We start from the raw sequence: 55,240 nt of genomic DNA, 5'->3' as shown, positions 1-55,240 counted from the left end.
GCGGTCGGGGTGCGTGAGATCGGCTGGTGCAGGCATGGTTCGATAATAGTTGAACAATCAGCGGAAAGCGCGTATCGTCCAATCGTTCGACATTTTTGGAACCGAAGGATGCCCGCCCCGTGCAGACGACGACCCCGTCACCCCCGACCCGACCCGTGCCCACCGCGGCTGCCGGCGCGCCCGTGCTGCCGCGCCGTCGCTTCGGCTTCGTCCTCGCTGGGCTCGGCAGCACGCTCATGCTCGCCGGCGCCAGCGCCCCGTCACCGTTCTACCCGGAGCTCCAGGAACGGCTCGGCATCGGCCCGATCGGCGTCACCATCGCCTTCTCTGCCTACGCGCTCGCCCTGCTCGTCGCGCTCCTCACGATCGGTTCGGTCTCGGACCACCTCGGACGTCGCCCGGTCATCACCGCCGGGTTCGTCGTGCTCGCCGGGAGCATGCTGCTCCTCTGGCACGTGGACTCCGGAGCGCTGCTGTACCTCGCCCGCGTGCTCCAAGGGCTCGCCAGTGGGGCGCTGCTCTCCACGCTGTCGGCGACGATCATCGATCTGGCCCCGCCCGAGCGGCCACGAGCGGCGACCCTGCTGAACGCCATCGCACCGATGATCGGTCTCGCCTCCGGCACGATCCTCGCGGGCGTCCTGCTGCAGACGGTCGCCGACCCGTCGAGCTGGACGTTCCTGCCGCTGGCGGTCGCCTACCTGCTCATCGCGGCGTCCATCTGGATCGTGCCGGAGACCTCCGCCCGCGCTCCCGGATGGGCTCGCGCCATCCGTCCCCGCGCAGCCGTCCCCGTCGACGCCCGACGGTTGTTCGTCGTGAGCATCCCGATCGTCCTCGGCGGGTGGGCGACCGGCGGGCTGTTCCTCTCCCTCGGGCCGAGCATCATGCACACGGAACTCGGCGTGGACGGCCAGCTCGGAGGGGCGCTCCTCATCGGGCTGCTGCCGGCCGCTGGGGCCGTCGCCGCCGCGGTGCTGCACCGTCGCCGACCCGTCGTCGCGGCGGTCTACGGGGCGTCCGCGCTGTCCGCCGGGACCGTGCTCCTGCTCGTCGCCCTGATCCTCGGGTCGCTCCCGATCGCGGTGGTCGCCGTCGTGATCGCCGGCACCGGGTTCGGCACGGCGTTCATGGGCACGATCGCCTCGCTCGTCCCGCTCGCGCCGGCCGACGAGCGCGCTGAGCTGTTCGCCGCGCTGTACATCGTCGCGTACCTGTCCTTCGGCGTGCCGGCCGTCATCGCCGGCCTGCTCGCCTCGGCCATCGGGCTCCACGCCACGGTGCTCGGTTACGGCACGGTCGTCGCGATCGCCGCGGGCACGGCCGCTGTGGTGCGCGCCCGGTCGGCGCGCTGACGGTTCGAGCGCGCTGACGACCTCAGCGCGCTGACGGCCCCTCGGCGAGGCGATCGAGGAGGGTCGACGCGCGGTAGGGGATGACCTCGATGAGTGAGACCTTCGTGTTCGTCCGGACCACGCCCGGAGCCGCGAGCAGCACACCGGCGATACGGTGCAGGTCCTCAGTGTCGTGCGCGACGACCTTCGCGAAGAGGTCGGCGTCTCCGGTGGTCGCGTGCACCTCGACGATCTCCGGGATCGACTCGAGGGCCGCGTAGGCCTCGGTCGCGAGGTCCTGCCGGATGGAGATCTCGATGAACGCGGTGAGGGGATAGCCCAGCGCCGACAGTCGCACCCGGCGACTCGGGGCGCCGAGTGCGCCGCTCGTCTCGAGTCGACGCAGGCGGGCGTGGACGGTGTTCCTCGCGACGCCGAGGGTGCGTGCGAGGGCGAGGGCCGTCATGGACGGGTCGTCGTCGAGCGCGGTCAGGATGCGCGCGTCGAGGTGGTCGATGGTCGCGGGATGAGGCATGTTGCTCACTCTCGGGCTGGAAATCGAGCACGATGACCACTGCACTCTACTCGTCTTGCGCAAGACGATGAGCTGACGCATCGTTGGCGGAATGAGCACCCAGCAGCCGAGCGCCGCGACGTCGAGCGCGCAGCAGGCTCCCTCCACCCCTGCCCCGGCGCCGTCTCCGGTCCGACACGGGGTGGTCGAGGACATCCTCGGCCTGCTCGTCGGCGTCACGGTCGTGTCGTTCGGCCTCTTCATCCTGAAGGCGGGATCGGCGGTGACCGGCGGGACGGCCGGCCTGTCGCTCCTCGTCAGCTACCTCGCGCCCGTGCCGTTCCCGGTGCTCTTCATCGCGATCAACCTGCCGTTCTTCCTGCTCGCGATCCGCGGCAAGGGGTGGGTGTTCACGCTGCGGAGCGGCGGCGCGATCGTGCTCGTGTCCGTCCTGTCCGGGGTGCACCCGCTGTTCCTGCCGGTCGGGCACATCGACCCGTTCTACGCGGCCGTGGTCGGCAACGTGCTCTGCGGCGTCGGCATCCTCATCCTGTTCCGACACCGAGCCAGTCTCGGCGGGTTCAACATCGTCGCGCTCATCCTCCAGGACCGGTTCGGCATCCGCGCGGGCTACGTCCTCATGGCCGTCGACACCGTGGTGGTGCTCGTGTCGCTCGTCGCCGTGCCGCCGCTCAACGTGCTCGTGTCGGCGCTCGGCGCGATCCTCCTGAACCTCATCCTCGCGCTCAACCACCGGCCGGGCCGCTACCTCGGCGTCTAGGGCAGGAGATCCGCTCGGCAGCAGGACGTGCTGCTCGAGAACGTCCTGCTACCGCGCTGATGTCCTGCTGTCGCGCGCCTACTGCTTGTAAGACGACAGGAAGTTCCCGAGCCGCTCGATCGCGTCCGTCAGCACGCGCTCCTCGGGCAGGGTCACGACCCGCAGGTGGTCAGGGTCCGGCCAGTTGAAGCCCGTGCCCTGGACGAGCAGGATGTGCTCCGCGATCAGCAGGTCGTGGACGAGCTGCTCGTCGTCGTGGATCTCGTGGACCTCGGGGTCGAGACGCGGGAAGGCGTAGAGCGCACCCATGGGCTTGGTGCAGGAGACGCCGGGGATCGAGTTGAGGCCGGCCCAGGTGGCGTCGCGCTGCTCGAGCAGGCGACCACTCGGTGCGATGAGGGCGTCGATCGACTGCACACCGGAGAGCGCCGCCTGGACGGCGTGCTGCGCCGGCACGTTCGGGCACAGACGCGTGGACGCCAGGAGGGTGATGCCCTCGAGGAAGCCGCGCGCGTGGTCGCGCGGCCCCGTGATGACGAGCCAGCCGGACCGGTAGCCGGCGACGCGATAGGTCTTCGACAGGCCGTTGAAGGTGAGGCAGAGGAGGTCTGGGGCGACGGTCGCCATCGGGATGTGGACGGCGTTGTCGTACAGGATGCGGTCGTAGATCTCGTCGGCGAGCAGCAGGAGCCCGTGTTCACGCGCGACGCCGGCGATCTGCTCCAGCACCTCACGGGAGTACACCGCGCCCGTGGGGTTGTTCGGGTTGATGACGACGATCGCCTTGGTGTTCGGCGTGATCTTGGAGCGGATGTCCTCGATGTCGGGCGCCCAGTCGGCTTCCTCATCGCAGCGGTAGTGCACCGGGGTGCCACCCGCGAGACTGGTCATCGCCGTCCACAGCGGGTAGTCGGGCGCGGGGATGAGAACCTCGTCGCCGTCGTCGAGCAGTGCCTGCATCGTCATCGTGATCAGCTCGGAGACGCCGTTGCCGAGGAACACCCACTCCGGATCGACCCGGGGGAACCCCTCCATCTCCTCGTAGCGGTAGGAGACGGCCTGGCGCGCGGAGAGGATGCCGCGGCTGTCGCTGTACCCGTGGGAGTGGGGGAGCGCGGCGATCATGTCGCGCACGATCTGGTGCGGTGCCTCGAAGTCGAAGATCGCGGGGTTGCCGGTGTTGAGCTTCAGAATGCGGTGCCCGTCGGCCTCGAGACGCACGGCCTCGACGAGGGCCTTCCCCCGGATCTCATAGAGGACGCTTTTCAGCTTGGAGGACTGGTCGAGGGTGCGGCGGGTGGTCATCCCCACAGGCTACTGCGGGGATGTGAGCGCGTGGCAGTGCCACTGCCAACCGCATGGCTCGTGAGGCATTCGCGCGGGATGGTCACGCGTCGCTGGGATCCGTGACCCCGTGCCAGTACAAGGAGTTGCTCGTCACCAAGCGGTGAACCGCGTCCGCGAACGTGGTGTCGTTGCGGACCTGCATGACCATGTGCCCGAGGACGGAGATGACGCCCCACGGTGCGCCGACGAAGTCGCGAGGCCTGACTCCAGGCGCAAACGCTCCGGAGAACAATCGAGGCTGATCCTGTTGGACAGGCCGGTTCCAGATGCGGCCGTGGTGCGCGCACACGTTCCTGAATACGGCGACCGCACGAAGGTTGGACGAGGCCGAAGAGAAGAGCCCGTCGTCGTAACCGAAGCGCTTCGCCACCCGCCGCTGGGTCTCCCGGCCGGCGAGAAGCCCGAACATCCGAGACAGCGTCCCGAACGACATCGCCTCGGTCGCGACCCAGAGCGGCACCGAACCGTCTCCCGTCGCGCGATGATGCCTGACGTGACGCTCCTTCGACCGCGCGATGTCGTCGCGAATGTCTGAGAGCAGTTTCGCTCGGTGGCTTCTCCCGCTGGCATCGACTCTGTCCGAGTAGGTCGTCTCCTGGAGATACTCGGTCCCGAGGTCGCCCGGTGTGCACAGATTTGCGATCAACGACGCCCGGAGCGCCACTTCGACCTCGGAGATGCCTTCGAGCAGGAGGTTCCGAAGCTCAGCGTCGAGGCGGTAGACGTCGAGAACCTCCAAGAACTCCGTTCCATGAAGGAATGCGTTCCTCCCTGCACTCGGATCAATCTGGAAATACCGCCAGTACCCAGAGAGCCGGAAGTAGCCGTGTGTCATGAGCGCGCGGGGGAGATGGCCCGCCTCGTCGACGAGTCCCCGGGCTTCGAGCAACCCGACTTGCTCAGAGATCGAAAGTGAGCGCTTACCCCCGCCCGCCGCGTGCGTCGACAATGGCCCCCCGACCGATACAAAAAGGCCCCCCGACCGATCCCGGCATCCGCTGAGGGACACTGCAGGATCCCCGGGGGGAACTGTTAGGACAATCGTAACAGGCCCATCCGGTGGCGAACATGCTTGTGGACAGTTCGCGATGGCGCTGTCCGGCTGGGCACCCGCTGTCAACGTCGGGGACACGATTCGTCCACGTTCAGGGTAGAGGAGTACCGTCAGACGCTGGCGGTCAAGACTGCCTGGTCAGAGGCACGGAGGAATCGTGACCGGAAACGCAACTACCCGATTCGACAATGTGGCCATGTTGTCGGTGGCGAGCACGCTGCCGTCCGCAGTGGTGACCTCGGTCGAGATCGAAGAGGGCCTCGCGGCCGCGATGAAACGCGCCCGCCTCCCGAAGGGCATCCTGCGACGCGTCGCCGGTGTGGTCGAGCGACGACACTGGGGCCCCGGTGAGAACTCGGATGACGCCACCGTGTCGGCCGGACGCCGTGCGCTGGCCGAGGCCGGCATCTCGCCCTCGCAGATCGGGCTCATGATCAACACCTCGGTCACGCGGCAACACCTCGAGCCCTCCGTCGCCGTCCGCATCCACGACGGTCTCGGCCTCCCGAGCTCGGCCATCAACTTCGACATCGCCAACGCCTGCCTCGGCTTCGTGACCGGCATGACGATGGCGGCCGCGATGATCGAGTCCGGTCAGATCGAGTACGCGCTCATCGTCAACGGCGAGGACGCGAGCGAGGTGCACGCCAACACCATCGAGCGCCTCAGCGGCAGCACCATCGACCGCGACGACTTCATGAGCGAGTTCGCCTCCCTCACCCTCGGCTCCGGGGCCGCCGCCGCCGTCATCGGGCCGGCCGACCGCCACCCCGAGGGGCACCGCATCCTCGGCGGGGTCACCCGCGCGGCGACGGAGTTCAACCACCTCTGCGTCGGCAGCGTCGACGGCATGTTCACGGACGCCCGAGCACTCCTCAAGGGTGGGCTCGACCTCGTCGTCTCCGCGTGGAAGGAGGCCGCCGGCGACTCGTGGCGGTGGTCGAAGATGGACCGCTACATCACCCACCAGGTGTCGTCCATCCACACGGACTCCATGGTGAAGGCCGCCTCGCTCGACCGCAGTCGCGTCCCGGTCACCTATCCCTACCTCGGCAACGTCGGGCCGGCCTCCATCCCGATCACCCTCGCCGACCAGCAGTCGACCCTGAACAAGGGCGACCGCGTCCTCCTCATGGGCGTCGGCTCGGGGTTGAACACCGGCCTCATGGAACTCGCGTGGTAGCGGGCACCGTCGCCGCGAACGTCGGTCTGCGGACCATGGGGGTGCGCGCCGCAGGTCTGCCCGGCCTGCCCGCCGCCTTCTCCCACCGCATCGACGTCCCCGGCCGCTTGGCCGACGCCGGCACCACGCGCAACTGGCACTACCTCGACACCGCCTCGGCGCTCGCCGAAGCCGGCGCGACACCGGTCGGCACCGTGCTCGCCGTCCACGGGAACCCGACGTGGTCGTACCTCTGGCGCTCGCTCGTCACCCAGTCGGTCGAGCAGGCGTCCTCCGGTGGCGACGCCTGGCGCGTCGTCGCGGTGGACCAGCTGGAGATGGGCTGGTCGGAGCGCACCGAGACCACCCGGACCCTCGAACAGCGGATCGCCGACCTCGCCGCCTTCACCGAGGCGCTCGGCATCACCGGTCCCGTCGTCACGCTCGGCCACGACTGGGGCGGCGTCATCTCCCTCGGCTGGGCGACGGAGCACCCGGAGGAGCTCGTCGGCTCGATGCTCCTCAACACCGCCGTGCACCACCCGGAGGGCACGGCGATCCCCGCGCCGCTGCGTCTCGCAGGCGCTCGAGGCATGCTCGGTGCCGGATCGGTCCAGACCACGGCGTTCCTCGACACGACGCTCTCCCTCGCGTCACCGCCGCTCGACCGCGACGTCCGCGACGCCTACCGGAGCCCGTACGGGTCGCCGGCCCGCCGTCGGGGGATCGGTGCGTTCGTCGCCGACATCCCCGCGACGCCCGACCACGTCAGCTTCCCGCGCCTCGAGCGCCTCGCCGACGACGTCGCCCAGCTCCGCGTCCCGGCCGTCATGCTCTGGGGCCCGCGCGATCCGATCTTCAGCGACCGCTACCTCGACGACCTGGCCGACCGCCTTCCGCACGCCGAGGTCCACCGCTTCGAGGGCGCCGGCCACCTCGTCATCGACGACGCCCCCGTCGCCGAATCGCTGCTCACCTGGCTCGGCGACCGCCTGCCGCAGGGTGCGGCCGCGGCGACCGTGCCGACTGCTCCCGCCGAGGCGTCCGCGTCCGACACCGGCTTCGAGCCGCTGTGGCGTCGGCTCGACCAGCGTCGCACCGACGACGGCGACGCCATCGTCGAGCAGCGCGGGTCCGGAACCGCACGTCGCGTCAGCTGGCGGCAGCTCGACGATCGCGTGACCCGCCTGGCCGCCGGCCTCCACCGCATCGGTGTGCGACGGGGCGACCGCGTCTCGCTACTCGTCACGCCTGGCGCCACGCTCACCGCCGTCATCTACGCCTGCCTGCGCATCGGCGCGGTCGTGGTCGTCGCCGACGCCGGTCTCGGCGTCAAGGGACTCCACCGAGCCGTGCGCGGTGCCTGGCCCGCCTACGTCATCGGTGAGACCAAGGGGCTCGCCGCAGCCCGGGCGCTCGGCTGGCCCGGCGTGAAGGTCTCAGCCGCCCGCCTTCCCGGCGCGACAGCAGCAGCGCTCGGCGTCTCCTACAGCCTCAAGGACCTGCTCGACACCCGCACGACGCCTGAGCTGCCCAGCGAACCCGGCCCGACCGACCTCGCGGCGATCCTGTACACCTCTGGATCGACCGGCCCGGCTAAGGGTGTGAAGTACACCCACGCCCAGCTGTCGTCGCTCCGTGACGTCCTCTCGGAGCACTTCGCGATCACCGCCGATTCGGGACTCGTCACCGGCTTCGCTCCGTTCGCCCTCCTCGGTCCGGCGCTCGGTGCCCGTTCCTCGACGCCGGAGATGGACATCTCGGCGCCCCGGACGCTCACCGCCCGGGCGGTCGCTGCCGCCGTGGCCGAGACGGACGCCGACATCGTGTTCCTCTCGCCGGCCGCCATCCTGAACGTGGTCGCGACGGCCGACGCGCTCGACGCAGCGGACCGACAAGCGCTCCAGGGCGTCAGGACCGTGCTCTCGACGGGCGCGCCCGTCAGTCGCCAGCTCCTCACGGCACTCGTGGGTGTCCTGCCCAACGCATCCGCGCACGCGGTGTACGGCATGACCGAGTGCCTGCTCGTCGCGGACATCACCCTCGAAACGCTGCCCGACGAGGACACCGAGCACACGGGTGTGTGCGTCGGGACGCCCATCGGCGGCGTCGACGTGCGCATCAGCCCGCTCGACGAGGCCGGACGCGCCACGGGTGCGCCGACGCAGGACGCGGACCGCCTGGGCGAGGTCATCATCTCGGCCGATCACCTCAAGTCGCAGTACGACCGCCTCTGGCTGACCGACCGGGCCGCAGTCCGCGACGTCGCCGATGATGGACGCTGGCACCGCACCGGCGATGTCGGGCATCTCGACGCCGATGGCCGCCTCTGGATCGAGGGCCGTCTGCCGCACGTGATCGCGACCCAGGACGGTCCGATCGCTCCGGTCGGACCGGAGCAGGCGATCGAGACGGTGCCGCTCGTTCGCCGCGCCGCCGTCGTGGGCGTCGGCCCCGAGGGCCTCCGCCAGTGCGTCGCGATCGTCGAGACGACCACGGGTACGAAGCGGGTCCAGCTCGCCGAAGCCCAGCTCGCAGCACAGGTGCGGGATGCTTCGACGCAGCCGCTCGTCGCGGTGTTCGTCGTACCCGAGCTGCCGACGGACATCCGCCACAACTCCAAGATCGACCGCACCCGCCTGTCGGTGTGGTCGGAAGGCATCCTGGCCGGTGAACGGCTGAGCACCCCGTGACGGTCCTCGTCACCGGCGCGAGCGGCATGCTCGGCCGCGAGGTCGCCCTCGAGCTGCTCCGCGGTGGACATCGCGTCCGGGTGTTGCAGCGTGGACCGTCGGCACTCACCGACGTCGAGGAGGTGCGCGGATCCATCACCGACGCAGCCGTCGTCGAGTCGGCGATGGACGGTGTCGACGCGGTCGTGCATTTGGCCGCGAAGGTCTCGTTGGCGGGTGATCCGGCGGAGTTCGAGCGGGTCAACGTCACCGGGGCCGAGGTCGTCCTCGACGCGGCCGAGACCGCGGGTGTCTCACGGTTCGTCCACATCTCCTCGCCGTCCGTCGCGCACGGTGGCTCGGCGCTCGTGGGTGTCGGTGCGGAACTGGCCGACCCGGACGCGGCACGCGGGGAGTACGCGCGGACGAAGGCGCAGGGCGAACTGCACGCCCTCGCGCGGGACCGTCGCGGCTTCGCGGTCGTCGTCGTGCGGCCGCACCTCGTCTGGGGCCCGGGCGACCCGCAGCTCGTCGAGCGCATCGTCGACCGCGCACGCCGCGGCCGGTTGCCGTTGCTCGACGACGGAACCGCCCTCATCGACAGCACGTACGTCGCGAACGCGGCGTCGGCCATCGCGGCGGCACTCGAGCACGCGGAGACGGCACATGGCCGTGCGTTCGTGGTGACGAACGGGGAGCCGCGGCCGGTCGGCGAGCTGCTCGCGGGCATCTGCCGTGCAGCCGGTGTGAAGCCGCCCGCCTTCAGCATCCCCGCCGGCGTCGCCCGAGCTGCCGGTGGGCTCGTCGAGCGCCTGTGGAGCATCCGCCCCGGCGCCGATGAGCCGCCGATGACGCGCTTCCTCGCGGAACAGCTGTCGACCGCCCACTGGTTCGACCAGCGTCAGACCCGCGCGGCCTTGCACTGGACGCCGGCGGTCTCGATCGACGAGGGCCTCGAGCGCCTGGCGGCCCACTACCGCGGCTGACCCCGTCTCGTCATCGGGGGCCCGCGTTCCGGCCGCTCATCGTTCGGCGATCGCCGGCAACGCCCGGTCGCTGTCGGCGATGCGCGTGAGCTTGGCCGTGAGTGGCCTCAGCAAGGCGGACGTCAGGACACGGTCGGCGACACGTCGCGCTGCCAGTCCCAGACGGGTCTGCGGGTAGGCGAAGTTGACGATGCCTTTGGGGATGTTCTGGATCTGGTCGATCAAGGGGCGCATCCACTCGTCGAACGCGGCGAGTGCCGTGTTCAGGTCGCGGCGATCGAGCGGGTCAGTCGGCCCGCCGACCTTCGACAGCGACGCCGCGAGGACGTATCCGCTCGTCACCGCCAGGGAGGCGCCACCACCGCCCATCGGAGTGACGCACCAGGCGGCGTCTCCGATGACGCAGACGCGACCTCGGTGCCAGCTGGGCATCCGGATCTGCGTCAGCTCGTCGACGTAGACGTCCTCGGACGAGGCGAACCCGTCCAGGACGCGTTCGGACTGCCAGCCTGCGTCCGCGTATCGCTCGCGGAGACGCGCCTGCACGGCGCCCCGCTCGAGGCCGGCCAGATCGTCTCGGCCGGCGTACGCGAGGATCGCGCGAGTCGTGCCGTACGGGTCGGGTCGCAGGTGCACCTGACGGCCGCCGATCGCGTTGTACCAGCGCCATCGGTCGTCGTCGGAAGGGGTGCGCGGGATCGTGCCGAATGCCATCGTCACGCCGAGGTCCCGGGCGTCCACTTCCCCCGGCTTGGAGAAGAGACGGTCGCGAGTGCGCGATCGGACCCCTTCGGCGATGACGAGCAGGTCTGCGTCCAGCACTCGTCCCGTGGTGGTGGTCGCCGTGAGCCGGCCTTGCGCCGTGTCCGCGTCGACACCGTCCAGATGCTCGATGGACTCGCCGAAGCAGAACTCCACTCCGGTCGGCAAGGAGTCGAGGATGGTGCGCGCAAGGTCGCCGCGCAGCACCTCGAGTTCGGCTGTCGCGCCGTCGACCCCGTCGGAGGGCAGCTCTGCGGTGACTTTCCCGTTCCGGTCGACGAGCACTGCTCCCGTCTCGGTGGTGTTGGCGGCCTTCACCGCGTCCATGAGGCCCATACGGTCCAGGACGTCCCGAGCGGCACCGCGGACATCCACGTTCTGCCCGCCGTCGCGGAAGGAGGGCGCGCGCTCGACGACGGTCACGGCCCAGCCGGTCCGGTGGAGCCACCAGGCGGCCGAGAGCCCCGCGATGCTGGCCCCCGAGATGATTGCATGCGGTACGGTCATCGCTGATCTCTCTGTCGTGTGTGACCGATCGCTGTTCGACCGGTCGACGTTATTGCTTTACAGTCAAGATACTACACAGTAAAGGTAAATGTATGGATGACATCGACCCCGTAGACGGGGCGTGGACCGACCGCGAGGTGGCCATGATGCAGGGGTTGCGGGATTGGGCCGTCGCCTTCGACGAGCTCAATCGCCATCTGTCGACGTGGATGCATCTGCCTGTGTCGGATGCGAACGCGCTCGGACGGATCGTCTGGGCGGAGCAGGCTGGGGAGCCGATGTCACCGGCGCTGTTGTCGCGCCACCTCGGCCTCACGTCGGGGGCCACTTCCGTGCTGATCGACAGGCTGGAGGCCGCCGGGCATGTGACCCGTCATCGTGACACGGTCGATCGGCGCCGGGTCGGTCTGCGTCCGACGGAGGGGGCGCGTCGCGCGAGCGATCGGTTCCTCGCGTTCTCCGGCGCGGAGATCGCGCGCACCCTGCACGAGACCGCGCCTGAGGAGGCGAGAGTCATCATCGCCTTCCTGGCGCGCATGACCTCGGCTGCGACGGCCGCGAACGGCCGCTTGGCGGAGCGCTCGAAAGCTGCCGCTGCATCTGCTTGACCGCAGACCCAGCCCCGCCGCCGCGGTCCAGGCACCCGAGTGCCGGCTCAAGCGGCGGCGGGGTCTGGGCCACACCCGGGCGAGGGAGCCCGGTAGTGACGATGTTACGCGCTTCACCCCGCTCTCCCGACGGAATGCGCGGCTTGTTCGGAAGATGGCTATGAGAGCTCCGATGCATGGTCCCAGCCCCGCCGCGGCGATCCAGACATTCGGGTGCCGGCTCAAGCGGCGGCGGGGTCTGGGCCACGACCGGGAAGGGAAGTCCCGGTGTGGATGATGGTACGCGCCAGGCCGGGCGGTGTCATCAGCGGGCGTTCGACATCGCGCCCGTCCGATCCTCGGTCTACCGTATGAGTCATGGCGACACGCGGTGGCTCCGAACCCGGCCCAGCGGACGACGGTGGACGACGCGAGCAGGCGCCCACGTCCCGTCGTCGGGTGGTCGGACGGATCATCGGCGTCGCCGCGTTGGTGGCGTTCATCGTGGCGGCACCTGCCGTCGCGCGGCTGCTCGACTTCGGCGTCCGCGTGGGGGAGGGGGCGGCGGTCGAGTCCTCGGTGGAGGGCTTCTACGGGTCGGCTACGCCCACACCGGCGTCGACCTCCGCGACGCCGGGGACGATCGTGCGGAGTGAGCCCGTCGTCGGCGCGCCGGACGGTGCCACGGCGCTGCGGGTCGTCTACCACTCGACCGATGTCGACGGCGCCGACATCCTCGTCTCCGGCCTGATCGTCGCACCGAGTGGACCGGCGGCGGCCGGGAGCCGAACGGTCGTGTCCTGGGCGCACCCGACGACCGGCACCGCACCGCACTGTGCGCCGTCGAGCGGTATCGCGCCGTTCGCGCTCATCGAGGGGCTCACCGACCTCCTCGCGGACGGCAACGTCGTCGTCGCCACCGACTACGCGGGTATGGGGATCCCCGGCCCGGCGTCGTTCCTCATCGGCGCGACCGAGGCGGCGAACGTCCTCGACATCGCCCGTGCCGCGCAGCACGTCGAGGGCATCGGCGCGAGCGACCGCGTCGTGCTGTGGGGGCACTCGCAGGGTGGACACGGCGCCCTGTTCGCGGCGCAGCGTGCCGCCACCTATGCGCCGGACCTCGACGTGCGGGGCGTCGCGGTCGCGGCTCCGGCGAGCGACCTGGCGGCGCTCCTCGAGGACGACATCCGCGACGTCTCCGGTGTCACGATCGGGGCCTACGCCTTCAACGCCTACGCCGAGGCCTATGCAGACCGACTCCCTGCGGAGCCGCTCAGCACCATCCTCTCTCCGGCCGGAGTGGCGGCCGTGCCCGCTATGGCGAAGCTGTGTCTCCTCGGCGAGAACCAGCAGCTGCACGACATCGCCGACCCGATGATCGGCTCGTTCCTGACCGAGGACCCGGCGACGGCCCCCGTGTGGAGTGACCTCCTGCGGGAGAACACGCCGACCGAGCGGATCACCGTGCCGCTGTTCGTCGCGCAGGGATCGAAGGACACGCTCATCCGGCCTGCCGTGACCGCCGCCTACGTCGCCGCGCAGGAACAGGCCGGCGCCTCGGTGACCTCACGCGTCTACCCCGACGCCGATCACGCCACTGTCGCCCTCACGGCCCTCGCCGACCTCCGGGTCTGGATGCGCACACTGGGTTGAAGCGCAACGGCTGCCAGACTGGACGCATGGTCGACACGTTCTTGCGCCCGTGGGACGCCGACGATGCGCAGTCCCTCCAAGCCGCCTACGTCGAGAACGTCGACCTGGCTCCGCAATTCGGCGACGCGGACCTGTCGACGGTCCAGGACGCCGTCCACTTCATCGAGCGCGCGCTGACCTCCTCCGAGTCCCGACTCAACTGGGCGATCGTCCGCAACGGTTCGGTGGTCGGCAACGTCGGTGTCTCCGCGATCGACCGTCGGCACTCCACAGCTTGGCTGTCCTACTGGCTGATCAGGGGTGCGCGGGGCGGCGGTCTCGCGACGCGAGCGGTCAGGACGGTCGCCGATCACGCATTCCGCGAGGGGCTGTTCCGCCTGGAGCTGGGGCATCGGGTCAACAACCCTGCGTCCTGCGGGGTCGCGACACGGGCCGGCTTCCTCCCCGAGGGCATCGAACGGCAGAAGCTCGCGTACGGCGACGATCGCTTCGATGTCGAGCTGCACGCCCGCTTGGCGACTGATCCGGCGCCTGACGGCGATCTGCTTCTTCCGGTTCGTTAGGAGGTCCGGAGCTCCCGCATCAACTGGCGGACGAAACCTGGATCCAACTGCGGCTCACGGCTCACGCGCGGCTCAGGCTCTGCTCGTCGATGAAGATGTTGAGGCGCCGCAAGTGCTCCGGCGAGCGGGTGCGCGCACGCTCCCGCAGGCTGTCGAACTGGGAGACGAACCATGGCTCGGGCAGCGGCGTCAGCTCGGGCCATCGTGCGGTGAGCGCATCAGGCAGTGCTCGGCCGTAATGGGCCCGGAACAGGGTGTCCCATCCGGTGTCCGGGAGTTGCTCTGGAGGTCTGGCGAACAGCGGATCAGTCGCAAGGTCGGGCTCGACTGCGACTTTCTGCGCCGCTTGCGTCAGCAGGCGGAGGGCGAAGGTGCGATCTCCCTCGATGAGTGCGTCGCTCATCGCCTGGGAGACCCCGGCGGGCGAGAACCGAGCGGCGGGTGATGACGACTCGACCGCGTTGATGACGATGTCCTTCCCCAGGGCGCGCAGTGCCCGCTCGAGCGATGCCAGCTTGATCGTCGCGTCCTCCTCGGACTTCAAGAGCTGCGAGATCGCCCCAGGCGTGACGTGCAGGCGCCGAGCCAGTTCGGCCCCGCTCGTCCCCGCAGCGCTCATCGTGTCCCGAATCAGCGTACTCATCGACTCCTCCGATCATTAGCTATAGCTAAATGATACCAGGGCGTCGTGGTCACACACCGTCGCTGCGCATCGTTCATCCCTGTCGGACGTCTGCTCTAGCGTCGACCGCATGCGCTCGTTCCGGATCCAGGTGCCCGATGCCGACCTCGAAGACCTGCGGCGGCGACTCGACACGGTTCGCCTCCCCGCCGCGATCGGTGACGCCGACGAGGAGAGCGCCCTCTCGCTCGACCGGTTGCGGTCGCTCGTCGACCACTGGCGGGACGGCTTCGACTGGCGGCGCATCGAACGCGAACTTCAGGATGTGCCGCAGTTCGAGGCGGAGGTCGACGGGCAGCGGCTGCATGTCGCGCGGCTACCGGCACCGGACGGCGTCACGGTGACGGTCCCGGTGATCGCGTTCCACGGCTGGCCGTACTCCTTCATCGAGATGCTGCCGCTGGCGAGGGAACTCGCAGGACGCACGGTCGACCTCGGCGACGGCCGGACACTCGGCTTCGAGGTCGTCGTCCCATCCCTGCCCGGGTACGGGTTCTCAGCGCCCCTCGTGGACCGGCCGTTCACCGGCCCGGTGGTCGCCGAACTCATGCACGCACTCATGACCGAGGTGCTGGGGCACGCGAGCTACCTCACCTACGGCGAGGACGTCGGGTCGACGACGAGCGACTGGCTTGCGGCGCTCCATCCCGAGTCGGTCATCGGTCAGTTCGCGACGCATGCCGCCTTCCCGTCGGCGTCCCGAGCGCGCGACCTCACCGCCGAGGAGCAGGACTGGCTCGATCGACACGACCAGGAGTGGGCTCGCGGTCTCGCCTATGCCCGTGTGCAGGCAACCAGGCCCGAGATCCTCGCGACGGCCCTGCACGACTCGCCGGTGGGCCTCGCCGCATGGATCGCGGAGAAGCTCCTCGCGTGGGCGGGCGACGGCACCTGGTGGACCGACGACGAGCTGCTGACCACGGTCTCGCTGTACTGGTTCACGCAGGGCATCGGATCATCGTTCCGGCCGTATCGCGACCACCCCAAGCAGCCCGAACTCCCGCTGATCGAGGTGCCCGTGGCCGTCGCCGTGCAGACGGGCGAACGCGGACTCCCGCGCTCCTACGCGGCAAGGGCCTACAGCGACATCCGGAGCTGGACGGAACTGGATCGCGGGGCGCACTTCACGGCCTGGCAGGTCCCGGTCGCTGTGGCGGACCGGATCCAGGCGTTCGTGGAGACCCTTCCCATCACCGACTGACGGGTGCCTCAGCGCTCGTCGTCGCGAAGTGATCGGATCATGCTGCGCAGGACGACGAGTGCTTCCCGTTGCTGCTCGGCGGTCAGGCCGCTCAGCATCCTGACCTCGACCGATCGCACGGCAGCGGTCGCCTGCGCGAGGTGCTCACGACCGAGCGGCGTGAGCCGGGTCGGCAGCGCCTTGCCGACGGGAGCCTGTTCGGGGCGGCTGACGAAGCCGTCGCGCTCGAGGGCCTGCAGGAGCACGTTCATCGATTGTCGGGTGACGAAGGCGCCGCGGGCCAGCTCGGAGTTCGACAGCCCAGGTCGCTGGGTGAGGAGTTCGAGGCAGGAGTAGTGCGTGATCGTCATGCCGAGTGGCCGCAGCACCGCCTCCATGGCTGAGCGGAGTGCGCTCGACGCCTCCTTCAGGAGGTACCCCAGCGAGGTGTCCAGTTCGATCCCGTCTTGACTCATGTCAGTATTCTGACATAGGCTGAGTGTGTCAGATAACTGACACGACAGAAATGGACGCACATCATGCCCGTCACCGGACCGGACTTCATCTCCCTCCAGGTCGCCGACCTCGACGCCTCGCAGGCGTTCTACGAGCGGTACCTCGGCCTCGTCCGCTCGCAGGCCGGCCCGCCGCACGCGGTCGTCTTCGAGACGTCGCCGACCGCCTTCGCCCTGCGCGACATCGTCCCCGGAACCGATCTCGCCTCCGCACCCCAGCCTGGGATCGGCGCGGCGATCTGGCTGCACTCCACGGACGTCCAGGAGATCCACGACGCCCTCGTCGCCGACGGCCACACGATCGTCTCGGCGCCGATCGACGGCCCGTTCGGTCGCACCTTCACCTTCGCCGACCCGGACGGCTACCAGCTGACCCTCCACGACCGCGCCTGAGCTCGTCCGCGTCCGACCGGTCAGAATGGACGGATGCGACGATCGAGAGTGCACGTGATGGGTGCGAGTGGCAGTGGCGTGACCACGCTCGGGCGGGCGCTCGCCGACCACTGGTCCGTCCCGCACGCCGACGCCGACGACTACTTCTGGGTGCCGACCGACCCGCCCTATGTCACCAAGCGTTCTGACGCGGAGCGGGTGCAACTCATGCGCGAGCTGTTCGTACCGCGCGAGGCCTGGGTCCTGTCGGGCTCGATGTCCGGCTGGGGTGACGAGATCGTCGCCGAATGCGACGCGATCGTCTTCGTGACCCTCGATCCGGCGGAGCGGCTGCGGCGTCTGGAGGCCCGAGAGATCGAGCGGCGGGCCGGCGAACCGCATGACGACCGTGCGTGGCGGGAGTTCCGTGAATGGGCGAGCGGCTACGACGACCCTGCGTTCGACGGCCGGAGTCGGGCGTCGCACGAGGCCTGGCTCGTGACTCTGCCGCAACCGGTCCTCCAGGTCGACAGTGGGCTGTCGCGAGCTGAGCTCCTCGAGGTCGTCCTGGCCTGGGAGCCACGCTGACGGGTGTCGGTGCCAGGGCGCTGTCAACGGGGTGCCGGCCGCCGGATCGAGGCGCATACTGGAACGGTCAGACTTATCTGACACACGTCGCTTAGTGAGCGACTGCGGCGTGCGGTTCCGACGCTCGAGGAGGATGTCTCACCATGAAGGCACTGCGGTACACGAAGATCGGCTCGGCCCCCGAGGTCGTCGAGATCGAGAAGCCGACACCGGGGCCGGGTGAGATCCTCCTGAAGGTCACCGCCGCCGGTGTCTGCCACTCCGACGACTACGTCATGAGCCTCCCCGAGGAGGACTACCTCGCGCAGCAGTACCCGCTGCCGCTCACGCTCGGACACGAGGGCGCCGGCGTCATCGAGTCGTTCGGTGAGGGTGTCGAGACGAGCCTGCAGATCGGCGACGCGGTCGCCGTCTACGGACCGTGGGGCTGTGGTCACTGCCTGAACTGCTCGCAGGGCAAGGAGAACTACTGCACGAACGCCGTCGCCGAGGGGATCCGTCCTCCCGGACTCGGCAGCCAGGGCTCGATGGCCGAGTACATGATCGTCGACGACGTGCGTCACCTGGTGCCGATCGGCGACCTCGACCCCGTGAAGAACGTGTCGCTCACCGATGCCGGCCTCACGCCGTACCACGCGATCAAGCGCAGCCTGCCGAAGCTCGGAGCCGGAACCTTCGCCGTCGTCATCGGATCCGGTGGTCTCGGTCACGTCGGCATCCAGATGCTCAAGGCGCTCTCCGGCGCGACGGTCATCGTCCTCGACGTGAGCGACGAGAAGCTCGAGCTGGCGAAGCACGTCGGCGCCGACGTCACGCTCATCAGCGACGAGTCAGCCGCGGGCAAGATCCGCGAGCTGACCGGCGGGGTCGGGGTCGACGCGGTGTTCGACTTCGTCGGCGCCAACCCGACGATCGCCACGGCCACCGCAGTCGCAGCCATGGAGGCCGACGTGACGATCGTCGGCATCGGTGGCGGTTCGGCCACCGTCGGCTTCGGGTCGATCGCCTACGATGCCGCCGTGCGCGTGCCGTACTGGGGTTCGCGGAGCGAGCTCATCGAGGTCTTCGAGCTCGCGAAGGCGGGCAAGGTCGACGTCGAGGTGCAGCCGTACTCGCTCGACGACGCCCCGAAGGCCTACGAGGACCTGCACGCGGGCACGATCCGCGGGCGTGCGGTCATCGTTCCGTAACCACGACTCCCGGAACCGGCGTCCTTCGCACTCGCGACGGGCGCCGGTTCGGCGTTCCAGTGCACCTCGGCGCAGGGTTCACACCCCGGAAACATTTTCGACACTGCATCGAAACTCCACCCACGCATACTTTCAATACAATATCGAAATCAGTCGCGGCGAGGCAGCGACGCAACCGGAGGAGCATCCCATGACCGTCGTCGAGACCGTTACCACCGTGGAGTCCGTCCGCGCCCGACTGCAGGAGGCCGGCGTCAAGTACGCGATGGCGAGCTTCGTGGACATGCACGGCAGCATCAAGACCAAGTTCGTCCCGCTGTCGCACCTCGAGCGCATGGCCGGGGGATCGGAGCTCTTCACGGGGGCCGCGCTCGACGGCCTCCCGCAGGCGATCAGCGACGAGGAGCTCTCCGCCCGTCCCGACCTCGACAGCGCCGTGCAGTTGCCGTGGCGGAAGGACGTCGCCTTCTTCGCGAGCGACCTCTACACGAAGGGCGAGCCGTTCGAGGCGGCGTCGCGCAACATCCTCAAGCGCCAGCTCGATGCCGCGGCCGAGATGGGCTTCACCTTCAACCTCGGGATCGAGACCGAGTTCTTCGTCCTCAAGGACACCCCGGAGGGCGTGGCCGAGGTCAGCGACCGCGACGACCTCGCGAAGCCCTGCTACACGGCGACCGCCGCGCTCGACAACCTCGATTGGCTCACCGAGCTGGTCGAGGCGATGACCGAGATGGGCTGGGGCGTGTACTCGTTCGACCACGAGGACGCCCCGGGGCAGTTCGAGATCGACTTCAACTACTCCGACGCGCTCACCATGGCCGACCGCGCCGTGTTCTTCCGGCTGATGGCCAACGAGATCGTCCGCAAGCACGGCTACTTCGCGACCTTCATGCCGAAGCCGTTCGCCGACCGGAGCGGGTCGGGTGCGCACTTCAACATGTCGCTCGCCGACATCGAGACCGGCGAGAACCTCTTCGAGACGGACGACGACCCGCGTGGTTGCGGCATCTCGGAGCTCGGCTACAAGTTCATCGCCGGTGTCCTCAAGCACGCGCCGGCACTCTCGGCGGTCATCGCGCCGACGGTCAACAGCTACAAGCGGCTCGTGCGTCAGGGCAGCATGTCGGGTTCCACCTGGGCGCCGGTCTTCGTGAGCTACGGCAACAACAACCGGACGAACATGCTCCGCGTGCCGCTCCAGGGTGGGCGCGTGGAGTGCCGGGCGGCCGACATCAGCTGCAACCCGTACCTCGGGGCGGCACTCATCCTCGCCGCGGGCCTCGAGGGCATCCGTGAGGACCTCGACCCGGGAGCGCCGCACACCGAGAACATGTACGACTACACCGAGGCACAGGTCGCGCAGCTCGGCATCGGCATGCTGCCTCGCAGCCTCGGCGAGGCGGTCGACGAGTTCGCCACCGACTCGCTGTCGCGTGCCGTGTTCGGCGAGGCGATGTACGACGCGTTCATCGACTACAAGCGCCAGGAATGGAACGAGTATCAGGCGCACGTGTCGGACTGGGAGACCGCCCGCTACCTGAAGTTCTTCTGATCCCGATGCACCAGGTTCTCGACCTCGGGAGGTTCGCGCTGGAGTCCGGCGCGGACCTCCCGGAGGCGCGGCTCGCGTACACGACGCAGGGCGCGCTGAACGCCGACGGCGACAACGCCGTCCTGCTCCCGAGCTACTACACCGGGACACACGCGAGCTACGAGCCGTGGATCGGGTCGGGCCGGGCGCTCGACCCGGCCCGCTGGTTCATCGTCTCGGTGAACCTGTTCGGCAACGGCGTCTCGACGTCGCCGTCGAACGCGGCTGAGGAGGTGCGCGGTGCCGCGTTCCCCGAGGTCTCGATCGGCGACGACGTCCGTGCGCAACGGCAGCTCGCCGAGCACCTCGGTGTTCGTCGCTGGCGGCTGATCGCCGGCTGGTCGATGGGCGCGCTGCAGGCGTACGAGTGGGCGGTGCGGTACCCGGAGTTCGTCGACGCGTTCCTCCCCGTCGCCGGTGCCGCGCGGTGTTCCCCCCACAACGCCGTCTTCCTGGCGGGTGTCGAGGCGGCGCTCCGGGCAGATCCGGCCTTCGATGGCGGCCGCTACACGACACCGCCGCTGGCCGGACTCCGCGCATTCGGGACGGTGTATGCGGGGTGGGCCTACTCGCAGGCGTTCTTCCGCGACGGCACCTACCGTGAGCTCGGGTACGCCGACGTCGCAGACCTCCTCGAGGACTGGGCGGCCGACCACGAGCGGTGGGACGCGAACGACCTGCTCGCGATGCTGTGCACCTGGCAGCGGGCGGATCCCGGGCGAGGGGTCGAGGGCGGTTTCGCCGCGGCCCTCGGGGGTGTGCGCGCGCGGAGCATCGTCATGCCGTCGTCGACCGACCTCTACTTCACCGTCGAGGACAACGTCCTGGAGTCGGCGATGATGCGTCGGAGCGAGGTGCGGGTGATCGAGTCCGACCTCGGCCATGTCGCGGGGCGGCCTGGCGTGCGTGCGGCCGAGACGGCCGTGATCGGGGCGGCCATGCGGGAGCTGCTGGCCGAGAGGTGAGCCGTCCTGCCCGCCCGTAGGATTGGTGGAGGTGTCCGCGAGCAGGGAGTGGTGATCGATGGCCGGCCGCACAGGAGCATCGCCCGGTCGTCCTCGCGCGAGCGGCATCGCCGCTGAGGATCCTCGTGAGGAGATCATCCAGGTCGCGACCAGGTTGTTCGCGGAGCGCGGGTACGAGCGCACGAGCATGACGATGCTGGCCGAGGCGTGCGGGATGAAGCAGTCCTCGCTCTACTACTGGTTCGCAAACAAGCGCGAGGTGCTGCGGGCGACCGCCGCCTCGAACCGCCAGTCGGTCGGCGCCGCGGAAGCCCTCGGTCCGATCGAGGCTGAGGTTCCCGCGAAGCTCTACCGCGTCCTCTACGAGGATGGCGTCGCGATCTGCGAGGCGCCCTTCGACTACAACGAGATCGAGCGGCTCGCAGCGGAGCATCCCGACGACCTCGCGTCGTTCTGGGACGACTACCGCACGTTGTTCACGTTCATCGCCGGACTCATCCGCGACGGGGTCGAGCAGGGGACCCTCGTCCTCGGCGGCAGCGAGACGCCGGAGTGGGCGGCAGCGGCGGCACTCCACGCCAACGAGGGCATGCAGAAGGCCTACCGCTATGGCTCCGGCGACATCGCCGCGCAGTACCCGCCGGTCGAGGCCGCCGAGGGTGCGAGCGAGACGGACCGCATCAGGGCCTTCGCGCGGCGCACCGCCTCCGCCACCCTCCACAGCCTGTTGGTCGACCGCGCTGCACTCACCGACGTCGAGCGGGCTGCGCTCCAACTTGACCTCGCGGCCAGCTGATCTGCCGATGGCGCGTCGTGACCGCTAGAGGGTGCCCGCTCCGCTGATCCCGTAACGAACACGAAACGAATTCGATACTGCATTGAAACCGGTCATCGTGACAATTGGATGACCTATTGAAAATGCGGTCGTCCGTTTCGGATCCCGCGCGAACCCTGGAGGTCCGGATGGACACGGCTGCAATCGCGGGCAACACGGCATGGCTCCTGACGGCGGTGGTGGCCGTGGCGCTCATGCTGCCCGGCCTGGCCATGTTCTACGGCGGGATGGTCAGCCGTCGCGTCACCATGAACACGATGATGATGATCTTCGCGTCGTTCTGTCTCGTCGGGATCCTCTGGGTGGCCTTCGGCTACTCGATGGTGTTCGGTGACAGCATCGGCGGCCTCGGACTCGTCGGCGACCCGACCGAGTACCCGGGCCTCGGCCAACTACTCGTCGCGCCGGAGGGGAGCACGCTGCCGCCGCTGGCGCTCGCCGCACTCCACCTGATGTTCGCCGGTCTCACGATCGGGATCGTCGCGGGAGCGGCCGCCGGTCGGATGAAGTTCGGCGCGTGGATGGTCTTCGCCGGTGTGTGGTCGACGCTCGTCTACTTCCCGGTCGCGCACTGGGTCTTCGCCTTCGACTCGGCCGACGGCAGCGTGCAGGGCGGGTGGCTCGCCAACACGATCGGCTCGATCGACTACGCGGGCAGCACCGCGATCCACGTCAACTCCGGGGTCGCCGCCCTCGCACTCGCCATCGTCCTCGGCAAGCGCAACGGCTTCCCCTCGCAGCCCAAGGCGCACAGCCTCCCGCTCACCCTGCTCGGCGCCGGACTCCTCTTCGTCGGTTGGATCGGCTTCGACGGCAGCGCCCTCGGTGCGGCCGACAACAACGCCGCCGTCGCGGTCTTCAACACCGTCGCCGCCACCTGCGCCGGCGTCATCGTCTGGCTCGTCGTCGAGAAGCTGCGCGACGGTCACCCGACCACGCTGGGCGCCTGCTCGGGTGCGATCGCCGCACTCGTCGCCATCACGCCCTCCTGCGGCGCGGTCACCCCGCTCGGCTCGCTCGCGATCGGCGCCGCCGCCGCGGTCGTCTGCTACTTCGCCGTCAGCCTCAAGGTCCGCTTCGGCTTCGACGACGCCCTCGACGTCACCGCCCTCCACTTCGTCGGCGGCGTCGTCGGGGGTCTCCTCATCGGTGTCCTCGCGGTGCCGCTCGCGCCCAGCGGCGGCGAGGGACTCCTCGCGGGCGGCGGCTTCCTCCTCCTCGGCAAGCAGGCGCTCGCGATCGTGGCCGTCTTCGCCTACACCTTCACCATCACCTGGGTGCTCGCCAAGGTCCTCGACAAGACGATGGGCATCCGGGTGTCGGCCGAGACCGAGGCGCAGGGGCTCGACGTCGCCCTCCACGCGGAGAACGCGTACGAGATCAGCACGCACGAGGCGCTCGCCCCGCGCGGGCACGCCGAGCCGAAGGTCCCGGCCGTCGTCGAGTAGTCCCGGACGGCCCCCGCGGTCGACCGTCCCCTGCCGAGGACACCACCGCGGTAGGGGGTGGTCGATACCCCAGGGTGATGCCCGGCGTCCGTCCGCTTCGTAGCGTCGGAGCATGGACGTCATCAACGAACTCATCCTCGGCGCCGTGACCTCACCATGGCTCTACCTGGTGATGTTCGCAGCGGCCGTGATCGACGGCTTCTTCCCGCCGATCCCCAGCGAGACGGTGCTCGTCGCCGCCGCGGCGGTCGCCGTCTCGACCGGTGGGTCGAACCTCCTGCTGCTCTGCGCCGTCGCGGCGGTGGGGGCGGCGATCGGCGACAACCTCGCCTACCTCATCGGCCGTGGCGTCGGCACGACCCGCTTCGCCTGGATGCGGCGTCCGCGCATCGCCGCGGCCTTCGACCGGGCCGGGCGGACCCTCGGCCGGCGGGGCGCGCCGCTCATCCTGGGTGCGCGCTACATCCCCGTCGGACGGGTCGCCGTCAACATGTCGGCGGGTGCCCTCCGGTACCCGTGGCGTCGTTTCCTGCCCCTGAGCGTCATCGGTGGCGTGACCTGGGCCGCCTACAGCGCGCTCATCGGCGTCGTGGCCGGGAAGCTCTTCGAGGACCAGCCGTTCCTCAGCTCCGTCATCGGGGTCGCCGTGGCGCTCGTCCTCGGTCTCGTCGTCGACCGGGTCGCAGCGGCGCGTCGTCGTCGTCGCGAGCGCTCGGAGGCCGCTGCCGGGGCGAGTGGGACCGAGGAGGCGGAGGCGGACGACCACCCCGTCCTGGTGCTGGTGGGAGAATGACGACCATGGATCGCACGTCGCCCGGCATCACTCGTCGGACCGTCATCCTCATCGTCCTCGCGGGCGTCGGAGTTGTCCTGCTCAGTGTCCTCGTGCCGATCCAGAGCCTCCTCTACGGCACCGTGCTCCCGGCGTCGTTCCTCCTCGGAGCCGCGATCTGCGGGGCACCTGTCCTCTCCGTGGTCCTTCCGCGCGTCGCGATCGCGCTGTTCGCCGCCGCCGCGTTCGTGCTCCCGCTCATCGCCTCGGCCGATCACGACCCGGTCTGGCCGTGGCCGTGGTCCGTACCCGCGCTCATCGCGTTCGCCGTCCTCGTCGGGGCCGTCACCTTCCTGCACGGCTGGTTGCCGGGGCTCATCACCCTGCTCGTGAACATCGCCGGCTCACTCGTCGCAGCGCTGCTCGTGCCGTCCGCCGCCGACCCGACCGCCATGGCCGCCGACCTCATCGTCGCGTCCTCCATCGCTGCCGTGGCGTTCCTCGTCGCGCTCCTCGTCTCCGGGCGCGTGCGCATCGGCGAGGAGCTCAACCGGGAGCGCCAGGTCTCGGCCACCGAGCAGTCGCGGCGGCTGCTCGTCGAGGAGCGCACGCGGATCGCCCGCGAGCTGCACGACGTCGTCGCACACAGCATGTCCGTGATCCAGGTGCAGGCCTCGACCGCCAAGTACCGGGTGCCCGGCCTCGCGGACGAAGCCACGGCGGAGTTCGACGACATCGCAGCGACCGCCCGGGCGTCGCTCGTGGAGATGCGTCGCCTGCTCGGCGTCCTGCGGACCGAGGATCAGGTGGCCGAGTTGACGCCGCAGCAGGGCATCGCCGATCTCCCGGCGCTCGCGGAGAGCCTGCGCCGGGTGGGCGCCGACATCACCCTCCAGGTGACCGACACCGACGGCGCCGAGGTCCCGCCGTCTGTGCAGATCGCCGCCTTCCGCATCGTCCAGGAGGGCATGAGCAACGCGGTACGGCACGCGCCCGGCGCACCGGTCGCCGTGGACGTCCGGGTCGACGACGCCGCGGTGCACCTGCGCATCCACAACGGAGCGTCCCGGTCGGCTGGTGAACACGGGGCCGGACACGGCCTGCGCGGCATGCTGGAGCGTGCGGAACTCCTCGGCGGTAGCCTGAGCGCCGGGCCGGACGGCGAGGGTGGCTGGCGCGTCGTCGCCACGTTGCCGGTCGCCGTGTCGTCCGAGCCACGGACCTCGACACCCTCGTCCCCCTCTCGACCCGTCTCCACGAAGGATCGCCCGTGACCATCGACGTCCTCATCGCCGACGACCAGGCCATGGTCCGCGCCGGGTTCGGTGCCCTCCTCGACGCCCACGAGGGCATCCGGGTGACCGGTCAGGCGGCGAACGGCGCGGAAGCCGTGAAACTGTCCGCACGCCTCGACCCCGACGTGATCCTCATGGACGTCCGCATGCCCGAGCTCGACGGCATCGAGGCGGCGAAGCGCATCCTCGGCCCGGGCTACCCGGCGGCGAAGGTCCCTCGCATCATCATGCTCACCACCTTCGACATCGACGACTACGTCTACGACGCCCTGCAGGCCGGGGCGAGCGGCTTCCTCCTCAAGGACGCGCTGCCCGAGGACCTCGTGCACGCCGTGCGGGTGGTCGCGGCCGGTGACGCACTGCTGGCCCCCAGCGTCACCCGGCGGATGATCGCGCAGTTCGCCGCGCAGAAGCCTCGAGCCTCGCATGGCGCCGCGCGGCTGGCGGAGCTCACCGAGCGCGAGCGCGAGGTGCTCGTCCTCATCGGCCATGGGCGGTCGAACAGCGAGATCGCCGCGACCCTGTTCATCGCGGAACAGACCGTGAAGACCCATGTCGGCAAGGTCCTCGCGAAGGTCGGCGCGCGCGACCGCGTGCAGGCCGTGATCTTCGCCTACGACACCGGACTCGTCGCCCCGTCCTGACCCGGACCCCGCGCGTCGGCGCCTCACCCCTGGGTACGGGGCGCGACGACACCGCCGGGTGATGTGCCCTCGGGTGCCGCGTTCATAACCTCCTCGGACATCACCGAGGAGGACCGTCATGGCCATCACCCACGCAGCACCGATCAACGCCAGAACCGATCGCGCCAGACCGGTCCGCACCGGGCCCGATCGAACCAGGGGCGAACGCGACCGCGGCATCGACCTCGTGCGTGCCTGCTGCATCGTCGGTGTCGTCGTCCTGCACGCGATGATGGTCGGCGTGACGGTGACCTCCGCCGGTCCCGTGTTCGAGAACGCGAGTGACGGCACCGCTTGGATCGCCCCGCTCAGCTGGATCCTCCAGGTCATGCCGCTCTTCTTCGTCATCGGCGGGTTCGCCGGCCTGCTCGCGTATCGACGCCACCGGTCGCACGGCGCGCCGGCCTCGGCGTTCGTCGCCGCGCGGCTCCATCGCCTGTTGCTCCCCGCGGTCGTCACCATCAGCTGTGTTGGAGCTGCCCTCACGATGCTGACCGTGGCCGGTGTCCCCGCCGACCTCGTCGCCATGGCCGGCTTCCGGTTCGGCCAGCCACTCTGGTTCCTCGGCGTCTTCCTGCTCTGCCAGGCACTGCTGCCTGCGCTCGCCGCCGCCCACGAGCGCGCACCGCTCCCGTCGATCGTGTCGCTCGCCACCACGGCCGTGCTGGTCGACGTCCTGCGTGCGACCACCGGTCTCGACGCCCTCGGATTCATCAACCTCGTCCTCGTCTGGACCGCGCTCCAGCAACTCGGGTTCTTCCTGGCGGACGGCTCGATCGGTGCGCTCAGCCGGCGTGTCCGGGCGCTCGCCGGTGTCGGGGCGGTCGTCGTCCTCGTGCTCACGTGGTGGACCGGCGTGTACTCCAGTGACCTCATCGCGAACATCAACCCGCCCACCGCGGCGCTGCTCCTCGTCGGGGTCGCCCACACGGCACTGCTGTCGCTCGTCCGCGAACGACTGACTCGGCTGAGCGCGCGTCGCCGGATCGCGTTCGTGACCGACTTCGTCACCCGTCGCGCCATGACGATCTACCTCTGGCACATGCCGGTACTCCTCGCCATGGCCGGCGCGTCCGCCGTGTTCGCGCTGACGACCGGCATGGTCCTCCCCGCGCCGGACAGCCTCGGGTGGTGGCTCGGACGGCCCCTCTGGCTGGTGGTGGCACTGACGCTGACCGCACTGGTCGCGACGGTGTTCGCCCGTGTCGAGCAGGTTCCGAGCCCGGTCGCGACCGGTGTACGACGGCGACTCGCGATCGCCGTCCTGCTGGGGCTGAGCGCGATCGTGGCCCTCCTCGTGGTCGGTACGACGGTGCTCACCGCGGCGCTCGCCGTCGTACTGATCCTCGCCGCGCTACTCCTGAGCGCAGAGACCGTCGCGGATCATCGCAGCCAGTGCCGCGCGCCGGCGCTGGTGCACCTCGGGTGCGTCGGCGGACGTGGCGACGACCGTCATGGACGCCTGGGCCCAGGTCGCCGCGGTCGAGATGAGCAGTGCCCACACGTCGGTCGGGTCGAGGTCGGCGCGGATCGACCCGGCTCGTTGCTCGGCCTCGATGTCTTGGAGGTGGCGGAGGTCGTGGTCCTCGAGGCCGCTGTAGAGGTAGCCGGTGCTCTCGCGCTCGAGCCGTTTCCACATGACGAGGCGGGCGAGCGCCGGATCGGCGAGGTAGTCGTCGTACAGCCGGGCCGCGTACTCGGGGAGCTCGGCGGCGGTGAACGGCACGCGGTCGCCGTTCGCGATGACGTGGGCGTGGAAGACGGCGTCGAACAGCTGGTCCTTCGCGCCGTAGTAGGCGTAGATCATCGGTTTGCTCATGCCCGAACGCTGGGCGATCCTGTCCACCCGTGCGCCGGCGATGCCGTGGGTGGCGAACTCCTCGGTCGCGGCGTCGAGGATGCGCTGACGAGTCTGTTCTGCGGTGTTCATCGCTCGAGTGTAGCGACACTACCAACTAGTAGGTAGTATCAGCCCATGCGCACAACCGCCCTCATGTCCACCGCTGCTCCCCGCTCCCTCCGACCGACCGTCATCGATCGCCGCGACCTCCGCCCGGACGATGTCGACGTGCGGGTCACGCACTGCGGCGTCTGCCACAGCGACCTGCACGCCCTCGCCTCCGCGGGACCCGCGGCCGGACTCGTGCCCGGACACGAGTTCGTCGGGGAGGTCGTCGCCGTCGGCTCCGAGGTGACGTCCTTCGCCCCCGGCGATGCCGTCGCCGTCGGCAACATCGTCGACTCGTGCGGTACCTGCACCATGTGTCTGCGCAGCCAGGAGAACTCCTGCTTGGAGTTCCCGACCCTCACCTACGGTGGCCGGGACCGCATCGACGGGAGCACGACGCTCGGCGGCTACTCCGGGCGCTATGTCGTCCGCGACAGCTTCGTCTATCACCGCCCGGCCTCCCTGGATCCGGCGGGTGTGGCACCCCTGATGTGCGCCGGCATCACCGTCTGGGAGCCGCTCCGCACCAACGGCGTGGGGGAGGGGACGCGGCTCGGCATTGTCGGCCTCGGCGGTCTGGGGCACCTCGCCGTCCGACTCGGCCACGCGCTCGGCGCCGACGTCACGGTCTTCACCACCTCCGAGGGCAAGGCGACCGACGCGCTGCGGCTCGGGGCCTCCCGAGTGGTGGTCTCGACCGACGCCGAGGCGATGGCCGCAGCGGCCGGCAGTCTCGACCTCGTCATCGACACGGTCTCCGTGGAGCACGACCTCACACCGTACCTCCGCGTCCTCGACCTCGACGGGACCCTGTGCTCGCTCGGTTACCTCGGACCGATCTCCATCCAGACGATGGACCTGCTCCTCGGCCGGAAGCGACTGACATCGTCGGGCAGTGGCGGTCACCGGTGGACGCAGGACCTGCTGGACTTCTGCGGCGCTCACGGTGTGACGGCCGACGTCGAGCTCGTCCCGGCGGCGGACGTGGACGTGGCGCTCGACCGGCTCGCCCGCAACGACGTCCGGTACCGCTTCGTCCTGGACCTCGCCGACATCGACGCCGAGCTCGCCTGACGATCAGGAGTGCGTCGTCTGCCGTCCCATCACGCCGTCGAAGAACGCCGCGAGCTCCGCGGTGGCCGTGAGCGGGAGCACGTGGGCGACGTACTGGTCCGGACGCACGACGACGACGGCACCCGCTCGGTCGACGCCGCGCCCGGCGAAGATGTCGACGTCGGGATGGCGGGCGTAGACCTTCTCGTAGTCGATGAGGTCGAACGGGCCGACGCGCGGCAGGAACACCGGCGGAACGGTGCCGAGGTCGATGTCGGTGTGGCGCTGCTGGTAGACGATCTTCACGTCGAACCAGTCGTCGGCCCGCACGCCGTCAGGCACCGCGCGGAGCGGTGACTCCGGGTCGTCCTGCAGCCAGGCGGCGAGCTCCGCCGATCGGCCAGACGCTGGCGAAGCGGCATCCGCGAAGACGTAGATCCGCCAGCGCCCGTCGGCCGTGGCGTGGTGTCCGAGATGGATGTGGTTGGCGTCCGCGACGCGCGAGGTGAGGGCGGACTTGAACCGCTTGCCGATCGGGAAGCCACTCGCGAGGTGCTGGTGGGTCGCCTCGCCGACGATCGCCGACGGGCTGTACTCGGTCATGAAGCCGGCCGGGAACTCCGCGGTGCGCACGTAGAAGTCGGCGAGCTCGGACGGGTCGGCGAACTCCTCCGGTCGCTTCGCCATGAGCGTCGACCACTCCCGGTCGAAGCCGATGAGGTCCTGCGCGACCACCTGCCGCTCGGCCGAGTAGGTCGCGAGCAGACTCTCCGGGCTGCGGCCCTCGAGCACATGTCCGAGCTTCCACGCGAGGTTGAACCCGTCCTGCATCGACACGTTCATTCCCTGGCCGGCCTTCGCGCTGTGGGTGTGGCAGGCGTCACCGGTGATGAAGACGCGCGGCGTGCGCGTGCCGAGTTCGTCGAGCGGGACGTCGTCGAAGCGGTCCGTCAGGCGATGGCCGACCTCGTAGACGCTGTGCCAGGCGACGTGCTTCACGTCGAGCCGATAGGGGCTCAGGATGGTGTTCGCGTGGTCGATGATCTGCTCGATCGAGGTCGACCGCACGGCCTCGCTGCCGCCCGACGGCACCTCGCCGAGATCGACGTACATGCGGAACAGGTGCCCGCCCTCGCGGGGGATGAGCAGGATGCTGCCGCCGGAACCCGACTGGATGGCGCACTTCGTGCGGATGTCGGGGAAGTCGGTGACCGCGAGGGCGTCCATGACGCCCCACGCGTGGTTCGCCTGGTCGCCGGCCAAGGTGCAGCCGATCGCCTGGCGGACGGCACTCCGGGCGCCGTCGGCCCCGATGACGTACTTCGCGCGGACGGTCCTGCTCTCGCCGGAGGACTCATCGCTCGTGTCCAGCAGCGTGACCGCGACCGGGTACTCCGCGTCGTCGTCGATCTCGAGTCCCTGGAACGCCCACCCGTAGTCGGGGCGCATCCGGGTCGGGGCGTTCGCCATGTACTCGGCGAAGTAGTCGAGCACGCGAGCCTGGTTCACGATGAGGTGCGGGTACTCGCTGACGCCCGTCGTGTCGTCGAGCGGGCGTGCGCCGCGGACGATGCGGCTCGGGTCGTCGAGGTCGGGCTTCCAGAACGCCATCTCGGTGATCCGGTACGCCTCGGCGGTGATGCGCTCGGCGAAGCCGAAGGCGTCGAAGGTCTCGACGCTGCGCGCCTGGATGCCGTCCGCCTGGCCGATCGCGAGGCGTCCCGGTCGGCGCTCGACGATCCGCGTGGTGATCGTCGGGAAGCGGGACAGCTGGGCGGCGGCGATCATGCCGGCCGGCCCGCTGCCCACGATGAGGACGTCCATCTCCTCCGGGAGGTCATCGGGCCGGTCGACACCGACGCCCGCTGCGGGCAGGACGCGCGGATCACCGGAGACATAGCCGTGGTGGTGGAACTGCATCGATTCCTCACTTCATCGTCAAGAATTCGATAATGGAACACGCTGTTCGCTTATCGCACGGCAGACACTACCCTGCACCGGCGCACGGTGGAAGACCGTTCGCCGGTGCAGGTGCAGCTCGAGTCGCGGGAGCTCAGTCCTTCGTCGCCCAGGTGCCGAGGTCCTTGACCTCGATGACCGTGGGCAGGGCGTCCTTGTCGCCGAGGAAGGCCTGGCAGGCGACGAGCGGGGCGTCGGGGGACACCCCGGCCGTCGCGTTGCCGTCCGGAGTGCAGTCGAACTGACCCAGGACCTTGATGGGCTGGTAGCTGCCCGTGCCGCTGAGCTTCCATTCGTCCGTGGTCGGCACGGGAAGTGCGGAGCGGTCGGCGTCCTTGATGTCGCCGTCCGTCAGCGTGACCGAGTAGGTGACGAAGTACGGGGTCTTCCCCTCGTCCGACGGCGTCGACTGCACGCCCATCTCGGCGAGGTCGCTGAGCTTCCCCTCTCGGACGTCGTCGATGGCGAACGACATCTCGACGCCCATCCCGACCTCGACGGCCACACCCGTGCCGAGCGCCAGGGCGTCGTCGGGGGCTTGCTGCGGGCTCGAGCAGCCGGTGAGGGCGATCCCGGCGGTCGCTGCGACGAGGGCGGTCAGGGCGAGGGTGCGGTGCATGCGGATCATGTCATCGACGGTATCGGGGACGGCCGCCCGAGGCCTACGGGGACAACTCCCCATCTGTCGGGGAGGAAGCGCGACTCGCCGTCGTCCAGTGCCCCGGTCGGTCGAGGGTGGTCGGCAAGAGCGTCGACTCGTCGCCGAGAGCCGCGTTGAGCTGCATCTGGGTGAGGAACAGGGTGTCCGAGAGGTCGGCTCCGTCGAGGCGCGCGCCTCGAAGGTCCGCGCCCAGCAGGTCGACCCCGGACAGGTCGACGCCGCGGAGGTCCGCGGCGATAAGGGTCGCACCGCGGAGGTCGGCCCCGCACAGTCGGCGTGCTCGCAGATCGCGGCCCGCCAGGTCGGCGGAGGGGTGCAGGCCGTCGTGCTGCTCGGCTTCGGCGGTCGCGAGGTAGCCGCCACGTGCCTCCTCGCTGGCCTCGACGAGCACGTGTCGGACCTCGTCGCGAAGGGAAGCGATGTCGCAGTCGAGGATGACGGCGGTGCCGCCGCCGATGATCCCCTGGATGCTGTTGTCGAGGCGGTGGGCGTGGTCGGCGATATCCGGCGAGGCCATCCGCTCGGCGGCTTCGACGAGGTACCAGCGCATCTCCTGCAGCTGTCGGACGACGGAGAACGTGGCGAACATCTCGGCGCTCGTGTCGGGGCGTTCCCGCCAGCTCGTGCCGCCGAAGAGCTCCTGCGACACGAGTTGGCCCGCGCCGAAACAGTCGAAGACGGTGCACCCGCGGAACCCTCTCGGACGCAGGGATTCGTGGATGGTGCAGGAGAAGTCGTCCGCCAGATTGAGGCAGGGCGTTTCCGCTGGTTTGTCGATCGGGAAGTCGGTCGATCGTTGGAACCCGAAGGCGGTGCAGCAGAGCGCGAAGCAGTCAGCGCAGTTCGCGCGAAGCGCCGAGCGGCCGTCGGAGTGGGTGGAGGAAGCGTCGATGGACGTCATGCGTGGGTGTTCTTTCCGGAGTGGTTTCGAATGGGGGCCGGGGTGCAGGGGAACTCCGCAGGGAGCTCCCGTTCCGGGCGCACGAAATCACCGCCCCTCGTGGGAGGAGCGAACGGGTGTCGCTGAAAGGCCTCTGGGTCACAGAGAGGAAGAACGGTTCACTGCGTTCAGGCTACCCCGCCCGGTTGTGCACGTGCCAGGCTGCGACGCAGTCCTGCATCGGCAGGCCGACGGCGAGGTAGACGGTGCGATCGTGCGCGGACCGGGCGATCCGCTCACCCCGGAGCACCAGGCTGATCGGTGTGGTCGGTCGCTGCAGGATCGGCTCGACGAGGGCTGGGTCGTCGGCGTAGCGGGTCGCACCCGCCAGGGTCTCCTCGGGAAGCTCGCGTTTGCCGGGTTCGTCCATGCCGAGCACCGTGATGTGCTCGCAGGCCGCGAGCGCCGCGGCTTCGGCGACCGGCCGGCGTCCCCAGGTCGCTGTCATCGCCGAGGTCGCCGTCGTCAACGCCTGCTCGACCGTCGCCGCGACCGTCGAGCCCTCGCCCAGCTCGGCCCGCAGTGACTCGGCTCGGGCGGCATCCGGGTCGTGGATCCGGAATCCGACCGAGGGGCGTCGACGCTGCAGGGCTCGCGCGAAGGTCGCCCCTTGGACGCCGGCTCCGATGATCGCCACCGGTCCCGGTGTCGCGGCTGCGGTCAGGTGGTCGTGGACGTACGCGGCACTGAGCGCGGTTCGTTGTGCCGTGAGCCAGCCGCTGTCCATGATCGACAACAGGGCGCCGTCGGGCAGGCGGTGGAGCAGGATGGTCCCGTGCACGGCCTCGCGTGCGGTCGGGTTCTTCGCATGGACCTTCACCGTGTAGGCCGGGATGCCCTCGTGGCGACCGGGCACGAGGACCATGGCCGTGAGGTTGTCGTTGATCGGGACGCGGATGCGTTGCGGCGCACCCTCGCCCGTGTACGAGCGGAGTGCTGCACCGAGTTCCTCGGTGAGCTGCTCGACGTCCACAGCGGCGCGGACCTGTTCCCGGTCCAGGACCTGCGGTGATGTCATACGTCCACTCCAGCACAGCCACGGGAGCCGGTCCAATCCCGCGCATTCGCGGTGATGGTGGTACAGGGCCGGAGCGGCCGTGTCGGCGGTATCTTCTAGCGTGTCTCCGTGAAGATCCTCCTGCTGTCCCGCCAACCGGGCGCCATGGCGCCGTTCCTCGCCGAGTCGACCGATGCGGCGGGTCGTCGGCTGCGACTCGGGTACGTCGACGACGCGCAGGTGGCGTTCGCCGAGGCTCCCTTCGTCCGCGCCGAGCGCGAGTCGGTGGAGGCCCTCGGCCACGAGGTCGTTCGGGTCACCGTCCGCGAGACCGCGCCTGCCGACCTCGACCGCACGCTGGCGGACCTGGACGCGGTCTACGTCGCGAGTGGAAGCACCTTCGCCCTGCTCGAGGCGTTGCGGAGCTCCGGGAACGACACGGTGATCACCAGGCACGTGCGGGCGGGCCTGCCGTACATCGGTGCCAGCGCCGGATCGATCATCGCCGGACCGGACGCCACCCCAGTCTCGCTCCTGGACGACCCTGCCGACGGCCCGACACTCACCGGATTCGCCGGGCTCGCGCTGATCGACCGAACGGTGATCCCGCACGCCGACGGCCAGTTGCCGCCGTACCCGCCGGAGCTCATCAGCCGGACGCTGGAGCAGTACGCCGACGACTACCCGCTGGTCCCGCTCCGCGACGATCAGGCCCTGCTGATCGACGGCGCGACGGCGACGGTGATCCCGTCGAGTCCGTGAGGCCGGCGAGCACGTGCAGCGACGCGCCCCGCGTATCTGACGGACGCCGAGTTCGATCTGCTGCACGACCTGCTCGCATCGCCGCCGGAGGTCGACGTCGTCCTGGACATCTCCGGCTTCACGATCGACCGACAGCTCGAGGCGATCCGCGACGTGTGGTCGTCGTACCGCTGACCCCGTCGGGGGTTCAGTCCCGGATGAGCTGGTTCAGTGCGGCCCAGCCGAGCGTGGGCGGTGATGCGGGAGCTGCATCGGGCGTCTCGAGCATCGCCGTCGCCCACTGCTGCGCGAGGCTGTAAGCGGCTTCCGCGATCGACGAACCAGCGCTGATGCGACTCGCGCCGGCTCTCGCGAGCTCGCTGATCGTCAGCGTTCCCGGACCGAAGGCGACGTTGAGCGGCAGCGTCGTCGCATCGGCGAGCCGCTCGATCGTGTCGGCTCGGAGGGCACCGAGCACGAAGATCCCGCTCGCGCCGGCCCGTGCATACGCAGCGGCACGCGTCACCGTCTCGTCGAACCAACGGTCGTCTCCGATGTCGCCGAGTCGATGCGTGTCGATCCGGGCATTGATGAAGAGGGGGATCCCGGCCTGGTCAGCGGCAGACCGTGCTTCCTCGATCCGTCGTTCCTGTTCCGCGATCGGGCGGAGGGAGTCCTCGAGGTTCACCCCGGAGGCGCCCGCGTCGATGCAGGAGGCGGTCGTGCCGGCGACCTCGTCCGGTGTCTCTCCGTAGCCGCCCTCGATGTCCGCGGTGAGCGGGACGGGCACCGCGGATGCAATCCGTCGCACGGTATCGAGGGCGACGTCGCGGGTCAGCTCGTTCCCATCGCGGTGCCCGAGCGACCAGGCGACCCCGGCACTCGTCGTCGCGATCGCGCGGGCGCCGGACGCCAGGATGGCGCGGGCGGAGGCGACGTCCCAGGCGTTCGGCAGGATCAGCGGGTTTCCGGGGACGTGCATCGCCTGCAGGACGAGCGCGCGTTCGAGCGGTGTGGTCATCAGGCAAGTCCAGCACATCTCGCCTGGCCGTTCGACCGCGTGGGTGGCTGAGACCCTGGGGGTCAGCGGACGGAAGGCGTGAGGGCTGAGCTCAAGCGGGACATCGGGATCGCGCCGGGGAACGGCTCGCGCGTCGGCTCCCAGCCCGGTTCGGTGAGACGCCGCTCGGTGACGTTCGTCGTCTGCCCGTCCCAGATCCTTGTGAGGACATTGCCGGTGCGCCGGCTCAACATCGTGATGATCAGGTTGAGCGGCGAGATCGGGACGGGCATCTCGACGTCGAGCAGGATGCAGAGCCGACCCGAGTACAAAAACTTCGGATCGTGGTTCACGAACCACCCGCCGCCGCCGATCCGCAGGTAGGTCTCGCCGATGTATCGCGTGGCACCGTCGTTGAAATCGGTGTCCTGCTCCTGCGCAAAGGCGTGGCGGTCCGGCCAACGGTGGAGGATGAGCCGCTCGAGGGAGACGAGCGAGTCCCGCGAGTAATCGGTGACGACCTCGCGCGGTGTGAGGAAGTCCCCGAATCGTGCGAGGCGTGGTTGCATGATCTCCAGCCACTCGATCAGCAGCTTGTCCTGCTCTGGTGTGTGTGACTGCTCGCCGGTCTCGGTGCGTCCGTCGTCGCTCATCCCTCGAACGTACGCGGTGCGCGACAGGCAGGGAATGGGGACATCTCCCCTCGGTGTGGTTGGCTGGGCCACATCTGATCGAATTCGTGACCCTAGGAGGTAGCCGTGCGTGTCTTCGGTGTCTTTGCCCTCGTACTCGCCGCTCTCGGCCTCGTGGTCGCCTCGCTGGTCGTGATCGGCAACCCGGATCTGGCCGCACCCGGTCCGCAACTCCTGCCGTACCAGGCGTACGACTCCTGGCGCTTCACCCTCGGCCTCCTGCTGTGGGGTGCGGGTGTCTGGCTCGCGGTCGGCATCCTCGCGGTGTCGCGTCAGCCGGGGCTCGCATGGCTCGTGCTGCTCGCGTTCATCCCGCTACTCGTGGTCGACCTGATCGGCGGCGGGCTGATGCCGAGCTTCGTCCTGGCGCTCCTCGCGGTCGTCGTCCTCGGCCTGGTCGTCCCGGTGATCGTCGGGGTCGTCGGCGTCGCGATCGGCGGGGCTGTCCGGCGTCGGAAGCTGCGGACAGCACCGACGGCCTGAACCGTTCGGCCGGCGCTTCCGCTACCGCGCACCCTCGAAGGTCTGCGTCCCGAGCACGGCGAGGAGCTTGAGCTTGCCCTCCGCCGGTGTGTGAGGCGCGGCCGTGAGGACGAGGAGTGCCTGCGACTGGTCCTCGGTGAACAGGGCCTGGCAGTCCAGCTCGATGGGGCCGATCTCGGGGTGGATGAGCACCTTGTGGTCCTCGAAGCGCCGCCCGACCTCGTGCGTCGCCCACAGCCGCCGGAACTCCTCACTGTGCCCGGTGAGGGCCTCGACGATGTCGCCCGCCGGCGACTGCGCCCCCAACGAGCCGTAGGCCGCACGCAGCGACGCGACCTGCGCTCGACTCTGCCGGTCCCGGTCCTCGGCGGGGTATCGCTCGCGTTCCTCCGGGTGCAGGAACCAGCGGTAGATCGCGCTGCGTTCCAGGCCCCGGTACCGGTTCGCATCGCCGAACAGCGCCCGGGCCGGGTCATTCTGGACGAGCGTCTCGCCGAGCGCCGACAGGATCAGCGCGGGTGCGTCGGTGAGCCGGTCGAGGACGCGCAGAAGCGCCGGCGCGACGTAGTCGGTCGCTGCGAGGCGGGTCGGCGCGTTGTGTCCGGCGATCCGATACAGGTAGTCGCGTTCCTCTGCACTCAATCGGAGCGCCCGCGCGAGCGAACCCAGCATCTGCGTGCTCGGCTGCGGACCCCGCTGCTGCTCGAGCCGCGCGTAGTAGTCGGTCGACATCGCTGCGAGCTGTGCGACCTCCTCGCGTCGGAGCCCGGCCGTCCGTCGCCGAGGTCCGCTGCTCAGACCGACGTCCGCGGGCTGCAACGCCGATCGGTGTCGGAGGAGGAAGTCGGCGAGCGCTGGGCGATCCATCCCGCCAGTATCCGCCTCCGCGGCCAGGCGATCCAGGGATCGCGGATCCATGGATCGCCGCACCCTGGTGCGGCCGTCGTCACCGACGGAGACTCGATCCATGCAGATCACCGGAAACACCGTCTTCATCCCCGGCGCGACGAGCGGCATCGGCCTCGCTCTCGCACGACGCCTCCACGCAGCCGGCAACACCGTCATCATCGGCGGGCGACGCACCGAACTCCTCGAGTCGATCGCCGCCGACGAGCCCGGCCTCCACACCGTGCGGATCGACACAGCAGATCCTGCGAGCATCGAAGCCGCGGCGAAGCAGGTCATCGCGGAGCACCCGGAGATGAACGTGCTCATCACGATGGCCGGCGTCATGCGCGGGGAGGACTGGACCGGTTCCGACTTCGTCGCGACCGCCGAGGAGATCATCACGACGAACGTCCTCGGGCCCATCCGGCTCATCGGTGCGTTCATCGAGCAGCTCCGCAGCCGACCGGACGCGACGATCATGACCGTATCGTCCGGGCTCGCCTTCACCCCGCTGCGGGTGACGCCGACCTACAACGCGAGCAAGGCGGCCATCCACATGCTGAGCGAGTCGATCCGCCTCCAGCTGGCGGACACGGGCGTCCGTGTCGTCGAGCTCGTCCCGCCGGCCGTCCGCACTTCGCTCATGCCCGGCCAGGAGGAGAGCGACTTCGCGATGCCACTCGACGCGTTCGCCGACGAGGTCATGGGCCTCATCGAGTCGCAGCCCGACGCCACGGAGATCCAGGTCGAGAACGTCAAGTTCCTGCGCTACGCCGAGGTCCGCGGCGAGTACGACCAGACCGTCGCGATGCTCAACCGCCTCGACCCGCACTAGGCGCGTTCGTTCGCCCGGATCTGCACGAAATCAGGCTGAGATCGTGCAGAATCGGGCGACTCAGCGCGTGCGGAGCCCGCCAGATGGCGGTGCGATGCCGGGAAGACGGGCACGTTCGGCGGGTGAGTCGGGCCGTCGCGAGCAGCAGACTGGGGACACCGTCATCCGCTGTGGACATTGGAGTTCATCATGACCGCGACCGCGAACCACCCGCCCTTCGATCCCGAGCTCGCCGCGGTCCTCGCCGCCGTCGGTGATCTGATGCCCTCGACCCTCACCGCCGACATGATCCCGATGCTGCGTCAGGCGTCGCCGGTCTCGCTCCCCGTGGACGAGATGCTCGCCGAGGCCGGGGTCGAGCGCCGCGATCTGACCATCGCCGGGTACGAGGGTGCCGAGATCTCCGTCTCCGTGCTCGCGCGAGCCGGCAAGGTCGGCACCGGCCCCGGAGTGTTCCACACCCACGGCGGCGGGATGGTCATGGGCGACCGCTTCGTGGGGCTCGGCCAGTTCCTGCCATGGATCGTCGAACTCGACGCCACGGTCGTCACCGTCGAGTACCGACTCGCACCGGAGTTCCCCGACCCGTACCCGGTGGAGGACTGCTACGCCGCACTCGTCTGGACGGCGGAGCACGCGCAGGAACTCGGCATCGATCCGGCTCGGTTCATCATCGCGGGAGCGAGCGCCGGTGGAGGGCTCGCCGCTGGTGTCGCGCTCCTGGCCCGCGATCGGAGCGGTCCGGAGCTCGCCGGCCAGGTCCTCATCTACCCGATGCTCGACGATCGCGACGCCACCGTCTCGACCACGCAGATCGACGGGGTCGGCGTCTGGGACCGGGGCAGCAACATCACCGGCTGGACCGCACTGCTCGGCGACCGTGTCGGAGGCGACGACGTCTCCATCTATGCCGCCCCGGCACGCGCAACCTATCTGACCGGCCTGCCACCCGCCTTCATCGACTGCGGCAGTGCAGAGGTCTTCCGTGACGAGGACGTCGCCTACGCGACGTCGCTCTGGCAGGCCGGCGTCCAAGCCGAGCTCCACGTGTGGCCGGGTGGGTTCCACGGATTCGACATGCTCGCGCCGCACGCCGAACTCGCTCGGGCCATGACCGCCGCCCGGAACGCCTGGGTCGCTCGCCTGCTCGCGCCCTGAGGGCATCGCCCGTGACGGCCCGGTTCCCTATGCTGGGTCGTCACAGGCACATCGGAGTGACGCCATGCAGGAACTCGTCGGCCGCCTCACCGCTTTGGACCCCGAGGCGAGTGAAGGCCTCAAGGTCATCGCCTACTTCGACGCGCTCGTCGCGGGCGGGGTGAACACCGAGGCGCTCACCCGCGGAGCAGCCGTCCTGGCCGGGGTGCCCGCAGGAGCGCGTACGCCCGAGGCCGCCGTCCGCGTCGATCCTGCCGGCCACCGCCTGCCCGTCGACCCCGCGGACTGGCCGACGCGCACGGTCGCCGGTGACGGGTCCGTCTGGTTGGAACGCGTCGGAGTCGCCCACGCCAACGACGCGATCGTGCTCGAACGGTTCGCGCTCGCCGTGGCCCTGCTGCGGTCGCGGCGTCACCCGCAGGCGGACTCGTCGGTGCAGATCCTGCTCGATGCCGACCGTTCCGAGTCGGAACGATCGCAGGCCGCCGAACGACTGTCCCTCTCCGGCTCGACCCTGCGGGTGATCGCGACGTCACCGTCGGTGCACCCGCTCGGCGGTCCGTCGGCCCTCACGGTCGGCACCGGTGGCGTGCTGCGGGCCACGATCGTCAGCGGTCCCGACTCGGTGCCGGGACCGTCTACTGTCGACGGCGTCGCCGGGATCGGACGCCCGGGCGTCGCGACCCAGCTGGTGCGATCGTGGGCGGACGCGCAGTTGGCCATCAGCATGACGGACGCCTCCCACCGGGTCGTCGACATCGCGGACCTCGGTATCCTCGCTGACGCGGTCCGGGAGTTGGCCGCCACCGCCGCTGGGGTGCCGGACGTCTCGGCGCTCGCCGCACTCGACGATCGTGCCGTGCGGGTGCTCGACGCGCTGGTGCGAGGCGACAGTGTGCGGTCAGCAGCGCAGGAGCTCGGCATGCACCACTCGACGTTGCAGGGCAAGCACGAGCACTTCACCCGGATCCTGGGATATGACCCTCGCGAGCCGGTCGGACGGGCGCGCTACGAACTCGCCTCGCTGCTGCTCAGATCCATGGGGCGTTGAGTCGCCCCGTTCTGCACGGAATACGGCGATGTCCGTGCAGAATCGGGCGACTCAGCGAGCCGCTGCCTCCAGATCCACGACGACGTCGTCGAGGCTGGCGCCGCTCACCGTCACCGTGATGGCACCGGGCCCGCTCGGCCGGACGATCGCCAGCGCTCGTCCGTCGAAGGTGGTGCGCGTGGTCGCGTCGAAGCGCTCGGTCGTCTTCGGGGTGCCGGTTCCGAAGCCCGCGAGCCGCCCCGCCCCCGCGACGCTGACCGAGACCTCGCGGTCAGCGCCGGTGACCAGGACGCCGGCCGCGTCCCGCAGCTCGATCGCGATGAAGGCGAGATCGGTGTCGTCGGCGCGGAGCGTCGTCCGGTCGGCGGTCGCCACGAGCCTGGTCGGGCCGGTGGCGGAGACGAGCGCGGTGCGTCCGACCTCCGCGCCCGAGCGGAACGCGACCGCCTCGAGCGTGCCCGGCCGGTAGACGGTCTCGAACACGGCGAGCTTCGGCCGGCGTCCACCCACCGGCCCACGCGCCACCTCCACACCGTCGAGCAGTAGGGCCACCTCGTCGGCATCGGCGGCGACCTCGACCGTCACCGGCGCGCCCTCGAAACCGGGCCACGTCCACGAGTCGACCGAGTCGCTCCATGCCCACGGCGACTGCATCGTGATCGTGTGCCCGTGGTGTTCCGGTCGGAGCACCGCGATGGCCGGCTCGGACCGCAGGCCGAAGACGATCTCCCGGTAGTACGACACCGGCCGCCGCCAGCCGGTGATGTCGAAGTCGCCGCACCACGCGGTGAGGTACGGGAACTCGCGCTCGAGTGCGCCGTTCGCCTCCGGGTCCTCAGCGTAGGAGGTCGCACCGATGCCGACCTCGCCGAGGTAGTCCCAGCCGGTCCAGGTGAAGTCGCCGATCACGTTCGGGTTCACCTCGACGAGCGGCCAGAGGTCGCCGATCTGCGTCGGGAAGGTCTCCGAGCCGACGATCACGCGGTGCGGGAACCGCTCGGCATCGCTCGCGTAGCGGCCGTCCGCGTAATTGAGACCGAGGACGTCGAGGGCTGCACTGGACTCCTCGGTGCGCGTCGTGACGGCGTCGGAGGAACCGATGAGGCTCATCATGTTCGCGCCCGCTTCGCCCATCAGCTCGTTCAACCCCTGGTCCGACGCCATGATGCCGTCCAGATCGTCGAGCACGGCCAGGGTCGCGTTCACGCCGTTCGTCACGAGTCGTGTCGGATCCAACGCGCGCACGTGCTCGGCGAGTTCCCGCGCCTGGATCGCACCGTGCGGGGTGCCGACCTCGACGATCTCGTTGCCGATCGAGTACATGATCACGCTCGGATGGTTCATGTCCTTCGCCACCATCGACTCCAGATCGGCCCGCCACCACTGCGCGAAGTCGAGGGAGTAGTCGTGGTCCGTCTTGCCCCGGCCCCACATGTCGAAGGCCTCGTCCATGACGAGCATGCCGATGCGGTCGCAGGCGTCGAGCATGGCGGGCGACGCCGGATTGTGGGCCGCGCGGATCGCGTTGAAGCCGGCGTCCTTGAGGAGCTGGATACGCCGTTCCTCGGCGCGCGCGATCGACGCTGCACCGAGCGGACCGTTGTCGCTGTGGACACAGGCGCCGCGCAGGAGCACCGGCTCGCCGTTGATGCGGAGACCCTTCCGAGGGTCGACGGTGACCGTGCGGATGCCGTGGACCGTGTGGACGACGGCCGCCTCGTCGGCGGGTCGGTCGTCGACCTCGAGCGAGGTCCTCGCCGAGTACAGTGCCGGCGAGTCGACGCTCCACAGGGCTGCGTCCGGCACGTACAGGCGCTGGCGGATGAGCGCGCTACCGCCTGGCGCGACGGTGACCGGCGTGCGCTCGCCCTCCACCACGCTCCCGTCCGGGCCGGCGAGTTCCGTCACGAGGACGCGCGCGCTCCTGGTGAGACCCCGGTTGACGATGGTCGTCGCCACTTCGAGCACCGCCTGGTCGTCCTCGATCCGGATCGTCGTGATGCGGACACCGTCGGGTTCGACGTGCGTGGGCTCGTCGACGTGCAGGAGGACCGGGCGGTGCAGGCCGGCTCCGGCGTACCAGCGGGAGTCCTGCCCTGCGCGGGTCTCGATGCGCAGCGTGTTCGTCTCGCCGAAACGGAGGAACGGGGTGAGCTCGACGAAGAAGCGCGCGAAGCCGTCGGCACGATTGCCGGCGAACTCGTCGTTGAGGTACACCATCGCGTGACGGAACGCGCCCTGGATCTCGAGCCGGACGATGCGACCGGACCACTCGGCGGGGACCTCGAAGGTCTTCACCTGGCTGAACGCGCCGGCGGGGAAGTAGGCGGCCCCGCCCTTCGCGACTGCGTCCGGCGAGCGCTCGGTATCGCGCAGGGCGTCGTGCGGGAGGGTCACGGCCAGCGAGTCGTCGGCACCGCCCTGGACGGCGGCGAACGGGCCTCGGGGTGCGCGGACGATCCAGTCGCCGGTGAACGGGATGGTGGTCATGACGTGCTCCAGTGCAGATCGGGATGACGAAAGTCTTTCGGCGTCGTGCGCCCTGACCCCGAAGGTAGGCTGAGCGGCCACGCGTCGTCAACGCGTCGATTCGAAACTGTTTCGCTAGGCTGGGCGCGTCGGACGGCTGCCCGCTGCGGGACGAGGGAGAGGCTCCATGGCACGCACACCAATGACGGGTCCGACGCTGGCGTCGATCGCAGAGCGCGCCGGTGTCTCGATCGCGACCGTCTCGAAGGTGATCAACGGTCGTTCGGGCATGTCCGAGGCGACCCGTGCCCGGGTCGAGACGGCCGTGCGTGAGCTCGGGTACCGCCCGACACCCCGGTCGATCCCCGGTGCTCCGCGAACCATCCACGTCGTGTTCGACACCCTGCACAGCGTCTACTCCCTCCGTGTCCTCGACGGCATGGTCGCCGCGGCACAGCGGTCGGACGTCGATCTCGTGACGCGGGTGCTGTCGCCCGGTTCCGGCTTCGGGTCCACGGATGCGACCGGAGACGAGGTGGCGCTCGACCGCAGCTTCGTCGACGGCGTCGCGGCGCGAGGTGCGATCGGCATGATCGTCGTCACGACGCCCATCGCAGCCGACGTCGTCGATGCCTGCCTCGACGCGGGCATTGCGCTCGTCGCGGTCGACTCGCCGGATCCGCTCGACCGCTCGGTGGCGAGCATCGGGTCGAGCCATGCGGCCGGTGGTCAGCAGGCGGTCGAGCACCTCGTCGGCCTCGGGCATCGGCGGATCGCCTTCGTGGGCGGACATCCGGCGAATCCCGGCCTCCATGCGCGGGCGATCGGCTATCGAGAGGCGCTCTTGTCGGCCGGTGTCAGGCTCGACCCAGGGCTCGTCTCGGAGGAGGGGATGGGCACCTCGGCGCGGGCGGTCGAGCGCATGCTCGCACTCGACGACCCGCCGACCGCCGTGTTCGCGACCAACGACGCCGACGCCTTCGCCGTCATCCGCACGGTCGTCCAGGCCGGTCTCCGCGTGCCGGAGGACGTGAGCGTGGTCGGCTACGACGACACGTACTCGGCGATGCTGACCGTTCCGCTCCTGACGACCGTCCACACCTCGATGCACGACATCGGCCGGGCGGCGGTCGACACCGTCCTCCGCCTGCATGCCGGCGAGCGGCCGTTCTCCCATCACCTCGAGCTCGCGACGACGCTCATCGCGCGGGAGTCGACGGGGCCGGTCCCGCCCTCGACGCCCTGAGTTGCCCGAATCTGTGCGTTTCAGCCCGAATTTCGAGCAGTTTCGGGCGACTCAGCGGGACGAGCGCGGCAGGCGGAGGTCGTGGAGCGTGAAGCGGCCGACGGGGAGCGCGGCACGGATCCGGGACTCGTCGAAGCGGCGTGAGGGACGGAGGTCCGCGGGGAGTTCCGGTGCCGCTGGGGCCGCCTCGCTCACTCCTTCCGCCAGCATCTGCGCCTGCGCCTTCGCCACCAACGGCGTCTTCATGAGGCGTTCCGTCGCGCGCGCGAGCAGGCGGATCGTCCACACGGGGACCGGGACGTACAGCGGGCGGCGTCCGGCCACGTGCGCGATCCGGCGCACGGCCGCACCCAGCTCGAGCTCCTCGGCGCCCATGACCGCGACGGTCGGCTCCGACACCCGGCCCTCGAGTGCTGCGACGAGGACGTCGACGGCGTCCGCGACCGGCACCGGACGCACGCGGCGCTCGCGGTAGCCGACGGTCGCGAACACCGGGAAGGTGCGGACGGCCTTGGTGACGTGATCGACCATGTGGTCGCCTGCGCCGTAGATCATGCCGAACTTGAGGACGGTGTGCGCGATGCCCGAGCCCCGCACGATCTCCTCGGCCGCCCACTTCGTCTCGTGGTACCCGGAGCCGCAGTCGGGGCGCGCGCGGAGGAAACTCACCAGCACGATGCGACCGACGCCGGCGCGACGGGCCGCGTCCACGACCGCCCGGGTGCCGTCGACGTGCACGCGCTGGAAGGTCTGGTCGCCGAGCTCCCGGTTGATCCCGGCGCAGTGCGCGACCGCGTCGCAGTCGGCGAACGCGGCGGTCAACGCCTCGACGTCGTCGATCTCCACGCCGGTGCGTCGGGAGACGACGACGATCTCGTGCCCGTCGTGCTGCAGTCGCTCGGCCAGGTGTCGTCCGACGAACCCGGTCCCACCGGTGATGGCCACTCGCATGCTGTCTCCTTCGCTTGTTAGCAATATAGCGAAACTGTATATCGCAATTGTGCTAGATTGCAAACATGGCAGATACAGCGTCGGACATCTTCGCCGCGCTCGCTCATCCGACGCGGCGGCAGATCCTGCAGGACCTCAAAGACGGCGAGCTCGCCGCGGGGGAGATCGCCGCACGCTTCGACGCCACCGGTCCGACCATCTCGCGGCACCTGAGCGTCCTGCGCCAGGCCGGCCTCGTCTCCGAGCGCCGCGATGCGAACCGCATCCTCTACTCACTCGTCGGTGAGCGCCTCGCGCTGTCGGTGGGCGACTTCCTGTCCACCGTCTGTCCGGAGCAGATGGTCCTGCGCGAGGTCCGGAAGCGCCGGACCGCGTAGCTCGGTCTCGATCCGGCCCTGAGTCGCCCGAAGATGTCCGATTCCGCCGCGATCTCGAGCCGTTTCGCGCGACTCAGCGCAGCCCGCGCGTGACGCTGTGGACGATCGTCTGCGTGGCGGCATGTCCGGCGCGGGTCGGCAGCAGTGCCCAGACGTGGAACTGTCCGGCGCCCTCGTGGTAGTCGACCGTGACGCCGGCCGCTTCGGCTCGGTCGACGAGCAACTCGGCGTCGGGGTTGAGGACGTCGCGGGTCCCGCTCAAGACCGTGAGCGGCCCGAGCTCGGCGAGGTCGCCGAACAGGGGGCTCACGGTCGGATCGGTGATGTCCAGGTCGCCGCGCCAGTGCTCCGCGAACACGCGTCCGCCGGGCGTCGCCAGCCAGGGGTCGCTCGGCTGCACGAGCGGGATCCGCGGGTTGCTCCAGGTGAGGTCGAGCGCTGGAGACAACAGGGTGGTCATCGGCAGGACGACGCCCTCGTCTCTGAGTCGGAGCGCGGCCGACAGGGCGATCTGACCGCCGGCCGAGTCGCCCGCGAGGACGGTCGGCCCGTGCCGCTCGATGCTGCGCCGGACCAGCTCGACGACACCGGTCTGTGCCACGGCCGCGGTGCCGTAGGGCACGAGCGGATAGATCGGCAGCGTGACCACCGCACCGGTCTCCGCGGCGATGGTGGCGGCCAGCGTCCAGTGCTGCGGTGCGATCTCGCCGACCCAGCCGCCGCCGTGCGCGTACACGACCCCGCCGATCGCCGGTCGTCGCGTGGGGGACACGGTGTACACCGGCCAGTCTCCGAAACGTTCGACGTCGACCCGGACGTCGCTGCGGAGGGTGCCGGGCGGGCCGTAGGACGCCGGCCGGAGGGTGCGTTCCCGGATCCGGCGGCGCGCGCCGGCCTCACTCACGAAGGCGCGGTTCGCGCGGATCAGTCGGAGCGCGGGGCCGACGACGGCGCCTGGGATGGTGAGCACGGTGCCTCCGCGGTTGACGGGTTCCTGGGTCTCGCCACGGTAGCAGCGCAGGCTGGGCAGGAGTCCCCGTCATGCTGGAGGTGAAGCGCTCCGACGGGTCTGCGTCGTGGGACACTGGCAGACGGCGGCGACGTGCCGATCGCGCCGCAGTAGCCGTCCCGAAGGAACCGCATGCCCGAGCTGAACCCCGTCGTCATCGAGCGAGTCGCCTGGGACGACGAGCGGGCCGTGCGGCTCCGCGCCGCGATGGACGAGGAGATGGACGCCCGGTACGCGTCGGCCTGGGAGGCCTGGGACCCCGAGGCTGCCGAGCGAGCGCTGACCGCGTTCACCGTCGATCCTGCCGACATCAGCGCGACCTTCCTGGCCCTCATCGACGGCGAGCCGGTCGGCCACGCCGCCCTGCGCCGACTGCACGGCGAATGGGAGCTCAAGCGCGTCGTCACCCTCCCGGCTCATCGCGGGCGGGGCGTCTCGAAGCGTCTGATCATCGCCGTCGAGGACACCGCCCGTGCCGAGGGGGCGTCCCGCCTCATCCTGCAGACCGGCGACCGCCAGCCCGAGGCCGTGCGGCTCTACGAGTGGCTCGGCTACGAGCCCATCCCGATCTACTCGCCGTACGAGGTCATCCCGATGTCGCTCTGCTACGCCCGCCCGCTCCGCTGACGCTCGGCAGCGCGGCTGTCTCCGCTAGTGAGTAGCTTTCGCGGGCTGGTTCCGTGACCGCAGGCGCGAGATCCCGGTCACGATCGCGACGACGATCAGACCGAGGACGAGTCCGAACACGGCGGACATCGCGGTGTCGGCGATCCAGACGACGACCGGTCCGGCGGCCTCGATCGCGTGGGTGACGACGTGCAGGAGGTCGTACGGGACGTGCCAGAACGTCTCGGCGAGGTTCGCGATCACGAGGTGGCCGCCGACCCAGAGCATCGCGACCGTGCCGACGATGCTGATGACGCGGAAGACCGCGGGCATCGACGCGACGATCCGTGCGCCGGTGCGGCGGACGCCGCGTGACGGGTTCTTCATGAGCCGGAGTCCGATGTCGTCGATCTTCACGAGCAGGGCGACCGCGCCGTAGACGACCGCCGTCATGACGAGGCCGATGACCAGGAGGGCGCCCAGTGTCATCCAGATGCCGAGCCCGGAGTCGAGGCTGGCGAGGGAGATGAGCATGATCTCCGTGCTGAGGATGAGGTCGGTGCGGACCGCCCCGGAGACGAGCTTCTTCTCGTCGCGGACGTCCTCCTCCGCCTCCGCGTGGTGCAGGCCGAACCACTCCATGACCTTCTCCGCGCCCTCGAAGCACAGGTAGGTGCCTCCGATGATGAGGAGGAACGGCAGCACCCAGGGCGCGAACGCCGTGAGCAGCAGGGCGATCGGGATGATGATGACGAACTTGTTGATGAGGCTGCCGCGGGCGATCCGCCACACGACCGGCAGTTCCCGCGCGGGGGTGAGCCCCTGCACGTACTGCGGGGTGACGGCCGCATCGTCGATGACGACGCCGGCGGTCTTCGCACTCGCCTTGAGGGCTGCGCTGAGGATGTCATCGACAACGGCGAGCAGGCCGACCGACATGTGCTTCTCCTTGGCTCGGGGGTCACACCGCTGCGGGCTCGGCGGGGACGGAGTCCACAGTACTGTCGATCGCCGAAGGGTGTACTGCTGGACACTCCCTCGCCGACGTGCACGGTCGTAGCGTCGTCCGTATGCAGATCCAACCGAAACCCGCGACGATCAAGAACCCCGCCGAGCAGTTCACCGGCGACGTCTACCTCGACCTGCTGGCCGCGCCGCAGCAGGACGGCCAGCACATGGTGGTCGCAAAGGTGCGGTTCCTCCCCGGCGCCCGCACCGCATGGCACTCGCATGCCAACGGGCAGACCCTCCACGTCACCGAGGGAGTCGCCCTCATGGGCACGCGCGACGGTGCCGTTCTCGTCGTCCAGCCGGGTCAGACGGTCTACACCCCGCCCGGCGAGGAGCACTGGCACGGAGCCACGCCCGACGATTACATGGAGCACCTCGCGATGTTCGAACGGGCGGACGACCCGGCAATGAGCACGACCTGGCTCGAGCACGTCGCCGAAGCCGACTACCACCGCCCCTGACCGACTGCCCGACCGCGACCCCGCTTCTCCGCTGTGGAGAAGCGGGAGTCCTCCCCAGAGGTAGGGAGGCCTCCCTTCCATGCGGATGCCACCCCGGTACTGTTGGCACTCACGACAGATTGGGGATTTCGAATGGTCGAGACCACACCGCGCCGCTCACGGTCGGCAGTGCTCGCGCTGACCTTGACGATCGGAACGCTCGTCGCGGCGGCGATCATCGGCGGATACTTCATCATCGTCGGCGATCAGGCCGACATCGCCGGGCGGGTCTGGCTCACGCTGCTGCTGCTCGCGGCCTTCGTCGGTGCCGTGTCGCTCGACGCCGCAGCCGGCCACGGACCCAACAAGTGGTACCTCGCGGTGTCGACGTTGGTGAACATCTTCCTCGTCACCGTCGGCCTCCTGAAGCTGTGGAACGGGTGGCTCCAGCCGCCGAACACCTCCGACGGGTTCGTCTGGTCCACGCAGATCATGCTGTTCCTCGGCATCCTCATCATCGTGCGTCTGGCGCTCATCATCATCCAGGTGTACTTCCTCCACTTCGTCACCCGCGCCACGTCCACCGTGGTCAGGGCCACCGGCATCGTGACGATCGCGCTCATCATCGCCACGGTCCTCGTGCTCGTGCTGCCCATGGCGTTCCCCGAGGGCACCTGGGCTGACTGGTGGTGGCGCATCGCCGCGGCCACGACGCTCGCTGCGGCGATCTCCGCCGTGATCCCCGTGATCGTGCGGGCGTTCTCGCCGAAGCCGGAGGGCGAGCGGGTGAGCTACGGGCAGCAGCCGTACCGTCCGGAGGTCTACCAGCAGGCCGCACCTGGTTACCCCGTGCAGGGTTACCCGGGTCAGCAGGGATACCAGGGCCAGCAGGGCTACCCGGGACAGCAACCGCAGCAGCCGTACCAGGGGCAGCCGTACCCCCAGCAGCCGTACCAGGGGCAGCAGCAGCCGTATGGCGGCCAGCCGAACCCCGGCCAGTATGGGCAGGGGCACCCGGGGCAGGGCTACCAGGGGCAGCCATACCAGGGGCAGCCGGCCCCGCAGCAGCCCACCCCGCAGCAGCCGGGCCAGCAGTGGCCCACGCCCTCCTGGCAGGGGTCCGCGCCCGGGCAGCCTGCTCCCGCACAGCCCGCGCCGCAGCAGTGGGGGCCTCCGCAGCCACAGGCTCCGTCGTCGCCGGTTCCGCCCGCCCCTCCGCAGCAGGACCAGCAGCGTCCGCAGGAACCGAAGCAGCCGACGGAGCCGCAGCAGCCGACGGAGCCGCAGCAGCCGCAGAGCCCGCCGCCCGCCGAGTAGGCGAACCGACCACGAGCCGGCTCGAAGCCCACCGCTTCCAGTCGGCTCCGTCGTCGGTCGCACTCGAAGCCTCGCTTCGCTTGCGCACAACTGCGTAGCCACGTCGGGCACGTCTTCGCCCAGCGGCGGATGTGGCGATGCGCTCGCTCCGTGAGTATGGAATCGGCGCGGTGCGACCGCCCGCCGCCGACTCCTCACGATGGGTGACGATGCGCAAGCTCCTGAAGGTTCCACTGATCTCGATCGCCACGATCGCCGGCCTCGTCGCGGCGGGCCTCGCGACGACGAGCATCGTGAACGCCGTCGCGAGTTCGTCGGAAGCGGGCGAACTGCAGCCCTACGGGCAGTTGGTCGACGTCGACGGTAAGGACATGAACGTCGTCATCAGTGGTTCCGGCGCCGAGACGATCGTCCTGCTGCCCGGGCAGGGCACCGCGGCACCCGGCCTCGACTTCGAGCCGCTCGTCGATGAGCTCAGCGACCAGTACCGGCTGGTGGTCGTCGAGCCGTTCGGCTATGGCCTCAGCGATCAGACGGACGTGCCCCGGACCTCGGCCAACATCGCCGGTGAGGTGCACGCCGCCCTGCAGCACCTCGGCATCGACCGGTACGTCCTCGCCGGACACTCGATCGCCGGCATCTACGCCCTCGAGTATCTGGAGCGGTTCCGCGCCGAGGTGACGGCGTTCATCGGGATCGACACGAGCGTCCCGACCCAGCCCGGAAGTGACGAGCCGACACCGACCGACGGCGTCGAGACGCTGAAGGCCCTCGGCATCCTCCGCCTCCTCACCGCCAGCGCGCCCGACCCGTACGAGGGCCTCCCGTACGACGCCGCCACGAAGCGCCAACTCGCGATCCTGACGAACCGCAATGCGATGTCGCCGACGCTGCTCGACGAGATCGCCCACACGCCCGGCAACTTCAAGGCGGCCCGATCCCAAGCGTTCCCGGCCGACCTGCCGATCCTCATGTTCGTCGTCGGCGACGACCCGGAACTCTCCGACTGGGTGCCCCTTCACGAGGAGCAGCTCGCCGGAGTCGACCGGAGTGAACTCGTCCGACTCGACGGCGGCCACTACCTGCACCACACCGAGGCGACGGTGATGGGCGAGGACATCAAGCGGTTCCTCGCCGACACGCCGGGAGACTGAATCCCCGGCCGATCCGGGCTGGCGTGTCGTTGGATGTCGGGTTAGGCTCACTCTCTATCGAACGTATGTTCGAACGACGGGAGGCCACGCATGTTGATCACGAGCACCGAGATCGCGGTCTGGACGACGCCGGCAGGCGTGCCGGAGCGACTCTTCTGGGATGGAGCCCGGTACCTCGTCACCGACACCCCGACACCACTCGAGCCGAACGTCTCGTTCGTCACCCATCCGCCCGCGGCGACCCCCGCCTGGCGGTTCCAGGCGACCGCTGCAGACGGCCGGTCCTTCGTCTTCGACATCCGACTCGACGCCGCGCGCGGACGCTGGCAGCTCCTCCGAGCGTACGAATGAACCGCTCGGACCGTCGCCCGCGCCGACGTCGCTCCGGGTGTCAGGCGGCCGGCTGCAACCGCACGACGATCGCCTTCGAGACCGGGGTGTTGCTCCGGTCGGCCGTCGAATCGAGCGGGACGAGGACGTTCGCCTCGGGGAAGTACGCCGCGGCACATCCACGAGCGGTCGGGTAGGAGACGACGCGGAAGCCGCGGAGCTCCCGATCCGGCTGCCCGGCCCACTCGCTGAAGACGTCCACCGTCTGCCCGTCGTCCAAGCCGAGGTCGCGGAGGTCGTCCGGGTTGACGAAGACGACGTTCCGGCCCTTCTTGATGCCGCGGTACCGGTCGTTCAGGCTGTAGATCGTCGTGTTGAACTGGTCGTGCGAGCGCAGGGTCTGCAGGAGCAGCCGACCGGGCGGGCAGTGGATCGGTTCGAGCTCGTTGACCGTCAGCAGGGCGCGCCCCTCGGGGTTCGTGAACGTGCGGGAGTCCCGCGGTCCGTTCGGCAGGACGAAGCCGTCCTCGCGGCGGATCTGCTCGTTGTACCCCTCGCAGCCCGGCACGACCCGTCCGATGTGTTCGCGGATCGTGTCGTAGTCGTCCTCGAACGCCTGCCAGGCGATGCCCGAGTCCTCACCGAGCGTCGCACGCGCGAGGCGCGTGATGATCGCGACCTCGGAGAGCAGACCGGGCGCTGCCGGCGGGATGCGGCCGTGCGAGGCGTGGACCGCGCACACCGAGTCCTCGACGCTGACCATCTGCGGTCCGCTCGCCTGCAGGTCGATCTCGGTGCGCCCGAGGGTCGGCAGGATGATCGCCGCTTCACCGGTGACCGCGTGCGACCGGTTGAGCTTCGTGGAGATCTGCACCGACAGCTGCGTTCCGCGGATCGCGGCCTCGGCAGCGGCCGTGTCGGAGATCGCCGCGACGAAGTTGCCGCCGAGCGAGATCCACGTGCGGACCTCGCCCCGCTGCATCGCTCGGATCGCGTTCACCGCGTCGACCCCGTGCTCCCGTGGCATCGGGACCGCGAACTCGCGCTCCATGGCAGCGAGGAAGGATTCGGGCATCTGCTCCCAGATGCCCATCGTCCGGTCGCCCTGCACGTTGCTGTGCCCGCGGATCGGCGACGCACCGGCGCCCGGCTTACCGATGTTCCCGCGGAGGAGGAGCAGGTTGATGATCTCCTTGATCCCGTTGACCGCCGCCTTGTGCTGGGTCAGACCCATCGCCCAGGTGACGATCGTCGCGTTCGAGGCGATGTAGCGTTCGGCGAGTTCATCGATCTGCTCGCTCGTGAGGCCGGTCGCCTCGAGCACCGCCGCCTCGTCGAGGTCGGCCAGGTGAGCCGTGAGCTCGTCGAGTCCGAGGCAGTGCTCGGCGAGGAACGCGTGGTCGAGGATCGTCCCCGGAGCCGCCGCCTCGGCCTCCAGGACCCGCTTCGAGACCGCCTGCAGCAGCGCCATGTCGCCGCCGAGCCGGATCTGCAGGAACTGGTCGGAGATGACCGTGCCGCGCCCGACCATGCCGCGGACCGTCTGCGGGTTCTTGTACCGCTCGAGCGCCGCCTCGGGGAGCGGGTTCACCGAGACGATCGTCGCGCCCGCCTGCTTCGCGTCCTCGAGCGCCGTGAGCATGCGCGGATGGTTCGTGCCCGGGTTCTGGCCCATGACGATGATGAGGTCGGCCTGCTCGAAGTCCTCGTACCGGATGGTCGACTTCCCGACGCCGATGACCTCGCCGAGCGCCGTGCCGGTGGACTCGTGGCACATGTTCGAACAGTCGGGGAGGTTGTTGGTCCCGAAGGCGCGGACGAAGAGCTGGTAGACGAAGGCCGCCTCGTTCGACGCGCGGCCGCTCGTGTAGAAGACGGCTTCGTCGGGGGACTTCTGACCGCGCAGCTGCTCGCCGACGATGGCGAACGCCTCGTCCCAGCTCACCGGCCGATAGTGGTCCGAACCGGCCGGCTTGTAGACGGGCTCCGACAGCCGACCCTGCATGCCGAGCCAGTACTCCGACTTGTCGGCGAGATCGGTGAGCGAGTGTTCGGCCCAGAAGCCGCTCGGGATGACGACCGGTGTCGCCTCCCAGATGACGGCCTTCGCGCCGTTCTCGCAGAACTCGAGCTTCTTGCGGTCGTCCGGGTCGGGCCAGGCGCAGCTCATGCAGTCGAAGCCGCCGCGCTGGTTGATCGAGGTGAACAGCTCCGCGGTCCGCTTCGGCCCGAGTTGCCGGAGGGCGGGCTCCATCGAATGCAGGATGCCGGGCAGGCCGACGGCGACGTGCTTCGGGTGGGTGACCTCGATGTCGGCGTCCGTGACGTCCTCGACGGGCGGTTCGGCGCTCATGCGTTCGCTCCGGTCTGGAATGCGGACGCTGCCGAACCGTCGGCCGAGTCGGCGAGCCGGTGTGCTCCGCTGTAGACGACCATCGAGTCGCCGCGGAGGAAGCCGACGAGCGTCATCCCGAGTTCGGTGGCCAGTTCCGCGGCGAGCGACGACGGAGCGGAGACGGCGGCGAGCATCGGGATGCCGGCCATCGAGGCCTTCTGCGTGAGCTCGAAACTCGCGCGCCCCGATACCATCAGGACCATGGAGCGGAGCGGGAGCAACCCTTCCTTCGCTGCCCATCCGACGACCTTGTCGACAGCGTTGTGTCGGCCGACGTCCTCGCGGAGCACGAGCATCTCGCCGGTGCGGGCGTCGAACAGGCCGGCCGCGTGCAGACCGCCGGTGCGTTCGAAGACCGCCTGCTGGGCCCGGAGGCGGTCGGGGAAGGTCACGAGGAGCGCCGGGTCGAGGCGGAAGTCGTCGTCCGCGACGGAGTAGCGAGAGCTCGTCCGGACGGCGTCGATGCTCGCCTTGCCGCAGAGGCCGCACGAGCTGGTGGTGAAGAAGTTCCGTTCCAGGCTCGGATCGGGGGCGGGGACGCCGGGGGACAGGGCGACGTCGAGCACGTTGTACGTGTTGACGCCCTCGTCCGTCGCGCCGGCGCAGTACCGTGCGGTCCGGACGTCGTCACCCCGACCGATGACACCCTCGGAGACGAGGAAGCCGATCGCGAGGTCGACGTCATGGCCGGGCGTCCGCATCGTGATGGCGAGCGAACGACCACCGACGCGGATCTCGAGCGGCTCCTCGACGGCGAGGACGTCCTCGCGGGTGCGCGCGGGCTGTCCCACCGTGATGCGGGTGACGCGTCTGCGCGCCGTGATGCGAGTCATGGCTCATGGCTATCACCACCATCGGACGAGGGCAAGGTGCCTCACCGGATCCGCAGCCGCCTCGGGGGTTGGATCGCGGCCTAGGCTGGTGCCATGTCCGTCGACGCGATCATCCTCGCGGGAGGGCGGTCCTCCCGCCTCGGCGGCGTCGCGAAGGCGTCGTTGCTCCGCGACGGCCGGACGCTCCTCCAGCTCGCGATCGATGCTGCGCGGGCGGCCGGCGGCCGTGTCGTCGTGGTCGGCCCCGAGGTCGGGACGACCGCTCCGGTCCGCTTCGTCCGCGAGCGCCCCGTGTTCGGCGGTCCTGCCGCGGCCATCGCCGCAGGCCTGGACGCTCTGCGTGATGGCGTCGCGGCGGAGGGTCCCGCGCGGGTCGCCGTCCTCGCCTGCGACATGCCGGATGCCGCGCCGGCGCTCGCCGCCGTGCTCGATGCAGCCACAGCCACAGCCACAGCCGGGACCGACACCGACGGCTGGGTCGCGGTGGACGACTCCGGTCGTGAGCAGTCGCTGCTCGCCGTCTACCGTCAGGAGGCCCTGGAAAACCGGGTCGCCGCACTCCGGGCGTCACAACCGAGCGGTGACCTCGCGGGTGTCTCCGTCCGCCAGCTCCTCGCCGGACTCGTCCTCCGCCAGGTGCCCATTCCCGACGGCG

At 69.8% G+C, this 55,240-nt stretch carries 54 protein-coding genes and 1 pseudogene (2 of these 55 running past the window's edge); 34 read left to right on the top strand and 21 right to left on the bottom strand.

All coding sequences use genetic code 11. From position 1 onward, the window contains the following. On the bottom strand, positions 1–36 hold the start of the coding sequence (locus tag ACQ3HE_RS10370; RefSeq protein WP_064295809.1) for an ArsR/SmtB family transcription factor. 279 nt of this gene lie to the left of the window's left edge; only the first 36 of its 315 coding nucleotides appear in the window; its start codon is at positions 34–36; its stop codon lies beyond the left edge, outside the window. An 83-nt stretch (positions 37–119) separates the two neighbouring features. On the opposite strand from ACQ3HE_RS10370, the gene ACQ3HE_RS10365 reads away from it, so the two are divergent. Further along, positions 120–1,355, top strand: coding sequence for an MFS transporter (locus ACQ3HE_RS10365; protein WP_430892624.1), 1,236 nt, complete (start codon positions 120–122; stop codon positions 1,353–1,355). Between the two features lie 22 nt (positions 1,356–1,377). On the opposite strand, the gene ACQ3HE_RS10360 is transcribed toward ACQ3HE_RS10365, so the two are convergent. Beyond that, the gene (locus tag ACQ3HE_RS10360; protein WP_159876895.1) at positions 1,378–1,869 is read right to left on the bottom strand and encodes an Lrp/AsnC family transcriptional regulator; all 492 of its coding nucleotides are present in this window, start codon (positions 1,867–1,869) and stop codon (positions 1,378–1,380) included. 91 nt (positions 1,870–1,960) lie between these two features. Between ACQ3HE_RS10360 and ACQ3HE_RS10355 the strand changes: the two genes are divergently transcribed. Then, positions 1,961–2,629, top strand: coding sequence for a YitT family protein (locus ACQ3HE_RS10355; RefSeq protein ID WP_430892622.1), 669 nt, complete (start codon positions 1,961–1,963; stop codon positions 2,627–2,629). Between the two features lie 78 nt (positions 2,630–2,707). On the opposite strand, the gene ACQ3HE_RS10350 is transcribed toward ACQ3HE_RS10355, so the two are convergent. Together ACQ3HE_RS10350 and ACQ3HE_RS10345 are read right to left on the bottom strand one after the other, a co-directional pair. Next, positions 2,708–3,934: a pyridoxal phosphate-dependent aminotransferase gene (locus ACQ3HE_RS10350; protein ID WP_430892620.1), complete on the bottom strand. Its 1,227-nt coding sequence runs from the start codon at positions 3,932–3,934 to the stop codon at positions 2,708–2,710. Positions 3,935–4,016: 82 nt separating this feature from the next. Next, the gene (locus tag ACQ3HE_RS10345; protein WP_430892618.1) at positions 4,017–4,865 is read right to left on the bottom strand and encodes an Abi family protein; all 849 of its coding nucleotides are present in this window, start codon (positions 4,863–4,865) and stop codon (positions 4,017–4,019) included. Positions 4,866–5,226: 361 nt separating this feature from the next. On the opposite strand from ACQ3HE_RS10345, the gene ACQ3HE_RS10340 reads away from it, so the two are divergent. Genes ACQ3HE_RS10340 through ACQ3HE_RS10330 form a run of 3 tightly spaced genes read left to right on the top strand, consistent with a single transcriptional unit; the run spans position 5,227 to position 9,850 of the window. Then, the gene (locus ACQ3HE_RS10340) at positions 5,227–6,213 is read left to right on the top strand and encodes a 3-oxoacyl-ACP synthase III (RefSeq protein ID WP_194718740.1); all 987 of its coding nucleotides are present in this window, start codon (positions 5,227–5,229) and stop codon (positions 6,211–6,213) included. Next, positions 6,207–8,885, top strand: coding sequence for an alpha/beta fold hydrolase (locus tag ACQ3HE_RS10335; protein ID WP_430892616.1), 2,679 nt, complete (start codon positions 6,207–6,209; stop codon positions 8,883–8,885). Before ACQ3HE_RS10340 ends, ACQ3HE_RS10335 begins: the two co-directional genes overlap by 7 nt. Next, the gene (locus ACQ3HE_RS10330) at positions 8,882–9,850 is read left to right on the top strand and encodes an NAD-dependent epimerase/dehydratase family protein (RefSeq protein WP_430892614.1); all 969 of its coding nucleotides are present in this window, start codon (positions 8,882–8,884) and stop codon (positions 9,848–9,850) included. Before ACQ3HE_RS10335 ends, ACQ3HE_RS10330 begins: the two co-directional genes overlap by 4 nt. A 36-nt stretch (positions 9,851–9,886) precedes the next feature. Here the strand turns inward: ACQ3HE_RS10330 and ACQ3HE_RS10325 are convergent, their stop codons facing one another. Continuing rightward, positions 9,887–11,119, bottom strand: coding sequence for an FAD-dependent monooxygenase (locus ACQ3HE_RS10325; protein WP_430892612.1), 1,233 nt, complete (start codon positions 11,117–11,119; stop codon positions 9,887–9,889). Positions 11,120–11,211: 92 nt separating this feature from the next. Between ACQ3HE_RS10325 and ACQ3HE_RS10320 the strand changes: the two genes are divergently transcribed. The 3 genes from ACQ3HE_RS10320 (at position 11,212) to ACQ3HE_RS10310 (ending at position 13,925) form a co-directional block, all read left to right on the top strand. Then, complete coding sequence (locus ACQ3HE_RS10320; protein ID WP_430892610.1) at positions 11,212–11,727, top strand: MarR family winged helix-turn-helix transcriptional regulator; 516 nt, start codon at positions 11,212–11,214, stop codon at positions 11,725–11,727. Between the two features lie 357 nt (positions 11,728–12,084). Further along, entirely contained in the window at positions 12,085–13,362 is a 1,278-nt protein-coding gene (locus tag ACQ3HE_RS10315) for an alpha/beta fold hydrolase (RefSeq protein ID WP_430892608.1), read from the top strand. Positions 13,363–13,388: 26 nt separating this feature from the next. Beyond that, positions 13,389–13,925, top strand: coding sequence for a GNAT family N-acetyltransferase (locus ACQ3HE_RS10310; protein WP_430892606.1), 537 nt, complete (start codon positions 13,389–13,391; stop codon positions 13,923–13,925). 61 nt (positions 13,926–13,986) lie between these two features. Here ACQ3HE_RS10310 and ACQ3HE_RS10305 read toward each other — a convergent pair whose 3' ends face one another. Next, positions 13,987–14,568 (bottom strand): helix-turn-helix domain-containing protein, encoded by a 582-nt coding sequence (locus ACQ3HE_RS10305; RefSeq protein ID WP_194599801.1) that lies wholly within the window; start codon positions 14,566–14,568, stop codon positions 13,987–13,989. 109 nt (positions 14,569–14,677) lie between these two features. Between ACQ3HE_RS10305 and ACQ3HE_RS10300 the strand changes: the two genes are divergently transcribed. Beyond that, the gene (locus tag ACQ3HE_RS10300; RefSeq protein ID WP_430892605.1) at positions 14,678–15,808 is read left to right on the top strand and encodes an epoxide hydrolase family protein; all 1,131 of its coding nucleotides are present in this window, start codon (positions 14,678–14,680) and stop codon (positions 15,806–15,808) included. A gap of 8 nt (positions 15,809–15,816) precedes the next feature. Here the strand turns inward: ACQ3HE_RS10300 and ACQ3HE_RS10295 are convergent, their stop codons facing one another. Then, positions 15,817–16,263 carry a MarR family winged helix-turn-helix transcriptional regulator gene (locus ACQ3HE_RS10295; RefSeq protein ID WP_430892603.1) on the bottom strand — a complete coding sequence of 149 codons (447 nt, stop codon included), beginning with the start codon at positions 16,261–16,263 and terminating at the stop codon, positions 15,817–15,819. A gap of 63 nt (positions 16,264–16,326) precedes the next feature. Between ACQ3HE_RS10295 and ACQ3HE_RS10290 the strand changes: the two genes are divergently transcribed. From ACQ3HE_RS10290 to ACQ3HE_RS10240, 11 genes and pseudogenes are all read left to right on the top strand, one after another. Then, on the top strand, positions 16,327–16,695 hold the full coding sequence (locus ACQ3HE_RS10290; RefSeq protein ID WP_430892601.1) for a VOC family protein: 369 nt from the start codon (positions 16,327–16,329) through the stop codon (positions 16,693–16,695). A gap of 33 nt (positions 16,696–16,728) precedes the next feature. Next, positions 16,729–17,262: an AAA family ATPase gene (locus ACQ3HE_RS10285; protein ID WP_430892599.1), complete on the top strand. Its 534-nt coding sequence runs from the start codon at positions 16,729–16,731 to the stop codon at positions 17,260–17,262. Between the two features lie 143 nt (positions 17,263–17,405). Further along, positions 17,406–18,452: an NAD(P)-dependent alcohol dehydrogenase gene (locus ACQ3HE_RS10280; RefSeq protein ID WP_430892597.1), complete on the top strand. Its 1,047-nt coding sequence runs from the start codon at positions 17,406–17,408 to the stop codon at positions 18,450–18,452. Between the two features lie 190 nt (positions 18,453–18,642). Continuing rightward, a complete protein-coding gene (glnT, locus tag ACQ3HE_RS10275; protein ID WP_430892595.1) occupies positions 18,643–20,004 on the top strand; it encodes a type III glutamate--ammonia ligase in 1,362 nt (453 codons plus the stop codon). A gap of 5 nt (positions 20,005–20,009) precedes the next feature. Then, positions 20,010–21,008, top strand: a complete 999-nt coding sequence (locus ACQ3HE_RS10270; RefSeq protein WP_430892593.1) for an alpha/beta fold hydrolase — start codon at positions 20,010–20,012, stop codon at positions 21,006–21,008. 58 nt (positions 21,009–21,066) lie between these two features. Continuing rightward, entirely contained in the window at positions 21,067–21,804 is a 738-nt protein-coding gene (locus ACQ3HE_RS10265) for a TetR/AcrR family transcriptional regulator (RefSeq protein ID WP_430892591.1), read from the top strand. Between the two features lie 167 nt (positions 21,805–21,971). Beyond that, entirely contained in the window at positions 21,972–23,291 is a 1,320-nt protein-coding gene (locus tag ACQ3HE_RS10260; RefSeq protein ID WP_430892589.1) for an ammonium transporter, read from the top strand. 112 nt (positions 23,292–23,403) lie between these two features. After that, on the top strand, positions 23,404–24,084 hold the full coding sequence (locus ACQ3HE_RS10255) for a DedA family protein (RefSeq protein WP_274499047.1): 681 nt from the start codon (positions 23,404–23,406) through the stop codon (positions 24,082–24,084). Positions 24,085–24,089: 5 nt separating this feature from the next. Continuing rightward, positions 24,090–25,337: a sensor histidine kinase gene (locus ACQ3HE_RS10250; RefSeq protein WP_430892587.1), complete on the top strand. Its 1,248-nt coding sequence runs from the start codon at positions 24,090–24,092 to the stop codon at positions 25,335–25,337. Continuing rightward, entirely contained in the window at positions 25,334–26,002 is a 669-nt protein-coding gene (locus ACQ3HE_RS10245) for a response regulator (RefSeq protein ID WP_430892585.1), read from the top strand. The genes ACQ3HE_RS10250 and ACQ3HE_RS10245 overlap by 4 nt, the downstream gene beginning before the upstream one ends. 118 nt (positions 26,003–26,120) lie before the next feature. Then, positions 26,121–27,230: pseudogene (locus tag ACQ3HE_RS10240) on the top strand (acyltransferase family protein); the annotation flags it as partial. Between the two features lie 165 nt (positions 27,231–27,395). Here ACQ3HE_RS10240 and ACQ3HE_RS10235 read toward each other — a convergent pair. After that, entirely contained in the window at positions 27,396–27,971 is a 576-nt protein-coding gene (locus tag ACQ3HE_RS10235; RefSeq protein ID WP_430893083.1) for a TetR/AcrR family transcriptional regulator, read from the bottom strand. A gap of 45 nt (positions 27,972–28,016) precedes the next feature. Between ACQ3HE_RS10235 and ACQ3HE_RS10230 the strand changes: the two genes are divergently transcribed. Further along, the gene (locus ACQ3HE_RS10230; RefSeq protein WP_430892584.1) at positions 28,017–29,063 is read left to right on the top strand and encodes an NAD(P)-dependent alcohol dehydrogenase; all 1,047 of its coding nucleotides are present in this window, start codon (positions 28,017–28,019) and stop codon (positions 29,061–29,063) included. 3 nt (positions 29,064–29,066) lie between these two features. On the opposite strand, the gene ACQ3HE_RS10225 is transcribed toward ACQ3HE_RS10230, so the two are convergent. The 4 genes from ACQ3HE_RS10225 to ACQ3HE_RS10210 all read right to left on the bottom strand — a co-directional run bounded on the left by ACQ3HE_RS10225 (position 29,067) and on the right by ACQ3HE_RS10210 (position 33,620). After that, the gene (locus ACQ3HE_RS10225) at positions 29,067–30,962 is read right to left on the bottom strand and encodes an FAD-binding monooxygenase (RefSeq protein ID WP_430892582.1); all 1,896 of its coding nucleotides are present in this window, start codon (positions 30,960–30,962) and stop codon (positions 29,067–29,069) included. A 133-nt stretch (positions 30,963–31,095) separates the two neighbouring features. Beyond that, positions 31,096–31,629 (bottom strand): hypothetical protein, encoded by a 534-nt coding sequence (locus ACQ3HE_RS10220; RefSeq protein ID WP_430892581.1) that lies wholly within the window; start codon positions 31,627–31,629, stop codon positions 31,096–31,098. A 34-nt stretch (positions 31,630–31,663) separates the two neighbouring features. Then, the gene (locus tag ACQ3HE_RS10215) at positions 31,664–32,563 is read right to left on the bottom strand and encodes a pentapeptide repeat-containing protein (protein WP_430892579.1); all 900 of its coding nucleotides are present in this window, start codon (positions 32,561–32,563) and stop codon (positions 31,664–31,666) included. 172 nt (positions 32,564–32,735) lie between these two features. Continuing rightward, on the bottom strand, positions 32,736–33,620 hold the full coding sequence (locus tag ACQ3HE_RS10210) for a hypothetical protein (protein WP_071261383.1): 885 nt from the start codon (positions 33,618–33,620) through the stop codon (positions 32,736–32,738). 108 nt (positions 33,621–33,728) lie between these two features. On the opposite strand from ACQ3HE_RS10210, the gene ACQ3HE_RS10205 reads away from it, so the two are divergent. Beyond that, on the top strand, positions 33,729–34,361 hold the full coding sequence (locus ACQ3HE_RS10205) for a Type 1 glutamine amidotransferase-like domain-containing protein (protein WP_430892577.1): 633 nt from the start codon (positions 33,729–33,731) through the stop codon (positions 34,359–34,361). Positions 34,362–34,548: 187 nt separating this feature from the next. Here the strand turns inward: ACQ3HE_RS10205 and ACQ3HE_RS10200 are convergent, their stop codons facing one another. Together ACQ3HE_RS10200 and ACQ3HE_RS10195 are read right to left on the bottom strand one after the other, a co-directional pair. Continuing rightward, entirely contained in the window at positions 34,549–35,361 is an 813-nt protein-coding gene (locus tag ACQ3HE_RS10200; RefSeq protein ID WP_430892576.1) for an isocitrate lyase/PEP mutase family protein, read from the bottom strand. Between the two features lie 62 nt (positions 35,362–35,423). Next, positions 35,424–35,993, bottom strand: a complete 570-nt coding sequence (locus ACQ3HE_RS10195) for a hypothetical protein (RefSeq protein ID WP_430892574.1) — start codon at positions 35,991–35,993, stop codon at positions 35,424–35,426. A 105-nt stretch (positions 35,994–36,098) separates the two neighbouring features. On the opposite strand from ACQ3HE_RS10195, the gene ACQ3HE_RS10190 reads away from it, so the two are divergent. Continuing rightward, entirely contained in the window at positions 36,099–36,515 is a 417-nt protein-coding gene (locus tag ACQ3HE_RS10190) for a hypothetical protein (RefSeq protein WP_079704590.1), read from the top strand. 21 nt (positions 36,516–36,536) lie between these two features. On the opposite strand, the gene ACQ3HE_RS10185 is transcribed toward ACQ3HE_RS10190, so the two are convergent. Next, positions 36,537–37,382 (bottom strand): helix-turn-helix transcriptional regulator, encoded by an 846-nt coding sequence (locus tag ACQ3HE_RS10185; protein ID WP_430892572.1) that lies wholly within the window; start codon positions 37,380–37,382, stop codon positions 36,537–36,539. A 100-nt stretch (positions 37,383–37,482) separates the two neighbouring features. Here ACQ3HE_RS10185 and ACQ3HE_RS10180 point away from each other — a divergent pair, with 100 nt between their 5' ends. The 3 genes from ACQ3HE_RS10180 to ACQ3HE_RS10170 all read left to right on the top strand — a co-directional run bounded on the left by ACQ3HE_RS10180 (position 37,483) and on the right by ACQ3HE_RS10170 (position 40,447). Next, positions 37,483–38,238, top strand: coding sequence for an SDR family oxidoreductase (locus tag ACQ3HE_RS10180; RefSeq protein ID WP_159876953.1), 756 nt, complete (start codon positions 37,483–37,485; stop codon positions 38,236–38,238). A 189-nt stretch (positions 38,239–38,427) separates the two neighbouring features. Continuing rightward, positions 38,428–39,396, top strand: coding sequence for an alpha/beta hydrolase (locus ACQ3HE_RS10175; RefSeq protein ID WP_430892570.1), 969 nt, complete (start codon positions 38,428–38,430; stop codon positions 39,394–39,396). A gap of 64 nt (positions 39,397–39,460) precedes the next feature. After that, the gene (locus ACQ3HE_RS10170) at positions 39,461–40,447 is read left to right on the top strand and encodes a CdaR family protein (RefSeq protein ID WP_430892569.1); all 987 of its coding nucleotides are present in this window, start codon (positions 39,461–39,463) and stop codon (positions 40,445–40,447) included. Between the two features lie 51 nt (positions 40,448–40,498). On the opposite strand, the gene ACQ3HE_RS10165 is transcribed toward ACQ3HE_RS10170, so the two are convergent. Further along, positions 40,499–42,937, bottom strand: a complete 2,439-nt coding sequence (locus tag ACQ3HE_RS10165; RefSeq protein ID WP_430892567.1) for a glycoside hydrolase family 2 TIM barrel-domain containing protein — start codon at positions 42,935–42,937, stop codon at positions 40,499–40,501. Positions 42,938–43,103: 166 nt separating this feature from the next. Between ACQ3HE_RS10165 and ACQ3HE_RS10160 the strand changes: the two genes are divergently transcribed. Further along, a complete protein-coding gene (locus tag ACQ3HE_RS10160; protein ID WP_430892565.1) occupies positions 43,104–44,162 on the top strand; it encodes a LacI family DNA-binding transcriptional regulator in 1,059 nt (352 codons plus the stop codon). A gap of 51 nt (positions 44,163–44,213) precedes the next feature. Here ACQ3HE_RS10160 and ACQ3HE_RS10155 read toward each other — a convergent pair whose 3' ends face one another. Continuing rightward, the gene (locus tag ACQ3HE_RS10155; RefSeq protein ID WP_124768183.1) at positions 44,214–45,113 is read right to left on the bottom strand and encodes an NAD-dependent epimerase/dehydratase family protein; all 900 of its coding nucleotides are present in this window, start codon (positions 45,111–45,113) and stop codon (positions 44,214–44,216) included. Between the two features lie 65 nt (positions 45,114–45,178). Here ACQ3HE_RS10155 and ACQ3HE_RS10150 point away from each other — a divergent pair, with 65 nt between their 5' ends. Continuing rightward, a complete protein-coding gene (locus ACQ3HE_RS10150) occupies positions 45,179–45,490 on the top strand; it encodes a metalloregulator ArsR/SmtB family transcription factor (protein WP_064295846.1) in 312 nt (103 codons plus the stop codon). Positions 45,491–45,563: 73 nt separating this feature from the next. On the opposite strand, the gene ACQ3HE_RS10145 is transcribed toward ACQ3HE_RS10150, so the two are convergent. Beyond that, a complete protein-coding gene (locus tag ACQ3HE_RS10145; RefSeq protein WP_430892563.1) occupies positions 45,564–46,460 on the bottom strand; it encodes an alpha/beta hydrolase fold domain-containing protein in 897 nt (298 codons plus the stop codon). Between the two features lie 171 nt (positions 46,461–46,631). On the opposite strand from ACQ3HE_RS10145, the gene ACQ3HE_RS10140 reads away from it, so the two are divergent. Then, positions 46,632–47,126: a GNAT family N-acetyltransferase gene (locus ACQ3HE_RS10140; protein ID WP_430892562.1), complete on the top strand. Its 495-nt coding sequence runs from the start codon at positions 46,632–46,634 to the stop codon at positions 47,124–47,126. Between the two features lie 24 nt (positions 47,127–47,150). On the opposite strand, the gene ACQ3HE_RS10135 is transcribed toward ACQ3HE_RS10140, so the two are convergent. Further along, the gene (locus tag ACQ3HE_RS10135) at positions 47,151–48,044 is read right to left on the bottom strand and encodes a DUF808 domain-containing protein (RefSeq protein ID WP_430892560.1); all 894 of its coding nucleotides are present in this window, start codon (positions 48,042–48,044) and stop codon (positions 47,151–47,153) included. Positions 48,045–48,175: 131 nt separating this feature from the next. Between ACQ3HE_RS10135 and ACQ3HE_RS10130 the strand changes: the two genes are divergently transcribed. The 4 genes from ACQ3HE_RS10130 (at position 48,176) to ACQ3HE_RS10115 (ending at position 51,378) form a co-directional block, all read left to right on the top strand. After that, positions 48,176–48,577 (top strand): (R)-mandelonitrile lyase, encoded by a 402-nt coding sequence (locus ACQ3HE_RS10130; protein ID WP_430892559.1) that lies wholly within the window; start codon positions 48,176–48,178, stop codon positions 48,575–48,577. A 132-nt stretch (positions 48,578–48,709) separates the two neighbouring features. Beyond that, positions 48,710–49,873 carry a hypothetical protein gene (locus ACQ3HE_RS10125; protein ID WP_430892557.1) on the top strand — a complete coding sequence of 388 codons (1,164 nt, stop codon included), beginning with the start codon at positions 48,710–48,712 and terminating at the stop codon, positions 49,871–49,873. Positions 49,874–50,082: 209 nt separating this feature from the next. Next, the gene (locus ACQ3HE_RS10120; RefSeq protein ID WP_430892555.1) at positions 50,083–51,027 is read left to right on the top strand and encodes an alpha/beta fold hydrolase; all 945 of its coding nucleotides are present in this window, start codon (positions 50,083–50,085) and stop codon (positions 51,025–51,027) included. Between the two features lie 90 nt (positions 51,028–51,117). Beyond that, on the top strand, positions 51,118–51,378 hold the full coding sequence (locus tag ACQ3HE_RS10115) for a hypothetical protein (protein ID WP_064295852.1): 261 nt from the start codon (positions 51,118–51,120) through the stop codon (positions 51,376–51,378). Between the two features lie 40 nt (positions 51,379–51,418). Here the strand turns inward: ACQ3HE_RS10115 and ACQ3HE_RS10110 are convergent, their stop codons facing one another. Continuing rightward, positions 51,419–53,710, bottom strand: a complete 2,292-nt coding sequence (locus ACQ3HE_RS10110) for an FdhF/YdeP family oxidoreductase (RefSeq protein WP_430892553.1) — start codon at positions 53,708–53,710, stop codon at positions 51,419–51,421. Beyond that, the gene (fdhD, locus tag ACQ3HE_RS10105; RefSeq protein WP_430892551.1) at positions 53,707–54,585 is read right to left on the bottom strand and encodes a formate dehydrogenase accessory sulfurtransferase FdhD; all 879 of its coding nucleotides are present in this window, start codon (positions 54,583–54,585) and stop codon (positions 53,707–53,709) included. Before fdhD ends, ACQ3HE_RS10110 begins: the two co-directional genes overlap by 4 nt. Positions 54,586–54,678: 93 nt before the next feature. Between fdhD and mobA the strand changes: the two genes are divergently transcribed. Further along, positions 54,679–55,240 carry the 5' portion of a molybdenum cofactor guanylyltransferase gene (gene mobA, locus ACQ3HE_RS10100; protein WP_430892549.1) on the top strand. It continues 122 nt past the right edge of the window, so the window shows 562 of its 684 coding nt (coding positions 1–562); it begins with the start codon at positions 54,679–54,681; the stop codon falls past the right edge of the window.

It is taken from the genome of Plantibacter auratus (assembly GCF_050587365.1).
GTDB classification, from domain to species: Bacteria; Actinomycetota; Actinomycetes; order Actinomycetales; family Microbacteriaceae; genus Plantibacter; species Plantibacter auratus.
Note: the sequence above shows the minus strand (reverse complement) of the source record. Positions and strands in the feature narration are given on the sequence as shown.

Bases quoted from the DNA above. Each gene is read 5' to 3' on its own strand.
- ACQ3HE_RS10180 (WP_159876953.1), top strand. From the start codon at position 37,483: ATGCAGATCACCGGAAACACCGTCTTCATCCCCGGCGCGACGAGCGGC.
- ACQ3HE_RS10115 (WP_064295852.1), top strand. From the start codon at position 51,118: ATGTTGATCACGAGCACCGAGATCGCGGTCTGGACGACGCCGGCAGGC.
- ACQ3HE_RS10350 (WP_430892620.1), bottom strand. From the start codon at position 3,934: ATGACCACCCGCCGCACCCTCGACCAGTCCTCCAAGCTGAAAAGCGTC.
- ACQ3HE_RS10135 (WP_430892560.1), bottom strand. From the start codon at position 48,044: ATGTCGGTCGGCCTGCTCGCCGTTGTCGATGACATCCTCAGCGCAGCC.
- ACQ3HE_RS10300 (WP_430892605.1), top strand. From the start codon at position 14,678: ATGCGCTCGTTCCGGATCCAGGTGCCCGATGCCGACCTCGAAGACCTG.
- fdhD (WP_430892551.1), bottom strand. From the start codon at position 54,585: ATGACTCGCATCACGGCGCGCAGACGCGTCACCCGCATCACGGTGGGA.
- ACQ3HE_RS10125 (WP_430892557.1), top strand. From the start codon at position 48,710: ATGGTCGAGACCACACCGCGCCGCTCACGGTCGGCAGTGCTCGCGCTG.
- ACQ3HE_RS10195 (WP_430892574.1), bottom strand. From the start codon at position 35,993: ATGAGCGACGACGGACGCACCGAGACCGGCGAGCAGTCACACACACCA.
- ACQ3HE_RS10200 (WP_430892576.1), bottom strand. From the start codon at position 35,361: ATGACCACACCGCTCGAACGCGCGCTCGTCCTGCAGGCGATGCACGTC.
- ACQ3HE_RS10255 (WP_274499047.1), top strand. From the start codon at position 23,404: ATGGACGTCATCAACGAACTCATCCTCGGCGCCGTGACCTCACCATGG.
- ACQ3HE_RS10305 (WP_194599801.1), bottom strand. From the start codon at position 14,568: ATGAGTACGCTGATTCGGGACACGATGAGCGCTGCGGGGACGAGCGGG.
- glnT (WP_430892595.1), top strand. From the start codon at position 18,643: ATGACCGTCGTCGAGACCGTTACCACCGTGGAGTCCGTCCGCGCCCGA.
- ACQ3HE_RS10215 (WP_430892579.1), bottom strand. From the start codon at position 32,563: ATGACGTCCATCGACGCTTCCTCCACCCACTCCGACGGCCGCTCGGCG.
- ACQ3HE_RS10290 (WP_430892601.1), top strand. From the start codon at position 16,327: ATGCCCGTCACCGGACCGGACTTCATCTCCCTCCAGGTCGCCGACCTC.
- ACQ3HE_RS10165 (WP_430892567.1), bottom strand. From the start codon at position 42,937: ATGACCACCATCCCGTTCACCGGCGACTGGATCGTCCGCGCACCCCGA.
- ACQ3HE_RS10360 (WP_159876895.1), bottom strand. From the start codon at position 1,869: ATGCCTCATCCCGCGACCATCGACCACCTCGACGCGCGCATCCTGACC.
- ACQ3HE_RS10155 (WP_124768183.1), bottom strand. From the start codon at position 45,113: ATGCGAGTGGCCATCACCGGTGGGACCGGGTTCGTCGGACGACACCTG.
- ACQ3HE_RS10325 (WP_430892612.1), bottom strand. From the start codon at position 11,119: ATGACCGTACCGCATGCAATCATCTCGGGGGCCAGCATCGCGGGGCTC.
- ACQ3HE_RS10285 (WP_430892599.1), top strand. From the start codon at position 16,729: ATGCGACGATCGAGAGTGCACGTGATGGGTGCGAGTGGCAGTGGCGTG.
- ACQ3HE_RS10230 (WP_430892584.1), top strand. From the start codon at position 28,017: ATGCGCACAACCGCCCTCATGTCCACCGCTGCTCCCCGCTCCCTCCGA.
- ACQ3HE_RS10130 (WP_430892559.1), top strand. From the start codon at position 48,176: ATGCAGATCCAACCGAAACCCGCGACGATCAAGAACCCCGCCGAGCAG.
- ACQ3HE_RS10295 (WP_430892603.1), bottom strand. From the start codon at position 16,263: ATGAGTCAAGACGGGATCGAACTGGACACCTCGCTGGGGTACCTCCTG.
- ACQ3HE_RS10315 (WP_430892608.1), top strand. From the start codon at position 12,085: ATGGCGACACGCGGTGGCTCCGAACCCGGCCCAGCGGACGACGGTGGA.
- ACQ3HE_RS10270 (WP_430892593.1), top strand. From the start codon at position 20,010: ATGCACCAGGTTCTCGACCTCGGGAGGTTCGCGCTGGAGTCCGGCGCG.
- ACQ3HE_RS10355 (WP_430892622.1), top strand. From the start codon at position 1,961: ATGAGCACCCAGCAGCCGAGCGCCGCGACGTCGAGCGCGCAGCAGGCT.
- ACQ3HE_RS10265 (WP_430892591.1), top strand. From the start codon at position 21,067: ATGGCCGGCCGCACAGGAGCATCGCCCGGTCGTCCTCGCGCGAGCGGC.
- ACQ3HE_RS10320 (WP_430892610.1), top strand. From the start codon at position 11,212: ATGGATGACATCGACCCCGTAGACGGGGCGTGGACCGACCGCGAGGTG.
- ACQ3HE_RS10175 (WP_430892570.1), top strand. From the start codon at position 38,428: ATGACCGCGACCGCGAACCACCCGCCCTTCGATCCCGAGCTCGCCGCG.
- ACQ3HE_RS10260 (WP_430892589.1), top strand. From the start codon at position 21,972: ATGGACACGGCTGCAATCGCGGGCAACACGGCATGGCTCCTGACGGCG.
- ACQ3HE_RS10280 (WP_430892597.1), top strand. From the start codon at position 17,406: ATGAAGGCACTGCGGTACACGAAGATCGGCTCGGCCCCCGAGGTCGTC.
- ACQ3HE_RS10235 (WP_430893083.1), bottom strand. From the start codon at position 27,971: ATGAACACCGCAGAACAGACTCGTCAGCGCATCCTCGACGCCGCGACC.
- ACQ3HE_RS10110 (WP_430892553.1), bottom strand. From the start codon at position 53,710: ATGAGCGCCGAACCGCCCGTCGAGGACGTCACGGACGCCGACATCGAG.
- ACQ3HE_RS10160 (WP_430892565.1), top strand. From the start codon at position 43,104: ATGGCACGCACACCAATGACGGGTCCGACGCTGGCGTCGATCGCAGAG.
- ACQ3HE_RS10120 (WP_430892555.1), top strand. From the start codon at position 50,083: ATGCGCAAGCTCCTGAAGGTTCCACTGATCTCGATCGCCACGATCGCC.
- ACQ3HE_RS10150 (WP_064295846.1), top strand. From the start codon at position 45,179: ATGGCAGATACAGCGTCGGACATCTTCGCCGCGCTCGCTCATCCGACG.
- ACQ3HE_RS10225 (WP_430892582.1), bottom strand. From the start codon at position 30,962: ATGCAGTTCCACCACCACGGCTATGTCTCCGGTGATCCGCGCGTCCTG.
- ACQ3HE_RS10220 (WP_430892581.1), bottom strand. From the start codon at position 31,629: ATGATCCGCATGCACCGCACCCTCGCCCTGACCGCCCTCGTCGCAGCG.
- ACQ3HE_RS10340 (WP_194718740.1), top strand. From the start codon at position 5,227: ATGTTGTCGGTGGCGAGCACGCTGCCGTCCGCAGTGGTGACCTCGGTC.
- ACQ3HE_RS10310 (WP_430892606.1), top strand. From the start codon at position 13,389: ATGGTCGACACGTTCTTGCGCCCGTGGGACGCCGACGATGCGCAGTCC.
- ACQ3HE_RS10170 (WP_430892569.1), top strand. From the start codon at position 39,461: ATGCAGGAACTCGTCGGCCGCCTCACCGCTTTGGACCCCGAGGCGAGT.
- ACQ3HE_RS10140 (WP_430892562.1), top strand. From the start codon at position 46,632: ATGCCCGAGCTGAACCCCGTCGTCATCGAGCGAGTCGCCTGGGACGAC.
- ACQ3HE_RS10185 (WP_430892572.1), bottom strand. From the start codon at position 37,382: ATGGATCGCCCAGCGCTCGCCGACTTCCTCCTCCGACACCGATCGGCG.
- ACQ3HE_RS10210 (WP_071261383.1), bottom strand. From the start codon at position 33,620: ATGACATCACCGCAGGTCCTGGACCGGGAACAGGTCCGCGCCGCTGTG.
- ACQ3HE_RS10250 (WP_430892587.1), top strand. From the start codon at position 24,090: ATGGATCGCACGTCGCCCGGCATCACTCGTCGGACCGTCATCCTCATC.